The following is a 56,932-nucleotide window of genomic DNA, read 5'->3' on the forward strand; positions in this document are numbered from 1 at the left end:
CGCTGGTCATCGGCGACGTCATGGGCCGCGGGGTGCGGGCCGCGGCCGTCATGGGCCAGCTCCGCACGGCCGTCCGCGCCTACGCCCGCCTCGACCTGCCCCCGCACGAGGTGCTCCAGCTGCTCGACGGCCTCGCCGCCGAGATCGACGCCAACCAGATCGCCACCTGTGTCTACGCGATCCACGACCCGAACGAGGGCCGCCTGGTGTACGCGTCCGCCGGCCATCTGCCGATCCTGGTCCGCGACGAGAACGGCGTGGTCACCCGCGCCGACGAACCCACCGGCCCGCCGCTCGGCACCGGCGGCTGGATCCACTCCTCCGGCTGCGTCGACCTCGGCCCCGGCGCCACGGCCGTCCTCTACACCGACGGCCTGGTGGAGCGCCGGGACGCCGACCTGGACGAGGGCATCGCCGCGCTCGCCGGCGCGCTGGCCGGCGCCACCGGGAGCCCGCAGGTCGTCTGCGACCGCCTGGTCCGCTCGGCCGGCGTCACCGCCGACCACGACGACGACGTGGCCGTCCTCGTCCTCCAGCACCCGGCGCGTACCGGCCCCGACGGCGATCTCTTCCGCAACGCGGCCCTGGAACTCCTCGGCGGCGTCGAGGCGGCACCCCGCGCCCGCGCGTTCGCCTCCGGCGTGCTGACCAGCTGGCGCTTCCCCGCCGACCTGCACGACCTCGGCGTCCTCGCCACCAGCGAGCTGGTCGCCAACTCCCTCCAGCACGGCGTCCCGCCCATGCGGCTGCGCCTGCGCCGCACCGACCGCCGCCTGATCATCGAGGTCACGGACGGCGACGACCACCTGCCCAGGCGCCGCCGCGCGGAGCCGGGCGACGAGTCCGGCCGGGGCATCGCCATCGTGGCGACGATCGCCTCCAGCTGGGGCTGCCGCCGCACACCGGGCGGCAAGGCGGTCTGGTGCGAGTTCGTCCTGCCGAAGGGCTGAGCGCCGCGCGGGTAGGGGCCGGCTGCCGGGCGCGGGCGGTCCGCGGCCGGCAGCGCCGTTCCCCGCGCCCCCGCCAGGCGCCACCCCGGCGGCGCGGTCCTACGCCTCCGCGGCGACCGGCTCCGGTGCCCCGCCCCGGCTGACCACCCGGCTCTCCCGCGCCGTCCACGGCCGGTCCTGCGCCGCGGTGAGGCTCCGTCCCAGCCGCAGGGCCAGCACGGTGACCGACAGCGAGAACAGCAGGAAGGTCACGACGTACGGCGCGTGCAGCGAGGCGCCCAGCGGACCGCCCACCGCCGGGCCGACCGCCAGTGCCAGCTGCTTGACCAGCGCGAACGCCGAGTTGTACTGACCGGCCAGGCCCTCCGGCGCCAGATCGGCGACCAGCGGCGCGACCGTCGGCGACAGCATCGCTTCACCCAGCCCGAACAGCGCGTACGTCGACACGAAGGCGGCCGTGGCCATCTCCTGGCTGCCGTGTCCCAGCCCCGCGTACCCGGCGGCCAGCCACGCGACCGCCCAGATCAGGCCGACCGCGGCGATGACCCGGGTCCGCCGGCGCCGCTCCACGAGCTTCAGCACGGCGAACTGGGCGACCACGATCATCAGCGTGTTCGCGGCCAGCGCCGTCCCCAGCGCGGACGTGGATATCCCGGCCGCCTCCACGCCGTAGGCGCTCAGTCCCGACTCGAACTGGCCGTAGCAGGCGAAGAAGAGCACGAAGCCCAGCACGCACAGCTGCACCATCGCCCGGTTGCCGAGCAACTGCTTCCAGCCGCCCCTGGCCGACCGCGCCGGAGCGTCCGCCATCCGGGGGGAGTGCGGCATGCGCACGGTCGCCATCACCACGACCAGCACCAGGAACATCAGCGCCTCGATCGCGAACAGCAGCGTGAACGAGGACACGCGCGTGGTGTCGACGAGGTGACCGCCGATGAGGCCGCCCACGCCGAGCCCCAGGTTCTGCAGGAAGAACTGCATCGCGAACGCCCGCGAGCGCGTGTCCGCCGTGGAGCAGTCCACGATCATCGTCGCCAGCGCCGGCTGCATCACGGCCTGTCCGGCACCGAGCGCGGCGGCGGACAGCAGCACGCTCGCGGCCCCGCCCGCCAGACCGAGGCTCAGCGCGCCCAGAGCGGCGAGGACCAGGGCGGCGAGCAGGACCGGCAGGGGACCGCGCCGCACGATCGCCCGGCCGGCGAACGGCAGCACGATCAGCGCGGCCACGGCGAAGACGGCGAGCACGAGTCCCGCCGTCATGGCTCCCAGCCCCCGCACCTGCGCCACGTAGACGTACAGGTAGGGGACGGTGAAGCCGAGCCCGAACGCGCTGAGCGCGTTGCCCACGTGGATCCGGCGCATCGCCGCGCCCATCGCCCTGGTCACGTTCACCTCTCTCACTAGTTAGACCTGAAGACTTCGAAGCTAAAGTTCGAAGCTAAAGATTACACAGCGAAGGACTTCAAGGCAAAGGGGTCGCGTGCGATACTGCGGCCATGGCCGACACCCCCGGCGTCACGGAGCCGACACTCGAAGAACAGATCGCCGCCTACCAGCGCGAGTTCCAGGACCTGGACCCCCAGGTCGAGAAGATCGTGTCGGCGCTGTCCCGGCTCAACCGCCGGATGAATGTCGCGTACGGCCGTCAGACCTCCGCCCTCGGCATCAGCAATGCCGAGTGGGAGGTCCTCAAGGCCCTCGTCCTCTCCGGTGCGCCCTATCGCATGGGTCCGAGCGACCTGGCCAAGCGGCTCGGCCTGACTCCGGCCGCGATGACGCACCGGATCGACCGCATGGTGGCCGAGGGTCTGGTCACCCGGGAGCGGGACGAGTCCAACCGCGTCCGGGTCATCGTGGAGCTGACGCCCGAGGGCCGCGAGAAGTGGCTGGAGGCCATGCGCCTGGCGACGGTCTTCGAGGAGGACCTCCTCCAGGACCTCACTCCCGCCGAGCGCGCGGTGCTCGGCGAGGTCCTGACCCGGCTCCTGCGCCGGGTGGAGCACGCGCAGCCGGACGCCGGCGGCCGGCTCACCGACCTGGACTGAGACCGGCTCCCGAGGCCGCGCAAAAGATGTTGACAGAGGGGTGTTGACACGCCTGCTGTCGATCCGTAGGGTTCTTCGGGTTGCCACGGAGCCGTAACGGTTCCTCGGCAGCACTCCGCCGCCTTGAGCGGCACCCCTCACACCACCAGCACGATCTCCCGTACGGGTTGATTTCGGCGTGCCCGAATTCAATTCGAATACGGACTCGGCGGCCCGATTGGGAATCGCCGGGAGGATCCGCTAAGGTTTGAGACGTCGGAACGGCCCAACGGCCGGGAAGGCAAACCCCGCTGACCGGGGATCAGACGCCGAAAGGATCTGATAGAGTCGGAACCGCCGGAAAGGGAAACGCGAGAGCGGGAACCTGGAAAGCACCGAGGAAATCGGATCGAGAAAAGATCTGATAGAGTCGGAAACGCAAGACCGAAGGGAAGCGCCCGGAGGAAAGCCCGAGAGGGTGAGTACAAAGGAAGCGACCGTTCCTTGAGAACTCAACAGCGTGCCAAAAGTCAACGCCAGATATGTTGATACCCCGTCTCCGGTCATCACGGCCGGGACGAGGTTCCTTTGAAAAAACACAGCGAGGACGCTGTGTGCGAGAGGACTATTCCTCCTCTCGCACCGCTCTCGTGATGTGTCATCCCGATTACGGGAAAACATTCACGGAGAGTTTGATCCTGGCTCAGGACGAACGCTGGCGGCGTGCTTAACACATGCAAGTCGAACGATGAACCTCCTTCGGGAGGGGATTAGTGGCGAACGGGTGAGTAACACGTGGGCAATCTGCCCTGCACTCTGGGACAAGCCCTGGAAACGGGGTCTAATACCGGATATGAGCTTCCATCGCATGGTGGAGGCTGTAAAGCTCCGGCGGTGCAGGATGAGCCCGCGGCCTATCAGCTTGTTGGTGAGGTAACGGCTCACCAAGGCGACGACGGGTAGCCGGCCTGAGAGGGCGACCGGCCACACTGGGACTGAGACACGGCCCAGACTCCTACGGGAGGCAGCAGTGGGGAATATTGCACAATGGGCGAAAGCCTGATGCAGCGACGCCGCGTGAGGGATGACGGCCTTCGGGTTGTAAACCTCTTTCAGCAGGGAAGAAGCGAAAGTGACGGTACCTGCAGAAGAAGCGCCGGCTAACTACGTGCCAGCAGCCGCGGTAATACGTAGGGCGCAAGCGTTGTCCGGAATTATTGGGCGTAAAGAGCTCGTAGGCGGCTTGTCACGTCGGTTGTGAAAGCCCGGGGCTTAACCCCGGGTCTGCAGTCGATACGGGCAGGCTAGAGTTCGGTAGGGGAGATCGGAATTCCTGGTGTAGCGGTGAAATGCGCAGATATCAGGAGGAACACCGGTGGCGAAGGCGGATCTCTGGGCCGATACTGACGCTGAGGAGCGAAAGCGTGGGGAGCGAACAGGATTAGATACCCTGGTAGTCCACGCCGTAAACGGTGGGCACTAGGTGTGGGCAACATTCCACGTTGTCCGTGCCGCAGCTAACGCATTAAGTGCCCCGCCTGGGGAGTACGGCCGCAAGGCTAAAACTCAAAGGAATTGACGGGGGCCCGCACAAGCGGCGGAGCATGTGGCTTAATTCGACGCAACGCGAAGAACCTTACCAAGGCTTGACATACACCGGAAAGCATTAGAGATAGTGCCCCCCTTGTGGTCGGTGTACAGGTGGTGCATGGCTGTCGTCAGCTCGTGTCGTGAGATGTTGGGTTAAGTCCCGCAACGAGCGCAACCCTTGTCCCGTGTTGCCAGCAGGCCCTTGTGGTGCTGGGGACTCACGGGAGACCGCCGGGGTCAACTCGGAGGAAGGTGGGGACGACGTCAAGTCATCATGCCCCTTATGTCTTGGGCTGCACACGTGCTACAATGGCCGGTACAATGAGCTGCGATACCGTGAGGTGGAGCGAATCTCAAAAAGCCGGTCTCAGTTCGGATTGGGGTCTGCAACTCGACCCCATGAAGTCGGAGTCGCTAGTAATCGCAGATCAGCATTGCTGCGGTGAATACGTTCCCGGGCCTTGTACACACCGCCCGTCACGTCACGAAAGTCGGTAACACCCGAAGCCGGTGGCCCAACCCCTTGTGGGAGGGAGCTGTCGAAGGTGGGACTGGCGATTGGGACGAAGTCGTAACAAGGTAGCCGTACCGGAAGGTGCGGCTGGATCACCTCCTTTCTAAGGAGCATCTAGCTGCCGCGAGGCAGCCAGAGCCACTACGTCGGCGAATGATCGACGGTGGTTAGCTCATGGGTGGAACGTTGACTACTCGGCACTTTTGACCTGCTGCTCTTCCTAGTACTGCTTCGGCGTGGAACGGAACGAGCGAAGGGATGAGGGTATCGGGCACGCTGTTGGGTGTCTGAGGGAGCGAACTTCCTCAGTTGCCGGCCCCAGTGCACTCGGACCTTTGGTCTGGGGTGATGGGTGGCTGGTCGTTGTTTGAGAACTACACAGTGAACGCGAGCATCTGTGGCCAAGTTTTTAAGGGCGCACGGTGGATGCCTTGGCACCAGGAACCGATGAAGGACGTGGGAGGCCGCGATAGTCCCCGGGGAGTCGTCAACCAGGCTTTGATCCGGGGGTTTCCGAATGGGGAAACCCGGCAGTCGTCATGGGCTGTCACCCGCTGCTGAACACATAGGCAGTGTGGAGGGAACGAGGGGAAGTGAAACATCTCAGTACCCTCAGGAAGAGAAAACAACCGTGATTCCGGGAGTAGTGGCGAGCGAAACCGGATGAGGCCAAACCGTATGCGTGTGAGACCCGGCAGGGGTTGCGTATACGGGGTTGTGGGATTTCTCTTGATCAGTCTGCCGGCTGGTCGACGAGTCAGAAACCGTTGATGTAGGCGAAGGACATGCGAAAGGTCCGGCGTAGAGGGTAAGACCCCCGTAGTCGAAACATCAGCGGCTCGTTTGAGAAACACCCAAGTAGCACGGGGCCCGAGAAATCCCGTGTGAATCTGGCGGGACCACCCGCTAAGCCTAAATATTCCCTGGTGACCGATAGCGGATAGTACCGTGAGGGAATGGTGAAAAGTACCGCGGGAGCGGAGTGAAATAGTACCTGAAACCGTGTGCCTACAAGCCGTGGGAGCGTCGGAACGAGGCTTGCCTTGTTCTCGTGACTGCGTGCCTTTTGAAGAATGAGCCTGCGAGTTTGCGGTGTGTTGCGAGGTTAACCCGGGTGGGGAAGCCGTAGCGAAAGCGAGTCCGAATAGGGCGTTTTAGTAGCACGCTCAAGACCCGAAGCGGAGTGATCTAGCCATGGGCAGGTTGAAGCGGAGGTAAGACTTCGTGGAGGACCGAACCCACCAGGGTTGAAAACCTGGGGGATGACCTGTGGTTAGGGGTGAAAGGCCAATCAAACTCCGTGATAGCTGGTTCTCCCCGAAATGCATTTAGGTGCAGCGTCGTGTGTTTCTTGCCGGAGGTAGAGCACTGGATAGGCGATGGGCCCTACCGGGTTACTGACCTTAGCCAAACTCCGAATGCCGGTAAGTGAGAGCGCGGCAGTGAGACTGTGGGGGATAAGCTCCATGGTCGAGAGGGAAACAGCCCAGAGCATCGACTAAGGCCCCTAAGCGTACGCTAAGTGGGAAAGGATGTGGAGTCGCACAGACAACCAGGAGGTTGGCTTAGAAGCAGCCACCCTTGAAAGAGTGCGTAATAGCTCACTGGTCTAGTGATTCCGCGCCGACAATGTAGCGGGGCTCAAGCGTACCGCCGAAGTCGTGTCATTGCAGCAATAAGCCCCAACGGGTGCTGTGATGGGTAGGGGAGCGTCGTCTGCCGGGTGAAGCGGCACTGGAAGGTAGTCGTGGACGGTTGACGAGTGAGAATGCAGGCATGAGTAGCGATACAAACGTGAGAAACGTTTGCGCCGATTGACTAAGGGTTCCTGGGTCAAGCTGATCTGCCCAGGGTAAGTCGGGACCTAAGGCGAGGCCGACAGGCGTAGTCGATGGATAACCGGTTGATATTCCGGTACCCGCTGTGAAGCGTCAAACATCGAGCATCGTGATGCTAAGGCCGTGAAGCCGTTCCGGACCCTTCGGGGAATGGAAAGTGGTGGAGCCGCCGGACCAAGCGGTTAGTAGGTGAGTGATGGGGTGACGCAGGAAGGTAGTCCATCCCGGGCGGTGGTTGTCCCGGGGTAAGGGTGTAGCCCGAGTGGTAGGCAAATCCGCCACTCTTGCAGGGTGAGACCTGATGCCGAGCCGATTGTGGTGAAGTGGATGATCCTATGCTGTCGAGAAAAGCCTCTAGCGAGTTTCATGGCGGCCCGTACCCTAAACCGACTCAGGTGGTCAGGTAGAGAATACCGAGGCGTTCGGGTGAACTATGGTTAAGGAACTCGGCAAAATGCCCCCGTAACTTCGGGAGAAGGGGGGCCACACCTGGTGATGAGCTTTGCGCTCTGAGCTGGGGGTGGCCGCAGAGACCAGCGAGAAGCGACTGTTTACTAAAAACACAGGTCCGTGCGAAGCCGTAAGGCGATGTATACGGACTGACGCCTGCCCGGTGCTGGAACGTTAAGGGGACCGGTTAGTCACATTTCGGTGTGGCGAAGCTGAGAACTTAAGCGCCAGTAAACGGCGGTGGTAACTATAACCATCCTAAGGTAGCGAAATTCCTTGTCGGGTAAGTTCCGACCTGCACGAATGGCGTAACGACTTCTCGACTGTCTCAACCATAGGCCCGGTGAAATTGCACTACGAGTAAAGATGCTCGTTTCGCGCAGCAGGACGGAAAGACCCCGGGACCTTTACTACAGTTTGATATTGGTGTTCGGTTCGGCTTGTGTAGGATAGCTGGGAGACTGTGAAGCTCGCACGCCAGTGTGGGTGGAGTCGTCGTTGAAATACCAGTCTGGTCGTGCTGGATGTCTAACCTGGGTCCGTGATCCGGATCAGGGACAGTGTCTGATGGGTAGTTTAACTGGGGCGGTTGCCTCCTAAAGGGTAACGGAGGCGCCCAAAGGTTCCCTCAGCCTGGTTGGCAATCAGGTGTTGAGTGTAAGTGCACAAGGGAGCTTGACTGTGAGACCGACGGGTCGAGCAGGGACGAAAGTCGGGACTAGTGATCCGGCGGTGGCTTGTGGAAGCGCCGTCGCTCAACGGATAAAAGGTACCCCGGGGATAACAGGCTGATCTTCCCCAAGAGTCCATATCGACGGGATGGTTTGGCACCTCGATGTCGGCTCGTCGCATCCTGGGGCTGGAGTCGGTCCCAAGGGTTGGGCTGTTCGCCCATTAAAGCGGTACGCGAGCTGGGTTTAGAACGTCGTGAGACAGTTCGGTCCCTATCCGCTGTGCGCGTAGGAGTCTTGAGAAGGGCTGTCCCTAGTACGAGAGGACCGGGACGGACGAACCTCTGGTGTGCCAGTTGTTCTGCCAAGGGCATGGCTGGTTGGCTACGTTCGGGAGGGATAACCGCTGAAAGCATCTAAGCGGGAAGCCTGCTTCGAGATGAGGACTCCCACCCACTTGATGGGGTAAGGCTCCCAGTAGACGACTGGGTTGATAGGCCAGATATGGAAGCCTGGTAACGGGTGGAGTTGACTGGTACTAATAGGCCGAGGGCTTGTCCATTGATGCTCGCGTTCACTGTGTTGGTTCTGAAACCACGACCATGTCGCCCCCTTGGGGGGCGTTCCGGTTGATTGTTTCATAGTGTTTCGGTGGTCATAGCGTGAGGGAAACGCCCGGTTTACATACCGAACCCGGAAGCTAAGCCTCACAGCGCCGATGGTACTGCAGGGGGGACCCTGTGGGAGAGTAGGACACCGCCGAACAATTTTTGGGAAAACCCCCGCACCGTATGGTGCGGGGGTTTTCTGCGTTATGCGTGCGGTGCGGATATCTTGGGCCCATGAGTCTCGTGAGCGGCAACGACTACGTCATACGCGCTGTCCGTCCCGGTGATTGGGAGCGGGTGAAGCAGCTGCGGCTGGACGCGTTGCGGGACCCGATCGCGCACCTCGCCTTTCTGGAGACCTACGACGCGGCCGCGGCCCGGCCGGATTCCTTCTGGCAGGACCGGGCCGTCGGCTCGGGAGAGGGCTCCACGACGGCCCGGCAGTTCATCGCCGAGGCACCGGACGGCGGCTGGGCCGGCTCGGCCACCGTGCTCATCGAGGAGGCCGGCAGCGAGGACTGGGCCGGATTCCCGGTCGAGCGGCGGCAGGGCCATGTGGTCGGCGTGTTCGTACGGCCGGAACACCGTGGGAAAGGGCTCATCGAGGCGCTGTTCGACGCCGGGCTGGCCTGGGCCTGGGAGAGCGGCGTCGAGCGGGTGCGGCTGTTCGTCCACGAGAAGAACACACGGGCCCAGGCGGCCTACCGGAAGATCGGCTTCGAGGCGAGCGGCCGGGTCGTGGCGTTCTCGAAGGACGAGGCCCAGGAGGAGCTGGAGTTCGTGGTGGAACGGCCGCTCTGAGAAAGCCTCTCCGATACGGAAAGCGCTCCCGGAGCCTTGCGCGAGGACTGCTCAGACCGGGAGTTCCTGGTGCGGCCAGCGGGTGCGGGCCTGCTCCCGGGAGCGGAGCAGCGCGAACGTCGGCAGGCCCTGGTCGGCGCCGGCGGCCAGCAGGTCCGGCAGCTCGGGCAGCGGCGCCACGGCCGCGATGTCGTCCAGGACCAGGGTGAGTGGTGGGTCGAGCCGACCGGAGGATGACCGTTCGGCCATGCGCCGGCCGCGCTCGACCACGCTGGAGACGAGGGCCGTCAGGAGCGGCATCGCGCCCGGATTGCTCCGCGGGTCCTCGATGGATTCACCGACCAGATAAAGCGTGCCCCCTTCGTGGACGAAGGAATCCAGGGCGAGGGCATCGCTTCGGTTGGGAGTGCACGCCTCCCGGATGTTCACCGTGAACAGCGCCGACAGGGCCCTGCTGGTCAACTCCTGCGCGATGTCCCGGCGTTCCGGGTGCGCGGTGAGTGCCGCCTCCAGCTCGCCGGCGGCGCCGGGCGCGGCCTTCGGGTGGGTGCGCAGGGTGCGGACCGCGTCCTGGACCTGGGTGCCCTGCGCCCAGCGGTGCACGTGCCGGATGGTGCGGTTCTCCAGGGCGGCGGCGTGCAGATAGCTGCGCAGCAGGACGATCGCCGTGTCGGCCACCGCCTGGTCGATCCGCGCGGTGGGCCGTACGGGGGCGAGCAGGGCCGTCGCCCGGTGCAGGGCCGTCTGTCTGTCCTCGCAGCCCGCCGTGGGCGACCAGTGCAGGCGGGCCGGGGTGTCGCACCGGTGCGTGGGGTCGTAGAGCAGGGTGGGGCCCAGCTTGGCCCGGGTGTCCTTGGTCTCCGCCCACAGGGCCGGGTTGGAGGTGACGAGGAGGACGGGGCCCTCCGCGTCGCGTACGGCCTGGACCGCGGCCGTCTGCCGGTCCTCCCTCGGCGCGATGAAGACCGTCTCCCGGTCGCCGCCGGCCGGCGGACCGGCCGGCGGCGCCGGCACGGCCGTCTCCCCGGCGGGCGTCACGGGCAGCGGCTCGGTGCGCGGCAGGAGGACCTCGTGGCGGGGCTCCGGGACGTCGTGGCGCCGCTCCTGGGCCTCGTACCGGGGCTCGGCGGGCAGGGGCCGCGGCGGCGGGCCGTCCAGCGGGTCCCGGGCCGTCGTGGCGCGTCGTAGCCGGCTCGCGCGCCAGCGGGCCACCGCGCCCAGCGTGAACACGGTGAGCACGAAGAGGATCATCAGCTGGCCCAGGAACAGGCCCCAGAACAGGCCCCACCCGGAGAGCTGGCCCGGCGGGGTGTCCGGCCAGGCGCCGGGAAGGTCGTGCGGCCGGCCGATGAGGTGGCGCATGGCCAGGGGGGTGCGGGTGAAGGTGACGCCGTCCGGCCAGGCGCCCTGGGAGAACCGGGCCGCGAGGCCGGTGGCCGCCCACACCAGGACGGTCATCCCGATGAGGAACGCCAGGACGCCGACCAGCAGCCCGTCCGGGATGCCGCCCTGGCGGTCCCGGCGGGGGTCACGGCGATCGTCCGGTCTCACACTGCACTCCCTCTAGGCCACCGTCGACTCGGAGTCGCCGAGGTGCTGTTCCACGAAGGCCGCCGCCCGCTGCTCGGCCTCCAGCTCGGCCGCGCGCAGCGCGTCGTCGGCCGCCAGTTCGCTGGACGACTGGGTCATCGCGCGGTCGGTGAAGACCAGTGGCCGTTCCGTCTCCGTGACCAGATGCTTGACCACCTGGACATTGCCGTTGACGTCCCAGACCGCGATACCCGGCGTGAGCGTGGGGATGATCTCCACGGCCCACCGGGGCAGGCCGAGGACGCGGCCGGTGGCCCGCGCCTCGTCCGCTTTCTGGGCGTAGATCGTCCTGGTCGAGGCCATCTTCAGGATGGCCGCGGCCTCCTTCGCCGCCGCGCCGTCGACCACGTCGGACAGATGGTGGACGACCGCGACGAAGGACAGGCCGAGCCGGCGCCCGAACTTCAGCAGCCGCTGGAACAGCTGGGCCACGAACGGGCTGTTGATGATGTGCCAGGCCTCCTCGACCAGGAAGATGCGCTTCTTCCGGTCGGGGCGGATCCAGGTGTGCTCCAGCCACACGCCGACGATCGCCATGAGGATCGGCATGGCGATGGAGTTGCGGTCGATGTGGGACAGGTCGAAGACGATCAGGGGCGCGTCGAGGTCGATGCCGACCGTGGTCGGGCCGTCGAACATGCCCCTCAGGTCACCGTCGACCAGCCGGTCCAGGACCAGGGCCACGTCCAGGCCCCAGGCCCGTACGTCGTCTATGGCGACGTTCATCGCCTCCGCCGACTCCGGCTCGGGATGCCGCAGCTGCTCCACGATGTCGAAGAGGACCGGCTGGCGGTCGACGATCGTCTCGTTGACGTAGGAGTGCGCGACCTTCAGGGCGAAGCCGGCGCGCTCGTCCAGGCCGTGGCCCATGGCGACCTCGATGATGGTCCGCAGCAGGGCGAGCTGCCCGGTCGTGGTGATCGCCGGGTCCAGCGGGTTGAGCCGGATGCCGTGGTCGAGGGCGGCCGTCGGGTCGAGCCGGATGGGCGTTATCCCCAGCTCCTCGGCGATCAGGTTCCACTCGCCGACGCCGTCCTCGCCCTGTGCGTCCAGGACGACGACCTGGCGGTCCTTGAACCGCAGCTGGCGCAGGACGTACGTCTTCTCCAGCGCCGACTTGCCGTTGCCGGACTCGCCGAGGACCAGCCAGTGCGGGGCCGGCAGCTGCTGGCCGTACAGCTGGAAGGGGTCGTAGATGTAGCCCTTGCCGGAGTACACCTCGCGGCCGATGATGACGCCGGAGTCGCCGAGGCCGGGCGCGGCCGTGGGCAGGTAGACCGCCTGGGCCTGGCCCGTGGAGGTGCGCACCGGCGGCCGGGTCGTCTCCACCTTCCCGAAGAGGAAGGAGGTGAAGGCCTCGGTGAGGACGGACAGCGGATCCCGCATCGGAGAATCAGCCCCTACCTTCGGATGCCGGTGGCGAACGGGAGTGTGTTCACGAAGGCGCGGTGGTGCTCTCGGTCGCACCACTCCAGCTTGAGGTACGACTTGCCGGCGGAGGCCCTTATCGTGCGCTTGTCGCGGTTGAGGGCTTCCGGGGAGCGGGCGGAGACGGTGATGTAGCCGACGAGGTTGACGCCCGCGGCGCCGCTGGCGAGGTCCTCGCCGCGCTGGTCGAGCCGGTTGTGCGCGGCGATGTCCCGGGGGTCGACGGTGCGGTTCATCTTGGCGGCGCGGGACGCCTCCGCCTCGTCGTTGGTCTTCTCGGTCAGCATCCGCTCGATGGCGACCTCGGTGGGTTCCAGGTCCATGGTCACGGCGACCGTGCGGATGACGTCCGGGGTGTGGACGAGGAGCGGGGCGAGGAAGTTGACGCCGACGGGGGTCATCGGCCACTCCTTCACCCAGGCGGTGGCATGGCACCAGGGGGCGCGGGTGCTGGACTCGCGGGTCTTGGCCTGGAGGTAGGTCGGCTCCACGGCGTCCAGCTCGGCCGGCCAGGCGTTGCGCTGGGTCATGGCCTGGATGTGGTCGATGGGGTGGTCGGGGTCGTACATGGAGTGGATCAGGGAGGCCAGCCGGCCCTGGCCGAGCGGCTGCCGTACCCGGATGTCGGCCTCCTGGAGCCGGGAGCAGATGTCGGTCAGCTCGCGGGCCATGACGACGGCGAGCCCGGCGTCCCGGTCGACCCGGCCGCCGCGGGTGCGGGCGGCGCGGGCCATGGCCTGGGCCTCGGCGGCCAGTTCCCGGCTGTAGTGCATGCAGGCGACGAGGTAGGCGCGGTGCTGCTCGCTGCTGGTGGAGACCATGGACTGGAGCTGGTCGTAGGAGTTCTGGAGCCAGCCCGGGGCGCGGTCGTCGCCGCGTACGGCGACGTCCTTGGCGTGCGCGTCCGGGTCGGCGGGCAGGGTGCGGGCGAGCATCTGCAGCCGGGTGACGAAGCCGTCGCCGTTGGCTACGTGCTTGAGCAGGGTGCCGAAGCGGTCGACCAGGGCCTCCTGGTCCTCGGAGTCGCGCAGGCCGACGCCGGGGCCCTCGATCTCGATGGCGGCGGTGACCGTCTTGCGGTCGGCGTGCAGCAGTACGGCGATCTCGTCGGGGCCGAAGGGGGCGGCGAGCCAGGTGATGCGGCCGATGCCGGGCGGCGGGCCGACCTCGATCTCACGGCCGTCGAGCCGGGTGCCGGCCTCCATGGCGGTGGACCGGTAGGCGGCGCCGCGCTTGACGGTCCGCTTGAACGAGCGGTTGATCTCGAACCACTTGTAGAAGGTGCGGCGCTTGTACGGGACGTAGACCGCGGCGAGCGCGAGCAGCGGGAAGCCCATCAGCAGCACGATCCGCAGGGGCAGCACCGGGACGAGGAGGCCGCACATCATGCCGAGGAACGCGCCGGCGATGATCAGGGCGATCTCGCCGGTCTCGCGGTTCCGGCCGATGATCGCGTTCGGCCGGGCGCGGCCGATGAGATACGTACGGCGGGGCGTGACCGGATGGGACAAGTGGGACTCGGTCGTCAACGCCCTTCACCTCCTGAGCGGTTGTTGCGGGTGTTGCCGGCGTGCGGGGTGTTGACCGGGCTGGGCGCGCGGGGCGCGGGCGCGGCGGAGGGGACGGCTCCGCCGCCGCTTCCGCCCGGGGTACGGGTGCTGTGGGCGGCGACGCCGCCGGAGGCGGGGTTGGCCTGGCGGGGGGTGCTGCCGGACTGACCGGCCGCGGCGTTGCTGTCGGCGCGGGTGCTGTGGGTCTTGATGCCCTGGGCGACGAGGGTGGCGGGGGAGCTGATGACGGCGGCGGCCTTGCCCTCCGCGCCCTGCATGATGCGGTTGTTGCGGCCGCTGGCGATCTCGTCGCCGAAGCCGGGGACGAAGCGGTAGATCATCGCGCTGGCGAAGATGGCGAGCAGGATGATGGCGAGGCCGGAGACGACGGCGGAGAAGGCGTCGGGGCCGCTGTCGCCGGACAGGGCGCCGGCCAGGCCGAGGACGATCACGATGACGGGTTTGACGAGGATGACGGCGATCATGATGCCGGCCCAGCGGCGGACGTGGCCCCACAGGTTCTTGTCCACGAGGCCCGCGTAGACGACGGTGCCGAGGAGGGCGCCGACGTAGAGGAGGGCGGCGCGGATGACCAGTTCCAGCCAGAGGACGCCGGCGGCGAGGATGCTGACCAGGGAGACGACGATCAGCATGATGGGGCCGCCGCCGATGTCGTTGCCCTTCTTCAGGGCGCCGGAGAAGGTGCCGAAGAACGTGTCGGCCTGGTCGCCGGTGGCCTTGGCGAGGACGTCGGTGACGCTGTCCGTGGCGGAGACGACGGTGTACAGGATCAGCGGGGTGAAGGCGGAGGCCAGCACGGTGAGCCAGAGGAAGCCGACGGCTTCCGAGATGGCGGTGGTCAGCGGCACGCCGCGGACCGCTCGCTTGGCGACGGCGAGGAGCCACAGCAGGAGCGTGAGGATGGTGGAGGCGGCGAAGACGACGGCGTACTGCTTCAGGAACGCCTGATTGGTGAAGTCGACACCGGCGGTCTCCTTCACGGCCTTACTGAGCTTGTCGACGGTCCAGGACGCGGCGTCGGCGCAGCCTTTGGCCAGCGAGGAGAGGGGGTCGAGGGTGTCGGTGAGGGGGTTGCCGGGGGTGGAGGGAGATTTGTCGGAGGGGTCGCCGGTCTTGCAGAACTTCCGGGCGGGAGGTGCGAGCAGCGAGCAGTCCGTGCTCGAGCTAGGAGTCGGCGTGGGCGAGGGGGCCGCGAAAGCTCGTGCGGCCAGCAGTACGGTGGTGGTCTGGACGGCCACCACCAGACCGGCAAGTTTGAGTACGCGCTGGCTACCGGGCATACGTGAACCCTCCGAACTCCTTGACCGCCTTGCCGATCTCGTCGGCGCCGGAGACGGGATTGTCTCCGGTGATCGGGGTGGGGCCTGTTCGCTGGCTGGTCTCCAGCACCTTCCAGTCGCTGCCGTTCCACTTCAGTTTGAGGGTCACGGTGGACCAACCGCTGGTCACAGGGTTGTTCGAGCTTTCACCGGCGAGGCCGAAAAGTGTGTTGCACCATACGTCGACGGTCGCCGCATCGGCACCGTAGGACGTCGTCTTCGTCCCGGCCGGCAGCGTGCGGTCGACGAAGGTCGTGTTGTCGGGAACGCTGCCGTCGGGGTTGAGACCGATGTTCTTCAGAAAGCCGGTCGAGTAGTTGGCATCGAAAACCGACTGGAGTCGGCTCACGGCGCTCGGATCGGCTACCGCCTCGACAATGCTGTGCCTGCTGGCCGTGTCGATCATGCCGTCGGACCACAGCACCACCGCGTAGTTCGCCGCTGCGCTCTGGGCGCCCTGGGGGGTGTGGGCGAAGCCGGAGGGGATGGTGCCGGGGTTCGAGGTGACCGGCTTGGTTCCGGTGGGGGCGGTGGCGGCGGACCTGGGCCGGTCGGTCTTCGTCGACGCCGTCTCCTCGTCCTCCCCGCCCCCCCGGTTCGCGAAGGCGATGGCGGCGATGAGGAGGATGACGACGCCGACCACCGTGATCAGGCTTCTGGAGGAGGAGCGCGGGGGGCGGCGGGGGGCGCCGCCGTAGGGGTCGGGGTCGGGGAGGCGGGTCCGGGTCTGGCCCGGCTCCGGGTGGTCGCCGTAGCCCTGGTAGTCGCGGTCTCCGGGACTCATGCCGCGTACGCCCCCTCCACGTCGTAGAGATACGACGGTAGCCGTGCTGGTTCCCGCGCGGGCGCGGTGTGGTGACTCGACATCAGGGAAACGCAACCTCAGCCGGTGGGCACGACGGACGGGTGGGGTGGAGGGGACAGCCGGGGCCGGGCGTGCCCGGTACGGGTGGGGCTACACCGCCATGCCGTACACGATGGTGAACAGGGTGCCGAGGGAGCCGATGATGAAGACCCCGGTGAGGCCGGCGATGATCAGGCCCTTGCCCTGCTCCGCGCTGAAGGTGTCCCGCAGGGCCGTGGCGCCGATACGCTGCTTGGCCGCCCCCCATACGGCGATGCCGAGGCAGAGCAGGATGGCGACGGCCATGACCACCTCGATCATCACCTTGGCTTCGTTGCCCAGGCTGCCGAAGGGGCCCCAGTCCGGAGCGATCCCGCCGATGATGGTGTTGATGTCTCCCTTGTCGGCCGCAAAGAGCATGTAAGTCACCGCCCCTGGTGGGTAGTTCCGCGAGCCCCTGCGGGCGCAGAGGTCAGGCCTCATTGTCGCCGACAACGTCGCCAACGTATGTCGACTTGGCGTCATTCACTGGCGGGTTTCGTATGTGTGGCACCTACCGTCACTCTGTGTATCACGGCAGGTCACCCCGGGCAATGAGGTCGGACCGGAACCTGTGTGTGGTTCCGTCGTTGACCCCCTTTACGACCTGCGCGGTTTCTGACGGTTGGTCGGGCGGGTGGCCGCGTCGATGTTCTCATGGCGTCGCCCACCGTGATTCACAGCGAAAATTCAGGGAAGCCGCAGCCCGTTCCTCGCCATTGACGGTCAGAGTGGGGCTTGATGAAGCGCATCTCACGCGGCTCGGTCAGCTCGCGGCCCGCGCGGCTCGGCACGGTGGTGCTGCTCGCGCTGACCTCGGCCTCCGTGGCCGCCGCCGACGACGGGTGGGGGCCGCTCGGGGTCACCGCGGACGCCGTGGCGACCCCGCGGAGCGCGCGGGTGGGCGCGCTGTTCGCCGCGGACGGATCGGGCCGGCCGGCCGGCGGTCACTTCTGCACCGCGTCGGTGGCGCACAGTCCGCGCGGTGATCTGATCGTCACCGCCGCGCACTGCCTGGACGGTTCCGGCGACGACCCGGTGTTCGTGCCGGGCTACCGCGACGGGCGGGCGCCGTACGGGGTGTGGAAGGTGACGCGGCGGTACCTGCCCGAGGCGTGGACCCGGGACCGGGACGAGGACGGCGACCTCGCCTTCGCCACCGTCGCCGCACGGGACGGCGAGCGGCTGGAGGACGTGACCGGGGCCGACCGGTTCACGACCGGGGTGGCCACGGGCGCCACCGGGGTCACCGTCACCGGATACCCGGACTCCCGTGAGGTGCCCATTGTCTGCGCCAACAAGCCGGTCCCGTACAGCCGTACCCAGCAGCGCATCCACTGTCCCGGCTTCACCGGCGGCACCAGCGGCAGCCCCTGGGTCAACGGCGACCACGAGATCGTCGGCGTCCTCGGCGGTCACGAGGAGGGCGGCAGCACAGCCGACACCTCGTACAGCGTGGTGCTGGGGCGGACGGCGGCCGAGTTGTACGAGCGGGCGGCGGGCGGTTCCTGACCCGGGCTCAGGGCCGAGGCGGACGCGTGATCCTCGTGGCGGTGTCTTCGCCCGTGGACGTGCTCAAGCCGCCGCAATCGTCGCGGCCGGCGACAATTACGGCGTCATTCGCGCGCGGTGCACCGTGAAATGACGCCACTTCACGCGAATGGGGTCTTGGAACGGCCTCGTATGGGGGAAAGTTGAACCGTGCGGAAGTCATGGGTGATCGGTGGGGCGGCCGTCGCGCTCGGCGTGAGCTTTGTGATGCTGCTGGTCGTCGGTGTGTACATCGTGGCCGGGAACCTGGTCAACGGGGTGACCTCGGGGGGCCGGGGGCTGGCGAAGGGTGCCGTGCCGGCCGCCTACTCGTCGTTGGTGCAGAAATGGGGCAACCTGTGCCCGGCGCTCACGCCCGCGCTGCTCGCCGCACAGCTCTACCAGGAAAGTGGCTGGAATCCGACGGTGGTCAGCCCGGCCGACGCGCGCGGCATCGCGCAGTTCATCCCCAGCACCTGGGCCACGCACGGCATCGACGGCGACGGTGACGGCAAGCGGGACATCTGGGACCCCGACGACGCCATTCCGTCGGCGGCCTCCTACGACTGCGAACTCGCCAAGTACGTCAAGGACGTTCCCGGCGACGTCTCCGACAACATGCTCGCCGCCTACAACGCGGGCGCGTACCGCGTGATCCGGGCGGGCGGAGTGCCGGCCATCAGCGAGACGCGGAACTACGTCCAGCGGATCCGCAGCCTGGAGAAGAGCTTCGCCGCGCCGGTCAGCCGGCTCGACCCCTCCCACCAGGCCGCCGGTGCCATCGCGTTCGCGCAGAGCCGGCTCGGCACGCCGTATCTGTGGGGCGGCGAAGGCACCGCCGCGCAGGGCGGCCGCTTCGACTGCTCGGGCCTGACCAAGGCCTCCTACGCGAAGGTCGGGATCAAGCTGCCCCGGGTGGCCAACGACCAGTACAACGCCGGCCCGCACCCCTCGCGGGACCAGCTGCTCCCCGGCGACCTGGTGTTCTTCTCCGACAACCTCACCGACTCGCGGGCCATCCGGCACGTGGGGATCTACGTCGGCGGCGGATACATGATCGACGCTCCGCGCACCGGCGCGGTGATCCGTTTCGACCCGATCGACACCCCCGACTACTTCGGTGCCACCCGGGTCACCGAGGATGGCGCGAAAGCACTTCCCACAAACGTATGAACCGTGTGTAAAGCTGCCCCCTGAACTGCGGTGACGAGTCTCTCTTCGATAACGTCTGCGTGATCTTTCAGTGGAGAGTGGAACGTATTCATGGTGGCCGTGCGTTCCTGTTGACGTAGCCGAGCGGACGTCAGTGCGGCAGTGCAGCGGAAGCGGATCTACGAACCACGGGGGGCTGGAGCGACGCACACCCGGTGCGTCCGGACGAACGACGAAGGGGCCGCAGCACCATGGCTGTACTCGCCGAATCCGGATCGAACCCCGACGTCGACCTGCTGTACGACATCAACGGCCTGGCCAAGGACGCGCCGCACTGGTTCGACCGGGTCATGGAGTTCGTCGGCGAGTACGGACTGCTGCTCGCCATGGTGCTGCTCGTCCTGTGGTGCTGGTGGTCGGTGCGCCGCCGGGGCGGCGAGGACGCGGCGCCGTCGGTGGCCGCGCTGGTGTGGGCGCCGCTCGCGGCCGGCCTCGCGGTCCTCGTGAACGTCCCGATAAGGGGCTTCGTGGAGCGCCCGCGGCCCTTCCGCGACCATCAGGGCCTGGACGTCCTGGTCTCCGGCAAGGACGACTTCTCCTTCGTCAGCGACCACGCGACGCTGACGATGGCGCTCGGCGTGGGCCTCTTCGTCGCCAACCGCCGCTTCGGCCTCGCCGGCATCGGCCTGGCCCTGCTGGAGGGCTTCTGCCGGGTCTACATGGGCGTGCACTACCCGACGGACGTCGTGGGCGGTTTCGCGCTCGGCACGGCCGTCGTGCTGCTGCTGTCCCCGCCGGCCATGGCGCTGCTCACCCCGCTGATGCGGGCCGTGGAGCGGTCGCCGCGGGTGGGCCGGCTCGTCCGGCGGCGGACGGCGCCGGGTGTGCCGGTGCTGCCCGGCGCGCACCGTCCGGCGAAGCCCGAGGAGCGGGACCTGGCCGCGTAGCCGGGAGCGGCCGGCTCCGGTGACCGGAGGCCGGCCCGTGGTCGTCCCTACAGCCCCTGCGCGTACGAGAAGAACCGCTGGGGGTCGTACTGCTTCTTCACCTTGTCCAGCCGCGCCGCCGCGTCCCCGTAGTACGCCTTCTTCCAGTTCTTCAGCGTGGGGTCCGTGTAGTTCTGGTAGGCCGCGCCGGAGGCGTACGGCGCCATCGCCCGGTGCGCCGACGTCAGCCAGGACTGCGCCGTGGTGCCGGAGCCGCCCGCGCCCCAGGAGGCGATGTACTGGGCCAGCATCCGGGAGCGGCGGTGGACGAACGCGGTCGCGGTCGGCGAGACCCGGTTGACCGCGCCGCCGAGCGCCGTGAACGCGATGCTGCCGCCTCCGCCGCGCACCGCGGCGATCTGCTTCAGCACGGTCTGGATGCCGGCCGCGGACAGCGAGCGGTCGAAGAAGTCGGAGCGGGCCGCGTACGTCTCCCGGCCGAGCGCGCCCTGCGGGGAGCGGCCCGGGGTGGGGCCCGGCAGATGGCACTGGGCGTCGGTGGCGAAGGAGGAGCAGCCTGCGTAGATCTCCATGGCCTCCTCGTAGCCGCGGCGGCGCAGGGAGACCGAGCGGGCGTTCGCGCTGGCCAGGTGGGCGAGGCGGTCCACGGCGTTCTGCAGCTCGCGGTAGGTGCCGAGGGAGAAGCAGGAGACGGAGACGGTCGGGGTGCGGCCCGGCGAGCAGGCCAGGTGCAGGGAGGACCAGATCTCGTCGGGCTGGGCCGGGCCCCACTCCTGCCAGGCCTTCAGCACCTTGGCGGCCTTGGACCAGGGCCAGGTCAGGTACGCGGTGACGGCCTGCGGTGCCGTGTGGGTCCTGAAGCGCAGCTCGGTGACGACGCCGAAGTTGCCGTTGCCCGCGCCGCGCAGCGCCCAGAACAGGTCGGCGTGGTGGCGGGCGTCGGCGGTGACCTGGGTGCCGTCGGCGGTGATCAGGGTGGCCTGGGTGAGGCTGTCGCAGGTCAGGCCGTAGGCGCGGGAGGCGACGCCGTGGCCGCCGCCGAGGACCAGGCCGGAGACGCCGACGCTGGGGCAGGAGCCGGCGGGTATGGTCACGCCCTTCGCGGCGAGCGCGCGGTAGACGTCGATCAGCTTGGCGCCGGCGCCGACGACGGCCTCGCCGCCGCCGGCCCGTACGCGGTTCAGCCGGGACACGTCGACGATCAGCCGCTGGTCGCCGGAGGAGTAGCCGGCGTAGGAGTGGCCGCCGTTGCGGATGGCGACCTTGACGCCGTGCGCGTGGGCGTAGGCCAGGGTGGTGCGGATGTCGGCGGCGTGCGCCACGTAGGCGACCGCGGCCGGCTTCAGGCCGTCGAAACGGGTGTTGTAGAGCTGGTGGGCGGTCTTCCAGGAGGCGTCGCCGGGCCGGACCAGGGTGCCGTCCAGGTCCCGGGCGAGGGCCGTCCAGTTGGCGGCGGCCCTGGCCGTGGCGGCCGAGGCGGTGGTCCGCAGCGCGGTGACGGAGGCCGAGCCGGCGAGCGACGCCGTGGGGGCCGAGGAGCCGCCGCCCGCCCCGCACGCGGCCAGCGCGGTCGTCGCCAGGGCGGCCGTGCCGCCCGAGATGAACGTACGCCGTTCCATGTCCGTCGCCCTTTCCTCGGCTGTCGTGGAACGAGACGACGTCGCGCACCGCGGGGTTCCGCCGAACGGGTGAGGAACCCCGCACAGGCGTTCGCGTGGGGGCGCTCGCCGGGACCTCCGTGTGCCCTCCCCGTGAGCATTCCGTGACCTAACCGGGCCGACGGCAGGGGTTCACTCTGCGTTCATTTCTGGCCATCGGCGGCTTCACCTGTTCTGCCTAATTTCGGCCGTACACGGTGCGGAGTGCGGCCGACGAACGCGTTCGCACCCCCGCATCTCTCACCTCGCGCGCCGCCGATCGCGGCGGCTCCTGGAAGGAACTCCCGAAAGTGAAGCTTCAGCGCAAGAACCGGCTGCGCGCCCTCTCTCTCGGCGCTGTCGCCGTCTCCAGCGCCCTGGCACTGACGGCGTGCGGCTCCGACGACAACGGCGACGGCGGCAAGGCCTCGGGCGGTTCGTCCAGCGCCGCGGGCGCCGGCTCCGTCAAGTGCGACGACGCCAAGGGCCAGCTGCTCGCGGACGGCTCCTCGGCGCAGAAGAACGCGATCGACGCCTGGACCAAGGCGTTCTCCCCGGCCTGCAAGGTGCAGATCAACTACAAGGGCGCCGGCTCCGGTGCCGGTGTCACCTCCTTCACCCAGGGCCAGATCGCGTTCGCCGGTTCCGACTCCGCGCTGAAGCCCGAGGAGGTCGCCGCCTCCAAGAAGGTCTGCGACGGCGGCCAGGGCATCGACCTGCCGATGGTCGGCGGCCCGATCGCGCTCGGCTACAACGTCCCCGGCGTGGACAACCTCGTCCTGGACGCCCCGACGATCGCCAAGATCTTCGACAGCAAGATCAAGAACTGGAACGACGAGGCGATCAAGAAGCTGAACCCCGAGGCGAAGCTTCCCGACCTGAAGATCCAGGCCTTCCACCGCTCCGAGGACTCCGGCACCACGGACAACTTCACCAAGTACCTGCTCGCCACCACGCCCGACAACTGGAAGTACTCCGGTGGCAAGGCCTGGCAGGCGCAGGGCGGCCAGGCGGCCTCCGGCTCCGCCGGCGTGGCCCAGGGCGTCAAGCAGAACTCCGGCGCGATCGGCTACTTCGAGCTGTCTTTCGCCAAGGGCATCGACACCGTCGCCATCGACACCGGCGCCAAGGCCCCGGTGAAGCCGTCCACCGAGTCCGCCACCGCGGACATCGCCGCGGCCAAGGTCGTCGGCACCGGCAAGGACCTGGCGCTCCAGCTGGACTACAAGACCAAGGCCGAGGGCGCCTACCCGATCACCCTGGTCACCTACGAGATCGTCTGCGACAAGGGCAACAAGGCCGACTCCCTGCCCGCCACCAAGGCGTTCCTGCGCTACATCGCCAGCGAGGACGGCCAGAAGGTGCTGGCGCAGAACGACTACGCCCCGATCCCCGCGGAGATCATCGCCAAGGTCCGCACCACCATCGAGGGCCTGAGCTGACCTGATCCGTGAGTGCGGCCCGCGCCCCGACGGGCCGGGCCGCCGTCCGGTGCACCGCCGCCACGAGCCGCGCCCCACGGGACCGCGACTCCGCAGACCGGAGAACCCGATGGACATATCGACGACAACCGACGCCCCTCCCTCCGCCCCCCAGCCCCCGCTCGCCGAACGCAAGCGCGCGGCCCGCGGCGCCACCCGGCCCGGTGACCGGATCTTCCTGGGCCTGTCGCGCGGCTCCGGCATCCTGCTGCTGGTGATCATGGCCGCGATCGCGGTCTTCCTCACCTACCGCGCCTCCCTCGCGATCAGCAAGGACCACGGGAACTTCCTCACCACCTTCGAGTGGAACACCAACCTCACCCCGCCGGTCTTCGGCATCGCGGTGCTGGTCTTCGGCACGATCGTCTCCTCGGTGATCGCGATGGTCATCGCGGTCCCGATCGCCGTCGCGATCGCCCTGTTCCTCACCCACTACGCCCCGCGCCGGCTCAGCGGCCCGATCGCCTACGTGATCGACCTGCTCGCCGCCGTGCCGTCCATCGTCTACGGCCTGTGGGGCGCCCTCGTCCTCGTCCCGCACCTGCGCGGCCTGTACGGCTGGCTGGACACCTACCTCGGCTGGACCGGGATCTTCGCCTGGGACGACGGCGCCCCGCGCACCATGCTCGCCGTCGGCATCCTGCTGGCGATCATGATCCTGCCGATCATCACCAACGTCAGCCGCGAGGTGTTCCGCCAGGTCCCGCGGATGCACGAGGAGGCCGCCCTGGCCCTCGGCGCCACCCGCTGGGAGGTCGTGCGGATGTCCGTGCTGCCCTTCGGCCGCTCCGGTGTGATCTCCGCGTCCATGCTCGGCCTCGGCCGTGCCCTCGGCGAGACGATGGCCGTGGCCACCGTGCTGTCGCCGGACTACGACATCCACGCCAGCCTGCTGAACCCCGGCGGCGGCACCTTCGCCCAGAACATCGCCAGCAAGTTCGGCGAGGCCAGCGAGCAGGGCCGGGACGCGCTGATCGCCTCCGGTCTGGTCCTCTTCGTCATCACGCTGCTCGTCAACGGCGCGGCCCGCGCGATCATCGCCCGCCGCAAGGAGTACTCGGGGGCCAACGCATGAGCACCGCAGCCGTCACCGACAAGCGCCCCGGCTCGCTGCGCGGCGCCGGCCTGCCCCGGTGGGCCCCGTGGGCCATCGCCGCCGGGTCCGCCGCCGTCGCGGTGGGCATCGGGCTGGGCGCCGGCCTCGACAGCACCGTCCAGTGGGGCCTGATCGCCGCGATCCTGTTCGTCCTCGGCACCTACGGCATCGCCGCCCGGGTGGAGGGCCGCCGGCAGGCCAAGGACCGGGTCGCCACCTCGCTGGTCTGGGTCGCCTTCCTGCTCGCCGTCGTCCCGCTGGTCTCCCTGGTGTGGACGACCGTCTCGCGCGGCGTGAAGGTGCTCGACGTCCACTTCCTCACCCACTCCATGGGCGTCGTCGCCGACTCCGAGCCCGGCGGCGGCATCTACCACGCCATCATCGGCAGCCTGGAGCAGGTCGGCCTCGCCACCCTCCTCGGCGCTCCGATCGGCGTGCTCACCGCCGTCTACCTGGTGGAGTACGGGCGCGGCCGGCTCGCGCAGGCGGTCACGTTCTTCGTCGACGTCATGACGGGCATCCCGTCGATCGTCGCGGGCCTGTTCATCCTCAGCCTGATGCTCATCCTCGAGCTGGACCCGTTCGGCTTCGCCGGTTCGCTGGCCCTGGCCATCCTGATGATGCCGGTCGTCGTCCGCTCCACCGAGGAGATGCTCAAGCTCGTCCCGAACGAGCTGCGCGAGGCGTCCCTGGCCCTCGGCGTGCCCAAGTGGCGGACCATCCTGAAGGTCGTCCTGCCGACCTCCGTCGGCGGCATCACCACCGGCATCATGCTGGCCATCGCCCGGATCGCGGGCGAGACCGCGCCGGTGCTGCTGCTGGTGTTCGGCAACCCCTTCATCAACACCAACCCCTTCGACGGGGCGCAGGCGTCGCTGCCGCTGTACATCTACCAGCAGTACGCGGCGGGCAACGACGCGGCGTACGACCGCGCCTGGGCGGCGTCCCTCACGCTGATCGCCTTCGTGATGATCCTCAACCTGCTGTCCCGCGGCATCGCCCGCTGGAAGGCGCCCAAGACCGGTCGCTGACGCGGCCGCACAGCGACCGAGCTTGAACCCCTGGAAGTGAAGCAGACATGGCCAAGCGAATCGACGTGAGCGGGCTCACCGCCTACTACGGCTCCCACAAGGCGATCGAGGACATATCGATGACGGTCGAGCCGCGCTCGGTGACGGCGTTCATCGGCCCCTCCGGCTGCGGCAAGTCGACGTTCCTGCGCACCCTGAACCGGATGCACGAGGTGACCCCCGGCGGCCGCGTCGAGGGCAAGGTGATGCTCGACGACGAGGACCTGTACGGCACCGGGGTCGACCCGGTGTCCGTGCGCCGCGAGGTGGGGATGGTCTTCCAGCGCCCGAACCCGTTCCCGACGATGTCGATCTTCGACAACGTCGCGGCGGGCCTGCGGCTGAACGGCACCCACAAGAAGAGCGAGCTGAACGACGTCGTCGAGAGGTCGCTCAAGGGCGCGAACCTCTGGAACGAGGTCAAGGACCGCCTGAACAAGCCGGGCTCCGGGCTCTCCGGCGGCCAGCAGCAGCGGCTGTGCATCGCGCGGGCCATCGCGGTCGAGCCGAAGGTGCTGCTCATGGACGAGCCGTGCTCGGCGCTGGACCCGATCTCCACCCTCGCCATCGAGGACCTGATCGGCGAGCTGAAGGACCGGTTCACGATCGTCATCGTGACCCACAACATGCAGCAGGCGGCGCGGGTCTCGGACCGTACGGCGTTCTTCAACCTGTCCGCGGTGGGCCAGCCGGGCCGGCTCGTCGAGATCGACGACACCGAGCGGATCTTCTCCAACCCGTCGGTCCAGGCCACGGAGGACTACATCTCCGGCCGCTTCGGCTGACCGGCACCCCGCCCCGGCACGTCCGGGCGGGACGGACCCCTCGCGGTGCTGCATGGCGGTGCCACCGTGAGGACGCAGAAGGGCCCGCCCCCGGCTCCCGGGGGCGGGCCCGTCGCGTTCGGCCGTCGTGCGGTCCTACAGGGCCACCAGCTTCACTATGCCGAAGGCCAGGGCCGCGACCAGGGCGGCGGCCGGCATCGTGATGAACCAGCCGAGGACGATGTTCTTGGCCACGCCCCAGCGGACCGCGTTGACCCGCTTGGTCGCGCCCACGCCCATGATCGCCGAGGTGATGACATGGGTGGTGGAGATCGGCGCCTTGAAGATGAACGCGGTCGTGAACATGATCGAGGCGCCGGTGGCCTCCGCCGCGAATCCCTGCGGCGGGTCCAGCTCGATGATCTTGCGGCCGAGCGTGCGCATGATCCGCCAGCCGCCGGCGTACGTGCCCAGGGACAGCATCACCGCGCAGACGATCTTCACCCAGACCGGGATCGGGTCGCCGAACGTCTCGTGGCCGGAAATGACCAGGGCCAGCACCACGACGCCCATCGTCTTCTGGGCGTCCTGGAGGCCGTGGCCGAGGGCCATGCCGGCGGCGGAGACGGTCTGCGCGATGCGGAAGCCCCGCTTGGCCTTGTGCGGGTTGGACCGCCGGAACAGCCACATGATCGCCGTCATGACCAGGTAGCCGACGATCAGGCCGACGAACGGGGAGACGAACATCGGGATGACGACCTTCTCCAGCACCCCGCTCCACAGCACGTCCGTGCCGCCCGCCAGGGCCGCCCCCACCATGCCGCCGAACAGCGCGTGCGAGGAGGACGACGGCAGGCCGTAGTACCAGGTGACCAGGTTCCAGACGATCGCGCCGACCAGTGCCGCGAAGAGGATGCCCATCCCCGTCGAGCCGTGTGGCGTCTCGATCAGGCCCTCGCTGACCGTCTTGGCGACGCCGGAGCCTAGGAAGGCGCCGGCCAGGTTCATCACGGCCGCCATGGCGAGGGCCGCCCGCGGGGTCAGCGCGCGCGTCGACACCGACGTGGCGATGGCGTTCGCGGAGTCGTGGAAGCCGTTCGTGTACGTGAAGAAGAGCGCGACCGCGACGGTCACGATCAGGGCGAAGGTGTCCATCGACGCCTCAGGACTCCTTGACGGCGATGGTCTCCACCGTGTTCGCCACGTGCTCGAAAGCGTCCGCCGCCTCTTCCAGGACGTCCACGATCTGCTTGAGCTTCAGCACCTCGATGGCGTCGTACTTGCCGTTGAAGAGGTGGGCGAGCAGCTTGCGGTGGATCTGGTCGGCCTGGTTCTCCAGCCGGTTGACCTCGATCCAGTACTCGGTGAGGTTGTCCATGGTGCGGAGGTTCGGCATGGCCTCCGCCGTCAGCTCCGCCGCGCGGGCCAGGACCTCGATCTGCTGCTCGACGCCCTTGGGCAGTTCCTCGACGTTGTAGAGGACGACCAGGTCGACGGCCTCCTCCATGAAGTCCATGATGTCGTCCAGGGAGCCGGCGAGGGTGTAGATGTCCTCCCGGTCGAACGGCGTGATGAACGAGGAGTTCAGCTGGTGGAAGATCGCGTGCGTGGCGTCGTCACCTGCGTGTTCCGCGGCCCGCATACGCTCTGCGATCTCGGCCCGGGCGGAGGAGTCCGCCCCGAGCAGTTCCATCAGGAGTTTCGAGCCCGTGACGATGTTGTCCGCGGACGCGGCGAACATGTCGTAGAAGCTCGTCTCCCTGGGGGTCAGACGAAAGCGCACGTGGGGTCCTCGGGGTGCTTCGGTTTCGGTCAGGCTGATGCTAGGCGCATCATCCGGCCACGGCTAACGGGCCGCATCCCAGTGTCGCCCATCGGGCAGTGTGATGAGCACAGGGGCGTACGAAGGCGCCCTTACCCCGCAAAGTTCGTTACCATATACCCAGTAGGGGTATCTGTCCCTTTTGTCCGCAACTCGTCCCGAGACGGAGGCCCGCGGTGACGACGACCGAGGCCGGCGCCACGCACGGCTACCACAAGCAGAAGGACGAGCACCTCAAGCGGCTGCGCCGCATCGAGGGGCAGATCCGCGGGTTGCAGCGGATGGTGGACGAGGACACCTACTGCATCGACATACTCACGCAGGTCTCCGCCTCCACCAAGGCCCTGCAGTCCTTCGCGCTCCAGCTGCTGGAGGAGCACCTGCGGCACTGCGTGGCGGACGCGGCCCTCAAGGGCGGCGACGAGATCGACGCGAAGGTGGACGAGGCGACGAAGGCGATCGGCCGGCTGCTGCGCACCTGAGCGGTGCGGCGGCGCGGGCCGCGCTCAGCTGCGGTCGCGCTCCTCGGCGACGCGCAGGACCGCGTCGATGCTCTCCAGGCTGAGCCGGTCCTCGGCGGCCGAGGCCGCGATGATCAGCTCGCCGCAGAGTTCGATCTCGGCGAGGGCCACGTGGTCCTGAACCGCCGTGCCGCCGACCGGAGCCACCCGCCTCACCTCTTCCCTGCCGTCACCGCTTCCTAGGGTAGGCAGCGGTCCGCACACCGCGCATGGCACGGACGGGCTACTTACAAAAGGGCCGTCTGGGACTAGTGACCGGCCGGAAATCAGCCGCTCTTGCCGGGCTCGTCCCCGGCGACCCGGCCCGTGTAGATGTCCGCCGGGGCCGGCAGCCGGATGTCCGCGCCCACGCCGAAGTCGTACAGCAGCAGCGTGGAGGCGACCGCGACGGTGGCCTTGGCGTGGCCGTTGACGAAGCTGAAGCGCTGCCGGAGCTTGCGGACGCGGCCCTGGTCGTCCAGGTAGGCGTCGAACGGCACCCGGGCCGTGGCGAACCCTTTCGCCGCCGCGGCCAGCGCCGCCCGGGTCCCGGCCGGGGCGTACCGGGCGGCGCGGCCGAGGTCGGCGGTGCCCCGGTAGTGGCGTACGGCCGTCCCGGCCACCTCGGTGCGGTCCACGAAGGCCGCCTCGACGGTGCCGCGCAGCAGCTCGGCCGCCGCGTACGGGTCGGTGGCGCCGCCGGTCACCAGGTTGCCGTCGGACAGCGTCGCGGTCTCCACCCGCACCCATTTGCCGGCGGGCACGCCCGCGCCCCGGTTCTTCATGTACAGCGCGGCCGGGGTGAGGAGTTCGGTGATGGGCCGGTGCCCGGAGGCTCCGGTGGGGCCGGCGGGGAGCATCACGGTGAGCCGGCCGAGGCGGCGGCGGTAGTCGTAGACACCCCGGCCGCGGATGGTGACCCGGGTGCCGCCGGTGGCCATCTCCATGGAGGTGCCGGCCTTGGAGCTGCCCGCGTCCCGCAGCGCCTCGGCGGCCCGGTGCAGCACGCCCACGGCGTCGCCCGCGCCCTTGACGTCCTCGGCGGCGGCCCCGCTGCCGGAACAGCCGGCGGCGCCGGCCCCGAGGAGGATGCCGAGCGCGGCGAGCGTGCCGCCCGCGCGCCTGTGCTGCCGCCGATCCATCGCCTGCCTACCCCCAGCCGGTGTGTCCGTCACGGGCCTCCCGTTGTCCGGATAACGACGGCTGGGGAGCGCCGTCACGCGCCGCGGACGCGCTCGGTACGGTGGTCGGCGTGGCACTCACCCCGGCGCAGCAGGACGGGCGGGAACACCGCACCTCGACGACCGAACAGGGCCGCTTCTGCGTGGCCCGCTGCACCTGCGGCTGGCGCGGCCCGGCCCGCCGCGCCCGCAGCCAGGCCCGCACGGACGCGGAGACCCACGCACCGGCCGGCTGAACGGCCCCGGGGGCGCGGAGCGCGTCCCGCCGTCCCCGTCCCCGTGCCCGGCGGTTCGGCCGGGCGAGGTGATCTTGGTCCCGTCGTTCTTCGCGGCTTCTGCGGGGCCGCCCGGAGGCGGTGGGCTCAGGTTCGCCGTTCCGTGTGTCCGGTGGGTCGGTCCAGGGCGTCCACCAGTTCTCGGTCGCGGGGCTGGGTCAGGCGGGCCCGGGCGGCGGACGGGGTGAGCCAGAGGATGCGGTCCACCTCGTGGTTCGGGAGGAAGTGGCCGGAAACCGCCTCGGCGGCCCAGTACCGCACCCGCTTGAGGCGGCCGTCGGCCGCGTAGCAGACGGAGGGCAGCTCACCACCGGGCTCGGCGGTGTACCCGGTCTCCTCCGCGACCTCGCGCAGCGCCCCGGCGAGCGGGTCCTCGCCCCGCTTCAGCTTGCCCTTGGGATGGGACCAGTCGTCGTACTTGGGCCGGTGCACCAGGCAGATCTCCAGGGCGCCGGTGAACGGTGAGCGGCGCCACAGGACGCAGCCGGCCGCCTGGACCACGGTGCCGGCCATGCCGTCTCCCGCCGGATCAGGGCGCATGCACGGCCTGCTTCTGCCAGGCCTGCTGGAAGGCGAACCGGGCCGCCTCCACCTCGTGCCGCTGGTCGGCGTGGAGCACGCCGAGGGCGTAGGCGGTGGCCGGGGTGATCCGGGGCGTACGGGCCGCCTGGGCCGCCGCCGCTGCCGCCTCCGAGGCGTCCCGGTGCCGGTTCAGCGCCTGCCCGGCCGTCAGCAGCCGTACGTCCAGCGGCGCGTTGCCGCCGTGCAGCACCTCGCGGGCGTACCGGTACAGCCGCAGCAGCAGCCGGACCTGGTGCCAGGGGCCGTCCTGGGGGTGCGGGGACGGCTCCGGGGACAGGCCGTGGACCAGGGCCTCCGCGTTGTAGGGGTGGCCGGCGGTGACCAGGGGCAGCGCGGCGACGGCGTCCGTGAGGCGTTCCTCGGCGGCGGCGGCCAGCGGGCCCAGCCCGGTGCCGGGCGCGGCCGGGGTGAGCGGGACCTCGCTGGCGAGGACGGCGACCTTGTCGGCCACCGCGTGGAAGCGGGAGGAGCCGAGGGCCTGGAGCGCCGTGGAGTGGGCGCGGGTGCGGGCCAGGGTGAGCTGGCGTTCGAGCAGGGCGCCGGCCTTGGCGGCGCCGACGGTGAGGGTGCCGCGCTCCGGCGGTGCCGTGGCGTACGCCGGCCCGCCGGGGTGCGCCGCCTTGCCGGAGAGGGACCGGCCGCCCACCGCCATCGCGTCGACCGCCGGCACGGGCAGCGCCGTCACACCGGAGAGTCGGTGCAGCGCCAGCAACAGCCGCTCCAGCCGGGCCTGGTAGGCGTGCTCCAGGCCCAGGGTGCCGGACAGCCACGCCAGTTCGGGCCGGATCTCCTCCGACCAGCCGGGGTCCAGGAGCGGGCGGAAGGTGTGCAGGCTGCCGCTGATGCGGCGGGCCGAACGGCGCAGGGCGCGCGCCGCGTCGACGGAGTCCTCCGCGCCGTCGCCCGCCACGCCCGTACCCGCGCGCACCCCGGCGCTCCCGCCGTTGCCGCCGGTCTCCCGGTGCAGGCGCAGGGCGCGGAGGAACTCCGTGGCCTGGGCGCGCAGGTAGTGCGCGAGTGCGTCTCCCGTCGCCTCCTCGGCCGTGGGGTCCGTCTGGTCAAGGTGTCGCTGTGCCACGCCGGCGCCTCCGGGCGTCTATGAGCATCTCCTGGACGTTGCGCAGGGGTCCGCCGTCCCCGTCGTTCGCGTGCCGCGTCCACTCGCCGTCCGGGCCGAGGCGCCAGGAGGCGGTGGTGTCGGACATGCCGGTGTCCAGCAGCCGGTTGAGGGCTGCGCGGTGGCCGGGGTCGACGACCCGGACCAGGGCCTCTATCCGGCGGTCGAGGTTGCGGTGCATCATGTCGGCGCTGCCGATCCACATCTCGGGTTCGCCGCCGTTGCCGAAGGCGAACACCCGGGAGTGTTCCAGGAAGCGGCCGAGGATGGAGCGGACCCTGATGTTCTCCGACAGGCCGGTGACGCCGGGGCGTATCGCGCAGATGCCGCGCACCCACACGTCCACCGGCACGCCCGCCTGGGACGCGCGGTAGAGGGCGTCGATGAGCGCCTCGTCCACGATCGAGTTGACCTTGATCCGGACGAACGCCGGCCGGCCCGCGCGGTGGTGCTGGATCTCCTTGTGGACGCGGGAGACCAGGCCGTCGCGCAGCTTCTTGGGTGCCACCAGCAGACGGCGGTAGGTCTCCCGGCGGGAGTAGCCGGACAGCCGGTTGAACAGGTCGGAGAGGTCCGCGCCGACCTGCGGGTCGGCGGTGAGCAGGCCGAGGTCCTCGTAGAGGCGGGCCGTCTTCGGGTGGTAGTTGCCGGTGCCGACGTGGCTGTAGCGGCGCAGGGTCTCGCCCTCCTGGCGCACCACCAGCGACAGCTTGCAGTGGGTCTTCAGCCCGACCAGGCCGTAGACGACGTGACAGCCGGACTCCTCCAGCTTGCGCGCCCACTTGATGTTGGCGTGCTCGTCGAAGCGGGCCTTGATCTCGACCAGGACGAGGACCTGCTTGCCGGACTCGGCGGCGTCGATGAGCGCGTCGACTATGGGGGAGTCGCCGGAGGTCCGGTACAGGGTCTGCTTGATCGCGAGGACGTCCGGGTCGGCGGCGGCCTGCTCCAGGAAGGCCTGCACGGAGGTGGAGAAACTGTCGTAGGGGTGGTGCAGGAGCACGTCGCGGGCGCGCAGGGCGGCGAAGATGTCGGGCGGCGACGCCGACTCGACCTCGGCGAGGTCGCGGTGGGTGCCGGCGATGAACTTCCGGTACTTCAGCTCCGGCCGGTCCAGCGAGTGGATGCGGAACAGGCCGGTGAGGTCCAGCGGGCCGGGCAGCGGGTACACCTCGGCCTCGGAGATCTTCAGCTCGCGCACCAGCAGGTCCAGCACCTCGCGGTCGATGGACTCCTCGACCTCCAGGCGCACCGGCGGGCCGAAGCGGCGCCGCATGAGTTCCTTCTCCAGGGCCTGGAGCAGGTTCTCGGTGTCGTCCTCCTCGACCTCCAGATCCTCGTTGCGGGTGATCCGGAAGGCGTGGTGCTCCAGGATCTCCATGCCCGGGAACAGCTCTTCGAGGTGGTTGGGGGCGGCGATGACGTCCTCGATGGGGACGTAGCGGCCCGGCGAGGCCTCCAGGAAGCGGGAGAGCAGCGGGGGCACCTTCACCCGGGCGAAGTGCTTGTGGCCGCTGACCGGGTTGCGCACGACGACGGCCAGGTTCAGCGAGAGGCCGGAGATGTACGGGAAGGGGTGCGCGGGGTCGACGGCCAGCGGGGTGAGGACGGGGAAGATCTGATTCCGGAACAGGGTGAACAGGCGGGCCTGTTCCTTCTCGGTCAGCTCCGTCCAGCGGACCAGGTGGATGCCCTCCTCGGCGAGCGCGGGGGCGACGTCCTCGTGGTAGCAGGCGGCGTGCCGGGCCATCAGCTCGCGGGAGCGGGCCCAGATCATCTCCAGCACCTCGCGCGGCTGGAGGCCGGAGGCGGAGCGGGTGGCGACGCCGGTGGCGATGCGGCGCTTGAGGCCGGCCACCCGGACCATGAAGAACTCGTCCAGGTTGCTGGCGAAGATGGCGAGGAAGTTCGCGCGTTCCAGCAGCGGGGTGTCCGGGTCCTCGGCCAGTTCCAGGACCCGCTCGTTGAAGGCGAGCCAGCTGCGCTCGCGGTCGAGGAAACGTCCCTGGGGCAGGGGGGCGCCGTCGGCCGGGGTCTCCTCGTACGCGTCGAGGTCCGCGTCGAGGTCGGGTGCCAGACCGGAGACAGCGGGGGACACGGCGTGCTGCCGGTGCGCGGCGATGGAGCCCACGGGGGGCTGCTGCGTGTGCGGGGCCTCGGCCTGGGCGTCTTGCTGACTCATGAACCCATTCTTCCCCGCTGCGGCTGACACGGGCGCGTCGGAACGCGCGGGCGGGAGCCACACGGTTCCGCTCTCCGCGGCGGGCCCCTCGGGGGGCGGCGGAGGCTCTGGCACGACGGGCGTCATTGGCCGAGCGTCGCAAGCCCGGCTGAATCAATGGTTACGGCGACATGACGTGTGGGATAGCGGGGAGCGGCCCGAAGGGGTTCCGGCCGAGGTCGGACGGCTGCCTTCGGGGCGGTGGCCGGGGAGGGGCCGGGCGGGCGGCGGGGCGGTGATCCGGGAGGAGGCCGGGCGGGCGGCGGTGCGGTGCGGCGGGCGCGGTCCGGGTGGCGGCGGTGCGGCGGGCCTGCCGTGGCCCACGGCCGCGACGGGCGCGTACGCCGTCCGGTGCTCCGGGTGGGCTCCGGTCCGCCGTTCCTCGGTCCCGGGTCGGGTGGCGGTGCGGTGGGCGGGTGTGGGTTCGGCGGGCCTGCCGTAAGCCGCGGGTCCGGTGGGCGCGTACGCCGCCCGGTGCTTCGAGTGGGCTCCGGTCCGCCGTTCCTCGGTCTCGGGTCGGGTGGCGGTGTGGTGGGCGCGGGTGTGGGTTCGGCGGGCCTGCCGTAAGCCGCGGGTCCGGTGGGCGCGTACGCCGTCCGGTGCTCCGGGTGGGCCCGTGCCCTCGCTCCTGGATGCGGCCTCGGTCCGTCGCTCCTCGGGTCCGGCCTCGGCCCCTCGCTCCTCGGCGCGGTCGGTTCCCGCCGGCCGGGCCGTCGTGCCCCGGCGGGCGCGGGCCGGGGCCCGTCTGCTCTGCTGGACGGTCCGCGCGGGGCGGGAGACGAGGTCGGGAAACCGGTCGCGGCCGGCGTGAACCGTTCGGCGGGGCCGGTCCGATGAGGAGACGTGAGCGAGACGAGAAGCGACGCGGAGCTGCTGCGGGCCATCGCGGCGGACCGCGACCGGCACGCCTTCGAGGAGCTGTTCCGGCGGTACGCGCCCTGGCTGACCGCACGGCTGCGCGGGCGCTGCGCCGACGCCGGGGTCGTGGACGACATCGTCCAGGAGACCTTCCTCGCGATCTGGCGGGGCAAGGCGCGCTACCGAGAGGAGGGCGAGGTGGCCGGCTGGCTGTGGCGCATCGGCTCCCGCCGGCTCGTGGACGCCCAGCGCGGCGACGGGGCCCGCGGTCGGCTGCGGCAGGCGCTGGCCCGGCTGCGCCACCGGGACGAGGCGTCCGCCGAGGACCGGGTGCTGGCGGGCGTGGAGCACGGGGACCTGGCGGGCGCGCTCGTCCGGCTCTCCCCGGAGCTGCGGGCGGTGCTCCAGGCGACGGTCGTCGACGGGCTGACCACCCGGGAGGCGGCCGTCCTGCTCGGGATTCCGCCCGGCACGGTCAAGACGCGGGCGATGCGGGCCCGCAAGCAACTGCGGGAGGCACTGGCATGACGGACCGAGGACCGGCGGAGGTGTCGGCATGAGCTGGCACGTCGCCGAGGAGGACCTGCGGGCCTACGCCCGAGGAGAGCTGGAACCACCGCTGCTGTGGTCCGCCGACACGCATCTGGCCGGATGCGCCGAGTGCCGGTCGGTGCTGGCCGCGGCCTGGGACGGCGAGGCGCTGGACGAGGCCTGGGCGCGGCTGGACGCCGAGCTGGACGCGCCCCGGCCCCGCCCGTTCGAGCGGCTGCTGCTGCGGCTCGGCGTGGCCGGCCACACCGCGCGGCTGCTGGCCGCGACCCCCGTGCTGCGCCGCTCGTGGCTGACGGCCGTGACGCTGGTGCTGGCGATGTCCGTGCTGACCGCCCGGGCCGGCCACTCGGCCATCCCGTTCCTGGCCCTCACCCCGCTGCTGCCGCTCGCCGGGGTCGCCCTGTCGTACGGGCCCGTGGCCGACCCGACGTACGAGATGACGGTCGTCTCGCCGCTGCACGGCTTCCGCCTGCTGATGATCCGTACCGTCGCCGTGCTGGCCGCCGCCCTCGCCCTGACCGCTCTGGCGGGCCTCGCCCTGCCCGGGTTCGGGCTGAGCGCGTTCGCCTGGCTGCTGCCCGCGCTGGCGCTCACCGCGACCGGTCTCGCGCTGACCCCCCGGCTCGGTCCGGTCGCCGCGCCCGCCGTGGCCGGTGGCGGCTGGGTCGTGCTGCTGCTCCTCGCCGAGGCGGCCCGGGACGGCGGCGACCGGGTGCTCGCACCGTTCACCGCCGCCGGGCAGGGCGCGGCCGCCGCGGTCGCCGCCCTCGCCGCCGGCCTCCTCTTCGTCACCCGCGACCGCTTCGACCAGTCCACCGGAGGCGCCCGATGAACCCCCTGTCCGCCCCCTCCCGCAGGAGCCCCGCATGACCACCACCGTCTCCGCCTGCGGACTGACCCTCCGCTACGGCGGCACCCGCGCCCTGGACGAGGTGTCGGTGCGCCTCGGTCCGGGCGTGACCGGGCTCCTCGGCCCGAACGGCGCCGGGAAGACCACGCTGCTGCGGGTGCTGGCCACCGCCGTGCCCGCCGACCAGGGGGCCTTCACGGTGCTCGGGCACGACCCGGCGACCGCGCGGGGCCGGCAGGAGCTGCGCCGGAACCTGGGCTATCTGCCGCAGACCCCGGGCTTCCATCCCGACTTCACGCCCTTCGAGTTCGTGGACTACGTCGCGATCCTCAAGGAGCTGACCGACCGCGCCGCCCGGCACCGGGAGGTGCGCCGCGTCCTCGCCGAGGCCGACCTCGCCGACGTGCGCGGCAAGCGGATCAAGAAGCTGTCCGGCGGCATGCGGCAGCGCGTCGCACTGGCCGCCGCCCTCGTCGGTGACCCCGGCTTCCTGGTGCTGGACGAGCCGACCGTCGGTCTCGACCCGGAGCAGCGCATGCGCTTCCGCGAGGTGATCGCCCGCGCCGGAGAGGACCGTACGGTGCTGCTGTCCACGCACCAGACCGAGGACGTGGCGATGCTCTGCAACCGGGTCCTGGTGATGGCGGGCGGCCGGATCCGGTTCGCCGGCACCCCGGCCGAGCTGACCGCGCGGGCCGCCGGCCGGGTGTGGAGCAGCGGCGGACGCGATCCCGGCGCGAAGGCGGGCTGGCGCACGGGTACGGGCACCTTCCGCAACGTGGGCGATCCGCCTCCCGGCGCCGAACTGCTCGAACCCACCCTGGAGGACGGCTACGTGCTCACCCTCGACGGCGAGCCGGCGGAGGCGACCGCATGACCGCGTCCGTACGGGAGAAGGAGGCGCAGGCCGCCCCGGCCGCGCCCGGCACCCCCACGGCGGCCGTGCTCGCGCTCGCCCTCTTCGAGGCCCGCAGGCTGCTGCTGCGCATGCCCGTCCTGCTCGCTCTCGCCGGATACACGGCCTGGCTCGTGTGGCACAACCTCCAGCCCTGGGACGAGTTCCCGGTGCTCCAGGACGCCGACCGCGCCACCCAGGGCGGCCCGCTGTTCGTCGCCCTGGCCGCGCTGCTGTGCGCCGACCACGCCGTGCTGCGCTCCCGCCGCCGGGACACCGAGCGCCACTTCGGGGTGCTGGCGCTGTCCCGGGGGCAGCGCACGGCGGCGCACGCGCTGTCCGTCGTACCGCTCGCGCTGCTGGTCGCCGTCGGAGTGACCGCCCAGTTCACCTGGGAGGCGGTCAAGCCCGGCGCGGTGGGCCACGGTTCGCCGGCCGAGCTGCTGGCCGGGCCGCTGACGGTGCTGCTGTTCGGGGCGCTCGGCGTGCTGCTGGCCCGGCTGGTGCCGTCGGCCGTCGCCGCGCCGCTGCTGATCGTGGTGTTCTTCCTGATGTTCGTCGGGGCCGCGTTCCCGTTCGGCGGCGAGACCGGGGCCGCCTGGTTCGCGCCGGTGGTCGGCACGGCCAACAGCACCCCCTTCCCGTCCGGCCTGCTGGGCCGGCCCGCCGCCTGGCACGCCCTCTACCTCGCCGGGCTCGCCCTGACGGCCGCGCTGCTCGCCGTCCTGCTCTCCGGCGCCCGCGGCCGGACCGTCCGGGCGGCCGTCGCCGCCGCGCTGGCCGTGACCGTGCTGGGCGGCGCCGCGCAGACCCGCGAGGTCCCACAGGCGACGGAGGCGGCCCGGCAGCGGGCCTCGCTCACCCCGGAGAAGGAGCAGACCTGCGTACGGCGGGGCGCCACGGAGTACTGCGCGTTCCCCGAGTGGGCGCCGCGGACCGCCGACTGGGAGCGGGTCGTGCGCGGGGTGCGGTCCCTCGCGGGCGGGCCCGCGCAGGGCCGGCCGCTGCTGGTCCGGCAGCGGCTGGAGGCCCGTTACGGCCTCTCCGGCGACGCGGCGCTCCCGCCGTCCGCCGCTTCGGGCCGGGTGAGTGTGGGCACCGCCTGGGGCGGCAACCGGATTCCGGAGTTCTCCACGGCCGTGGCCGCCGTGCTGGTCGCGGGTGACGAGAAGGCGGCGGCCGATCTGTGCGACGGCCGGATGGTGACCGTCATGTGGCTGTCCCTCGCCTGGCAGGACGACCCGGAGTCGCAGCTCCGGCACGTCCGCCTCGACGACAGCCTCAGCGGTGAGGCGGTCGTCCTCTCCCCGACCGACCCGCTCACCATGACGGCCGGTCAGACCGAGGTCGTACGCGCCCTGCTGCGCCGGCCGCTGCCCTCGGTCGTCGGCCGGGTCAAGGCGCACTGGGCCGAGCTGACCGCACCGGAGGTCACCACCGCCCGCGTGGCCGAACTGCTCGGCGTGGGCGCCGAGGCGGGGCCGGACCGGTGCGGGGCGTGATCCGGGCGCTGGCCGTCCCGGTCTGGCGGACGCTGCCGTGGCGGACCCTCGGCGCGGCCGGGACGGCCGGCCTGCTGATCCCCGGCCTGCCCCGGCTGTGCGGCGCCGAGCCGGCCGACTGGATCACCCTGCTGATGCTGCGCGCCGCCGCCCTCGTCCTCGCGCTCGGCCTGGCCTTCCTGCTGGACGACCCGGCACGGCACGGCACCGCACCGGTGCCGACCGGGCGGGCGGCGCGGACCGCGCTGCGAGTGGTGCTGGTGGCGCCGGCCGCCGCGCTGTGGTGGACGGCGGTGCTCTTCCTGGTGCCCGGCGCGCACCGGCCGCCGGCCGGGGACGTCACCCTGGAGGCCGGGGCCGCCTGCGCGCTGGCGCTGGCCCTGGCCGCGCTCGCCGTGCGCCACTCGGACGACCCGCGGCCGGGATGGCCGGCGGCCATCACCCTGCTGGTCACCGCCCTGCTCGCCCCGCTGCTGCTGCCGGCCGACTGGCCCCTGTTCGTGCCGCCCGGGGACCCGCGCTGGGACACGGCCCACGACCACTGGGCCTGGCTGCTGGCGGCGGTGGGCACGGTGGGGCTGCTGACCCTCCACGAGCCGCTACGACGGCCCTTTCGCCGCCGGTCACCAGGGCCCCGGCGCACCGGTCGACGCGCGCGGGGCTCTCGGCACCTGGGCTGAACCGTCCCTCACGTCTCCGTGCGGTACATCAGGTCCGTCTCGTGGACCGTGAAGCCCAGCCGCTCGTACACCGCCACCGCCGCCGTGTTGTCGGCGTCGACGTAGAGCATCGCGGTCGGCAGCTGCTGGGCGGCCAGGTGGCGCAGCCCGATCGTGGTGAGCGCCTTGCCGAGGCCGCCGCCCTGCTCGCCGGGCCGCACCCCGAGGACGTACACCTCGCCGAGGCCCTCCTCCGCGTGCGTCTTGGTCCAGTGGAAGCCGATCAGCTCGCCGCGCCGCTCGGCGAGGAAGAACCCGGCCGGGTCGAACCACGGCTCGGCCTTGCGGTCGTCCAGGTCCCGCTGGGTCAGCGAGCCCTGTTCCGGGTGGTGGGCGAAGGCGGCGGCGTTCACCGCGAGCCAGGCCGCGTCGTCCTTGCCCGGCACGAACGCGCGCACGCTCACGCCCTCCGGCAGCACCGGCTCGGACAGCTCCAGACCGGTCAACGGCCGCCGCATCTGGCGCAGTTCCCGGAACAGGTTCAGGCCCAGCACCTGGGCCAGGTGCCGGGCGGCGGGGTGTCCGCCGTGCGCCCACACCCGCAGCCGCTTGCCGGAGGCGGCGAGCAGGGCCGAGCCGAGCGCCCGGCCGTGCCCGTGCCCGCGCTGTCCGGGGTGCACGACCAGCTCGGCGGCCGGCGGCTCCACCGGGTCGGTGTCCTCCAGCTGGGCGTAGCCGACGAGTTCGCCGTCGACCGTCAGCAGCAGATGCGAGACGCCCTCGCGGGAGCCGCCGCGCAGGTGCAGCCGGCCCTGCTCGGACACCGGCTGCTGCCCGTCGGCCCCGGCGGCCTCGCCGAGCAGGCGCAGCACGGCCTCGCCCTGGTCCGGGGTGAGCGCGGAGAGGGTCTCGATGGAGCGGGCGGGAAAGCCCCGTACGGTGTCGTCGCTGCTCATGCGTACGAGAGTACGGGGCGCCCGGGGTGAAGTCCCGGCACACCGGCGGCAGACGCACCGGGCGGGAGCGGCGCGGAAGGGAAACCAGGATGTGACCTGAATCCCCTGTCGCGCTACGCGCGTTGACTTTAGGCTGCGCCGAGCACCACAGCCGACCCACAGGGGGGTTCCGCATGCCATCCGTACCCCGGCGCACCAGACGCCGCACCTACGCCTTCCTCGCCGCCACGGCCGGTCTCGCCACGGCGGCGGCGCTGGCCACCGCGCTCCCGGCGGACGCGCACGAGGACCGCCACCCCCACCGTCCGGGCCGCTACCAGGACGTCCAGCTGCTGTCCTTCAACGACCTGCACGGCAACCTGGAGCCGCCGTCCGGTTCCTCCGGCCGGGTCACCGAGCTGCAGCCGGACGGCACGACGAAGACGATCGACGCGGGCGGGGTGGAGTACCTCGCGACCCACCTCCGGAACGCCCGCAAGGGCCACCCGTACTCGGTGACGGCGGCCGGCGGCGACCTGGTCGGCGCCTCGCCGCTGCTGTCGGGCCTGTTCCACGACGAGCCCACCGTCGAGGCGCTGAACAAGCTGGACCTGGACGTCACCTCGGTCGGCAACCACGAGTTCGACGAGGGCGCGCGGGAACTGGCCCGCCTCCAGAACGGCGGCTGCCACCCGAAGGACGGCTGCTACACGGACAAGGAGTTCCAGGGCGCCGACTTCCCGTACCTGGCCGCGAACGTCCAGGACGAGACGACCGGCAGGCCGATCCTCAAGCCGTACTGGGTGTGGAAGAAGAACGGCGTCAGGATCGGCTTCATCGGGGTCACGCTGGAAGGCACTCCGGGCATCGTCTCCGCCGAGGGCGTCAAGGGCCTCGCCTTCAAGGACGAGACCGAGACCATCAACAAGTACGCCAAGGTGCTCCAGCGCCAGGGCGTGCAGTCGATCGTGGCCCTGATCCACGAGGGCGGTTTCCCGGCCTCCGGCTCCTACAACTACGACTGCGACTCCCCGGGCGCGGGCGACGGCATCTCCGGTCCCATCGTGGACATCGCCAAGAACGTGACCCCGGCGGTGGACGCGCTGGTCACCGGCCACACCCACCAGGCGTACGTCTGCACGGTCCCGGACCCGTCGGGCCGGCCCCGCATGGTCACCTCGGCGTCCTCCTTCGGCCGCCTCTACACCGACACCACGCTCACGTACGACCGCCGGACGGGCGACATCGTGCGTACGGCGGTGAACTCGGCCAACCACGTGGTCACCCGGGACGTCCCCAAGGCGGCGGACATCACCGGCCTGATCGGCAAGTGGAACGCCCTGGCCGCGCCCATCGGCAACCGGCCCATCGGCTACATCTCCGGCGACATCGGCAACACCGGCACCGAGTCCCCGATGGGCGACCTGGTCGCCGACGCGCAGCTCGCCCACGGCCGTGAGCTGGACCCGAAGACCAGCCTGGCGCTGATGAACCCCGGCGGCGTCCGGGCCGGCCTCACCTACGCGGCCAAGGGCGCGGAGGGCGACGGCGTGGTCACCTACGCCGAGGGCTTCACGGTCCAGCCGTTCGCCAACACGGTCAACCTCGTGGACCTCTCCGGCGCGCAGCTGATCCAGGCCCTCAAGGAGCAGGTCAGCGGCGTCAACGAGGCGGCCCCGAAGATCCTCCAGCCCTCGGCCGGCCTCACCTACACCCTGGACCTCACCAAGTCCGGCGCGGACCGCGTGGTCACCGGCTCCATCCGCCTGAACGGCGCGCCCGTCGACCCGGCGGCCACCTACCGCGTCGCCATGAACGCCTTCCTCGCGGGCGGCGGCGACGGCTTCCCGAGCCTGGGCCAGGGCAAGAACACCGTGGTCGGCTCGGACGACCTGGCGGCCCTGGAGAAGTACCTGACGGCGAACTCGTCGCCGTCGTCGCCGATCGCACCTCCGGCGGCGAACCGCGTCACGATCGTCAAGTAGGCCCTGTCTCCACCCCTCTGGCCTTGTCCACAGCTGTGGACAAGGCCAGAGGGCCGACGGGGTGGTTGTCGGCGTCGTAGGCGTTGCCGTCCGCGTCGTGGAAGACCATGCCCTCCGTGTCGCCCTCCGTCATGCGCTTACGACGGATGGAAGATTCCCAGATCGTGGTGGAAGAACTCTTCTTGGCTGGGTGCCGAACCGGCCGAGGCGCCACCGGCGGAGGAGTAGGACCTCGGCCGCCGCTCCGCAGGACGGGGCGACGGCCGGAGTGCCCCGACCTCAGGAAGCCGAAGGAGTCCAGTCGCCCAGCCAGTCGCCGATCTCCTGGCCGGAGGCCTGCGCGTCGGTCAGCTGGGGCCGGTCCGTGCTCGCCGCTCCCGCGCCCGCGCCGGTGTTCTTGTACTCGGCGAAGCGGTCGTCCTTCCAGGAGAAGCCGCTCATGTCGGTCCACGGCGCCGTCCTGATCGCCGCGCTCAGCGACGTGTTGCGGACCGTGGTCTGCGGGTCCAGCGTGGCGTCGCCGCCGGCGTGCCAGGGGCGGCCCAGGTAGAAGCTGCGGTCTGAGACGTCACCGGACACCGTCGAGTTGGCGATCAGGAGGCCCTTGCGGTTCGCGGCCGTGGACGGAGCCGTCACGTAACCCGCCGACGTGCCGTTCCACCGCTTCTTCAGGGTGATCACCGACTTGTCGATCACCGCCGTGGCGCGGCCGAAGATGAAGTCGACGTTGCCGTTCACGTACGAGTTGGTCATGTAGACCCGGCCGAGACGGTCCTTCGACGCGGTGTCCAGGAGCAGCGTGTCCTGGTCGCCGCTGACGATCACCCCGTCCAGGAAGACCTTGTCGGAGGCCGTGCGCAGGGCCACCGCCTGCTGGGCGATGTCCTGGTGGGCGGCCTCGTCGAAGTCGTTCGTGATGCTGAGGTTGCGGGCCTGGAAGTCGTCGGCCTCCACCGCGACCGTGGCGCTGCCGCCGGTGCCGTAGGTGCCCGAGCCGTCCGGCTTCGGCGTGCCGGACGCGTTGTTGTAGACGATCACCGTGTCCTTGCGGCTGGCGCCCGTGCCCTGGATGGTGACGTGCGGCTTGTTCGACGGCACCTTGACCGTCTCCCGGTACGTGCCGGGCTTGACCGCGATGACCACCCGGGAGGCGTTGTTCGCCGGGACCGCGTTCACGGCCGCCTGGACGGTCGTGTACTGGCCCGAGCCGTCCTTGGCGACCGTGAGAGTGGTGGCCGCCGCCTTGGCGGTCGTCGTGGCCGTGCCCAGGGAACTCCTCGGGCCCGCGCCCGACTTCACCACCGACGGCACGTCCGCCGCCTTGTCCGGCGTGTAGGCGTAGTAGCTCTTCGGGTCCCACGACCCGCCCGCGCCGCCGCTCTCGTTGCGGCCGCTCGTGCCGGAGAAGACGTTGCCGCGCTGGACGAGGGTGGCGGTGGAGTCCCTGATCACCGGGTTGTTCAGGCCCTGGAAGTAGGAGTTCTCCAGCAGCATGTTCGTCCTGCCGCGCGCGTAGTTGCCGTAGGACGACGTGATCGCGGTGCCCGGCTCGTCCACCAGGTAGTTGTTGTACAGGTGGGCGTGGGCCACGTTGTCCGTGGACGGGTTGCGCTGCTCGGTCTCGCGGATCCAGTTGTGGTGGATCGTGATGTCCGCCGTGGTGTTCTCGGTCCAGCCGATGCCGAACGCCTTGTTCTCCTGGCCGAGCCGGTTCCAGGACACCGTCAGGTACGTGGTGTCCTTGCGGCTGTCGATCAGCCCGTCCGCCATGTGCCGGATGTCGTTGTGGTCGATCCAGACGTGGTGGGCGCCGTCCATCTGGATGCCGTCGTAGTCGTGCTCCTTGTCGTTCCAGACGCCCTGGTACGCGTCCCGGATGGTCAGATTCCGGATGATCACGTTGTGGACGCCCTGGCCGAGGAAGAAGCCGCCGCCGACGATCTGCCCCGAGGTGCCGGAGCCGATGATGGTCTTGTCGGACCGGACCTTGATCTCCTTGCCGACCGGGTCCATCGTGATCGCGGCGGCCACGACGATGATGTACGGCTTGTCGGCGGTGGCGTACTTCTCCAGGTCGGCGAGCGTCCGCACGGTGACGATCTCGCCGCCGCGCCCGCCGTACGTGCCGTTCTGCCCGAGCGCGTTCACCGAGGCGAACCCGTCGGCGGCCTGCGTGGCCCAGGCCGGTACGGCGGTCGCGGCCGAGGCGTGCGACGAGGCGCCGGGGCCGAGCAGGCCGTAGCCGAGTCCGCCCGCCGCCGCGAGCGCGAGCGGCAGCCCGACCGCGAACGCGGCGCGGCTCCTGCGGTGACGGGGAGTGCGAGTGCTCATGAGCGACTCCAGGTGTGGTCCGTGTGGGGTGCTGCACCACAGTCGCCGCGGACCGGAGAAAGGTTGCCGGGCGCGGTCAGCCGGCGGTGTGCAGGCCGAAGCCCGAGCGGCCCGGGATCTCCAGGCCCTCGCGGAGACGGAGCGAGGGCATCTCGTAGTCGCCGTCGTTCTGGCGGCGGTACGGGATCGGGTCGGTGTCCTCCAGGGTCAGCAGCCGCTTCTTCCACTGCTCGGCCGCGTCCGCGAAGACCTCCGCCGACATCCGCACCGTCCGGTACAGGACGAACGGCGGCAGCACCTCCATACCGGGGTGGTAGAGGATGCCGTGCTGGATCGGGTACAGCAGGTCGTCGATGGGGCCGTTGATGCCGCGGTCCGAGTAGTGGGACTCGGGGCCGCCCACGGTCAGGGACAGCATGGCGCGCTTGCCCTTGAGGGCGCCGTCGCCGAAGCGGTCGCCGTACCGGGTCTCGTTGTGCTCGCCGACGCCGTACCCGAAGCCGTAGGTGAACACGCGGTCCACCCAGCCCTTGAGGATCGCCGGCATCGAGTACCACCACAGCGGGAACTGGAGGATCACGGTGTCCGCCCACTTCAGCTTCTCCTGCTCGGCCCGGATGTCCGCGCTGAGCACACCCGTGCCGTAGGCCCGCCCGGAGTCGTGGACCACGTCCAGCGGGCTGGAGACGGCGTCGCCGAAGTCGTCCGCGCCGACCGCGGAGTTCCAGCCCATCGCGTACAGATCGCTGACCCGTACGGCGTGCCCCGCACCGGTCAGCGTCTCCACCGCGATGTCGGTGAGCGCGCCGTTCAGCGACCGCCGCTCGGGGTGGGCGTGCACGATGAAGACCTTCATGTCTGCTCCTGCTCCTTGCGTCGAGGTGCCTTCGATCCTGGCGGGACCGCGCCTCGCGATTCAGGGGCGCTTCCTCCGTAGGACCGGACTTCCTGGTACTCGCGGGGCCACCCAGCCGGGGCGTCCGGCGCGGATACTGGAGCGATGGACGACCTGGCTGATTTCCTGCGCACCCGGCGAGCCCGGGTCCGCCCGGAGAGCGTCGGCATCCGCGCCGACTCCCGCCGCCGCGTGACCGGGCTGCGGCGCGAGGAGGTCGCGCACCTGTCCGGCGTGAGCGTCGACTACTACGTGCGGCTGGAGCAGGGACGGGCCCGCCAGCCGTCGGTACAGGTCCTCGACGCGCTCGCGCGCGTCCTCGGACTGGACCAGGTCGAACGCGAGCACCTGCACCGGCTCGCCCACCGGGTGGTGACCGAGCCGCGCCGGGCCACCACGGCACGGCCGCGCCCCGAACTGCTGCGGGTGCTGGAGCTGATCCCCGACGCCCCCGCCTTCCTCATCGACCACCGGCTGACCGTGCTGGCCGCGAACCGCCTCGGCGACCTGCTCTACGGCCGGCCCGTGGAGGGCCTGAACATCGCCCGGCACCTCTTCCTGACCGAGGAGGGGCGGGCGCTGTTCGCCGACTGGGAGGACTGCACCCTCGACGTCGTCGGCCATCTGCGGCTGTCCGCCGGCCGCTGCCCCGACGACCGCGAACTGGCCTCCCTCATCGGCGAACTCGCCATGCACAGCGAACGCTTCCGCCGGCTGTGGGCACGCGCCGACGTCCGCACTCGCACCCACGGCCGCAAGGCCTACCACCATCCCGCGGTCGGTCACCTGGAACTGCACCAGGAGAACTTCGCCCTCCCGGACGTCACGGGCGCGGAACTGATCGTCCAGTCGGCCGCTCCCGGCACCGCCGCCCACGACAACCTGCGCCTCCTGGCCAGCCTCGGCGCCACCGCGGAGGGAACACCGAGTCCGCGGACCGCCCCGGCCGCCGACCGGTCCGAGTAGGCGACAGGCAAGACCCGGCTCAGCCGGCCGCGGTCTCCGGTGCCTCCGGCGGCGGGGTCGGGGCGCCCGGCAGGCGGACCGTGGCCACCGTGCCGGTGCCCTCGGCGCGGGCCAGCGTGACCTCGCCGCCCGCCTGCTGGACCGTACGGGCCACGATGGACAGGCCGAGACCGGAGCCGGGCAGGGCACGGGCGCTGGGGGAGCGCCAGAAGCGGTCGAAGACGTGCGGGAGTTCGTGCTCGGGGATGCCGGGACCGTGGTCGCGGACCGTCAGCACGCCCTCGTGCAGGCCCACCTCGATCGTGCCGCCGTCGGGGCTGAACTTCACCGCGTTGTCCAGGATGTTGACCACGGCCCGCTCCAGCGCGGACGGCTCCGCCCGCACGTACCAGGGCTCCAGGTCGGCGGTGACCGACAGCTCCGGGCCGCGCAGCCGGGCCCGGCGCAGGGCGGCTTCCACGGTGTCCCGGAACGAGACCACCTGGACCCGCTCGCCGCGCTGCCCCTCCGACCGGGACAGCTCCTGGAGGTCGCCGATCAGCGCGGCCAGCTCGGTCATCTGCGCCTTCACCGAGGCGAGCAGCGCCTTGCGGTCCTCGGGCGGCAGCGGCCGGCCGGTCTCCTCGCTGCGGGTCAGCAGCTCGATGTTGGTGCGCAACGACGTCAGAGGAGTGCGCAGCTCATGGCCGGCGTCGGCGATCAGCTGCTGCTGGAGGTCCCGGGAACTGGCCAGCGAGGCGGTCATCGAGTTGAACGACCGGGACAGCCGGGCCACCTCGTCCTCGCTGTCCTCCTCCACCGGGATGCGCACGCTCAGGTCCTCGGTCCGCGCCACGTGCTCCACCGCCTCGGTGAGCCGGTCCACCGGCCGCAGCCCGACCCGCGCCACCGCGAGCCCGGCCGCGCCGGCGCCGAGGACACCGATGGCCGACACCAGCAGCAGGATCAGGGCGAGGTCGCTGAGATTCTGCTGCGTGCTCTTCAGCGGCATGGCGACGAGCACTCCGACATTGGGCCCGCGCTCGCCGGTCGCGGACGCGGTCGCGAGCAGGGGCCTGGTGAGCACCCGTACGTCGTTGCCCTCGCTGTCGGTGCCGTTGCGGAAGTAGAGCGTGTTGACGTCCAGGTGCCGGATCTCCGACTTGTCGGCCTCGGTGACGTCGATCTTCGCCGAGGCGCCGCCGAACAGGCAGACCTTGCCGTCCTCCGTCACCACCTGGGAGTACCGGTCCCGGAACGGGTTGTCGGACGGCGCGGTGTCCGTGCAGCGGGTGAGGGCCAGCAGCACCTGGTCGGACTGCGTCGTGTTCTTCAGCGACTTGCGCAGATCCTCGTCCACCTGGTCGTACAGCTTGCGTTCCACGATGAACCAGCAGGTCATCGACACCGCCGCCACCGCGAACGCCACCGCCGCCGCGACCAGCATCGCCAGCCGCGCCCGGATCGGCAGCGCCCGGTACCGGCGCACCAGACGCCTCACTCGGCGCCGCCCTGCCTGAGGACGTAGCCCACGCCCCGCACGGTGTGCACCAGGCGCGGCTCGCCGCCCGCCTCGGTCTTGCGGCGCAGGTACATCACGTACACGTCCAGCGAGTTGGAGGACGGCTCGAAGTCGAAGCCCCACACCGCCTTCAGGATCTGCTCCCGGGTGAGCACCTGGCGCGGATGGGCCATGAACATCTCCAGCAGGGTGAACTCGGTGCGGGTCAGCTCCACCGGCCGGCCGGCCCGGGTCACCTCCCGGGTGGCCAGGTTCATGCGCAGGTCGGCGAAGGTCAGTGCCTCGTCCTGCTGCGCCTCGGCGGACACCGCCGCCGCGTAGGAGCTGCGGCGCAGCAGCGCGCGGATCCGGGCGAACAGCTCGTCCAGCTCGAACGGCTTGACCAGGTAGTCGTCGGCGCCCGCGTCCAGGCCGGTCACCCGGTCGCCGACCGTGTCGCGGGCGGTGAGCATCAGGATCGGGGTGGTGTCGCCGGTGCCCCGGATACGGCGGGCCGCCGTCAGGCCGTCCATGCGGGGCATCTGGATGTCCAGCACGAGCAGGTCCGGCCGGTAGGCGCCCGCCTTCTCCAGGGCGTCCGCCCCGTCGACGGCGACTTCGGTGTCGTACCCCTCGAAGGCGAGGCTGCGCTGCAGGGCCTCGCGCACGGCCGGCTCGTCGTCGACGATCAGGATGCGCTGGGGGTCACGGTCGCCTTCGGCGGGGCTCATCGCTCGCGGTTCCTCGGGGTGCGGTGGTCGGTGCGGATGTCTCTCAGCGTGCCATGTCCCGCGGGCCGGTGAGGGACGCGCGGGCCGGTCAGGCCCGGACCGTGCTCAGCCGGTGCAGCGGAACCTTGCGGCGGTGCCGGCGGACGGCGGAGGTGCGCAGGCCCATCAGCTGCGGGACCGGGGTCACGGGCCGGGCGGCCACCTCCGGGGCGCGGGGCGCCGGAACGGGCACGTGCAGCTCGGACACGATGGACAGGGCGAGGGTGAGGCCTGCGGGGCCGCGTTCGGCCATGCGGTGGGGAACGTGCTTGATCATGACCTGCTCCTTGCTGACTCGTGCGCCGGCTGGGCGCTTGAGTGGTCTAGCTGGTGCCGCCCGCCCGCAGTGCGGCCAGGTCGGACTTGACGGTGTTGACCGGGATGGCGAAGCCGAGACCGATGCTGCCGGCGTCCGAGGACGAGGACGCCTGCGAACCCGAGGAGTACATCGCGGAGTTGATCCCCACGACCCGGCCGTTCGCGTCGAACAGCGCGCCGCCGGAGTTGCCGGGGTTCAAGGAGGCGTCGGTCTGTATCGCCTTGTAGGTGGTGGTGGACGAGCCGGTGTCGCCGTTGAACTCACGGCCGCCGAACTGGAACGGCCACTGGTCGTCGCCGCCCTGGCCCTGACCCCGGTTCTCGTCGGTGGAGACGGTGACGTCCCGGTCCAGGGCGGACACGATGCCGCTGGTCACGGTGCCGGTCAGGCCCTCGGGGGAGCCGATGGCGACGACCGGGTCGCCGACCCGCACGGTGTCGGAGTCGCCGAGCGCCGCCGCCTTCAGGCCCTTGGCGCCCCGCACCTTGATCAGCGCGAGGTCCTTGGAGCTGTCGGTGCCGAGCACCTCGGCGGTGTGGCTCTCGCCGTCGCTGGTGCGCACCTTGACCGAGGTGGCGCCGGAGACGACGTGGTTGTTGGTGACGATCTCGCCGTCCGAGTCGATGATCACGCCGGAGCCGGTGGAGGAGCCGCCCGCGAGCGTCGCGTTGATCTCGACCACGCTCGGGCCGGCCGCGGCGGCGATCGCGGCGACGTCACCGCGCTTGGCGGTCGGCACCGCGGGGGCGCCGACGGCGGCGGCCGTGTCCTCGCCGGTCAGCTCCTGGACGGTGTAGGCCGTGGCACCGCCGACCGCCGCCGCCACCAGCGCGACGGCCGCGAGCAGCGCCACCGGTCCGCGGGTCCGCTTCTTCTCCGGCTCGGGTTGCGGCGCCGGCCGGTACGGCGGCGGGGGCGGCCACTCGGGGTGCGCGGAGGAGGCGGGGGAAGAGTACGGCTGCTCGTAAGTGCCCTGGCTCTCGGTCATGACAAAAGAGTCCCCCGTGACCATGAGAGCTTCCTGAGTGCACGCTGAGAAGCCCGGCAGAACCGTGTTTGCCCGATATAAAGACGGGGAGGGAGGCGTGTCCCTCAGCCGGTGCACCCGCAGCTCGTGCGGACCACCAGGCGGGACGGGAACGTCTTCAGCCGTTCCCGGCGGGAGCCCGCCACGCGCAGGCCGTCGTCCAGGACCAGGTCGACCGCCGACCGGGCCATCGCCGACCGGTCGGAGGCCACCGTGGTCAGCGGCGGATCGGCGAGCGCGGCCTCCTTGATGTCGTCGAAACCGGCCACGCCCAGCTCGCCCGGCACGTCGATGCGCAGCTCGCGCGCGGCCCGCAGCAGGCCGATCGCCTGGTCGTCGGTGGAGCAGAAGATCGCCGGCGGGCGCCGGGGCCCGGCGAGGATGTCCAGCGCGATGCGATAGGCGTCGTAGCGGTTGTACGGCGCCTCGAACAACCGGCCCTCGATGGGCAGCCCCGCCTCCGCCATGGCCCGCTTCCAGCCCTCGACGTGGTCGGAGACCGGGTCGCCGACGGCCGGGGTCTGCGCCGTACCGCCCATGCAGGCCACGTACTCGTAGCCGTGCTCCAGCAGGTGCCGCACCGCGAGCTGGGCGCCGCCGAGGTCGTCCGTCACCACGGCCACGTCGTCGATGGCCTCCGGCCGCTCGTGCAGCAGCACCACCCGGGCGTCCCAGGCGTCGATCTCGGCGGCGGCGAGGTCGTTCAGCGCGTGGGAGACGAGGATCAGGCCCGAGACGCGCATCCCGAGGAAGGCGCGCAGATAGTGCACCTCGCGCTCGCCGATGTAGTCGGTGTTGCCGACCAGCACCATCTTCCCGCGCTCGGAGGCGGCCTGCTCGACCGCGTGCGCCATCTCGCCGAAGAACGGCTGGCGGGCGTCGGGAATGATCAGCCCTATGAGGTCGGTGCGCCGGGAGGCCATGGCCTGCGCCACCCGGTCGGGCCGGTACCCCAGTTCCTTGATCGCGGCGAGGACGCGCTCGCGCGTGGCCGGGGCGACCGGCCGGGGTCCGTTGTTGATGACATAACTGACGACGGCGGTGGAGGTCCCAGCCAGCCGTGCCACGTCATCCCGAGTCACCTTGGCCACGCGCGGAGTCTACGCGGATGGACCCCGTCCGGGCAGGGCGTATCACCAGGTGGCCGGGGTCCGTCCGGGCGGTGTCCGGGGGCCGGTCAGGCCTTGGCGTGCACCTCGGCTCCGGCCGGCACGGCGGTTGCGTCCGCATCTTCCGCCTTTGCCCGGGCGGCCTTGCCCTTGGCCTCCTCGGCGGCCCGGTCGGTCTTCTCGGGCGTAACGAATCGATAACCGACGTTCCGGACGGTGCCGATCAGCGACTCGTGCTCCGGGCCGAGCTTGGCCCGCAGCCGCCGTACGTGCACATCGACCGTCCGCGTGCCGCCGAAGTAGTCGTAGCCCCACACCTCCTGGAGCAGCTGGGCGCGGGTGAAGACCCGGCCGGGGTGCTGCGCGAGGTATTTGAGCAGCTCGAACTCCTTGAAGGTCAGGTCCAGGACCCGGCCCTTGAGCTTGGCGGAGTAGGTGGCCTCGTCCACGGACAGATCGCCGTTGCGGATCTCCATGGGCGAGTCGTCGTTGACGATCTGCTGGCGGCCCATGGCCAGACGCAGCCGCGCCTCGACCTCCGCCGGGCCGGCGGTGTCGAGCAGGACGTCGTCGATGCCCCAGTCGGCGGTGACGGCGGCGAGGCCGCCCTCGGTGACGACGAGGACGAGCGGACAGCCGGGGCCGGTGGAACGCAGCAGCTGGCACAGGCTGCGGACCTGCGGGAGGTCACGGCGGCCGTCGACGAGGATGACGTCGGCGCCCGGCGTGTCGACCAGCGCGGGCCCCTCCGCCGGAGCCACCCGCACGTTGTGCAGGAGCAGGCCGAGAGCGGGCAGTACTTCTGTCGACGGCTGGAGGGCGTTGGTCAGGAGCAGCAGAGAACTCATATGTCTGGTTCCTCCTCGGTCCCTGCGAGGACGCTGTGCGGACGGGCACTGCTCTGCGATCCCGAAGGCCCCGTACACCCGCGGGGCACCTGAGGTTTCCCGCTTCGTATACAACGCTTCCGAAAGCACAAAAGGACCCGGGGGCTACGCTGCCCGAGTCCTCTGCCCAGCAGAATAGCCCACATGAGCAACCGACCGGCAGGTGATGCGGCACGTTCCACCGTTCGTCCGCATGGCGAGACGAAGGGAAACGGCCAGGTGCGGGCCTTTCTCCGCACGGCAGACGGGGTGTCGGTCGAATCCGTATACGATCCGGGCGCCGACGCCGTGTACGAAGGCTTTGCCGGTCCTTTGGAAGCCGATTCTCCGGTTTCCCGCGCACCGGTGTTCGTGATCGCGCACGGCTTCACCGGGGACGTGGACCGGCCGCACGTCCGCCGGGTGGCCCGCGCGCTGCGCGGCCACGGAGCGGTCGTCACGTTCTCCTTCCGCGGCCACGGACGCTCCGGCGGCCGGTCCACCGTCGGCGACAAGGAGGTGCTGGACCTCGCCGCCGCCGTGGAGTGGGCCCGCCGCCTCGGGCACGCGCGCGTGGTGACCGTCGGCTTCTCCATGGGCGGCTCGGTGGTCCTGCGGCACGCGGCGCTGCGCCCCGGCACGGTGGACGCCGTGGTCTCGGTGAGCGCGCCCGCCCGCTGGTACTACCGCGGCACCGCCCCCATGCGCCGCCTGCACTGGCTGGTCACCCGGCCCGAGGGCCGCCTGGTCGGCCGCTACGGCCTGCGCACCCGCATCCACCACCGTGACTGGGACCCGGTCCCGCTCTCGCCGGTGCAGGCCGTCCCGCGGATCGCGCCGGTCCCGCTGCTCGTCGTGCACGGCGACCGCGACGGCTACTTCCCGCTCGACCACCCGCGGATGCTCGCCGAGGCCGCCGGCGACCACGGCGAACTGTGGATCGAGGCGGGCATGGGCCACGCCGAGCACGCGGCGGACGACGCCCTGCTGGCCCGGATCGGGGACTGGGCGGTGTCGGCGGCGGGCTAGCCTGACTCACACTGTCTTTGACTTTTCTTGTTTCTTGCCGTCGATTGAGGATTCAGATGCCCAAGGTCACGGTGCGCTACTGGGCCGCCGCCAAGGCCGCGGCCGAGGTCGCCGAGGAGCCGTACGAGGCGGACACGCTGGCCGGTGCGCTGGCCGCCGTCCGCGCGCGCCACCCCGGTGAACTCACCCGCGTGCTCCAGCGTTGTTCCTTCCTCGTCGACGGCGACCCCGTCGGGACCCGCGCGCATGAGACGGTACGGCTGGCCGACGGCGGCACGGTCGAGGTGCTCCCGCCGTTCGCAGGAGGGTGAGCATGACCGACCAGCCGTACCAGGGCGGCCCGTACCAGGGCTACGACCCCTACCAGCAGCAGTCCCAGCAGTGGCCCGGACACGAGCAGCAGTACGGGCACGACCCCGAGACGACCCAGCAGTGGCAGGGCCAGACCTGGGAGACCCAGACGCACCCGGCGGTGCCGGCGGAGCAGACGCCGTACCCGCCGCGGCAGGAGCAGCCGCAGGCGCAGTACCAGCAGCCGTACTACCAGCAGCCGCAGCCGGAGCAGCAGGCGCAGTACCAGCACCCGCAGTACCAGGAGCCGCAGCCGCCGTACCGGCAGGACCAGCAGTACGCGGACCCGTACGCGGGAGCGTACGAAGGAGCGCACACCGGTTCCTACGCCGGAACGCCCGGCGGTTCGTACGCCGGCGCCCAGGAGCCCGAACCGGCACCGGCACCGGCACCGGCACCGGCACCGGCACCGGCCGCCTCCGTGCCCGCCGCGGCCGAGGGCGCCGAGCCGGCCGACGAGCCCGCCTACGGCCCCGCCACCCTCGCCGGCAACGCCCGGATCACCGACGCCCAGCGGGCCCGCCTGGAGGGACGTTCACCGATCATCGAGCCCGGCATGCAGCCGGCGGCGCTCACCGCGCTGCTGGGCCTGCTGCTGGCCGCGGCGGCGCCCGTCGCGTCGTACGCCCTGGTCGTGCCGCTGGTGGTGCTCCAGGCGGTGACGGCCGCGGGCTGGTTCCGGCTGAACGGCATGTGGCCCGCCCGGCAGGGCATCGCGCTGGCCTTCGCGGGCGCGCTGACGGCCGACGCGGCGGTCCTCGCGGCCGGCCGCGGCCACGCGCTGGTGGCCATCCTCGGCTCGCTCGGCCTGTGGGTCCTGCTCTCGCTCGTGCTCCAGCTCCGCTCGCACGCCTCGCCGGACGAACGGATCAGCGGCCTGATGGCCACGGTCGTCTCGGCGGCCCTCGCGGTGCTGGCCACCGGCTATCTGGCCGCGGGTGCCGACGAGGTGTCGGTGGGCGCGGCGGCCGTCGCGGCGGCGGTCGTGGCGCGCGCCCTGCCCCTGCCGGGCCCGGCCCGGGCCGTGGCCGCGCTGCTCGCGGCGGCGGGCGCGGGCATCGTGGTGGGCGGCATGACCGGCCTCGGCACCAAGGGCGCCGTCCTCGGCGCGGCGGCCGGGGCGTGCGCGCTGATCGGCCACCGGGTGGCGAGCTACGACTACCCGTCCCGGTTCGTGCACTTCACGGCGGGCGTCGCCCTGCCGCTGTCGGCGGCGGCCCCCGTGGTGTGGGCGCTGGGCCGAGCGCTGGGCTAGCCCGGTCCGTCCATGCCCTGGGCATATGGGGCCGGTAGGCATCGGGCCAATCAACCCGGTCACACGGACCCCTTCCGTCCCACGCGGCGCCGACTGTGCGGACCGGCCGGCCCTCCGGGGAATCGGCCCGGAGATCCAATTCCGCGCCGTCGGCCCGCCGGCCTGCGTTTTCCCTGATCATCACGGCTCTCGCGGATGCTCTTGGCCGTAAAACGCGCCTTCCGGATCAGCAACCGTTGATCAGGCTCTGAGCCCTATCTAGCCTCTTCAGGAGTCTTCACCGGGCCCAGACGCGCGTCGTCTTCGCCGAGCACGAAATCCCCAGCCGAGCATGGGAGATCACCGTGAGCAGCAATGGGCAGGAAAGCACTGTCGTCAACCCCCTGGAGCAGGACGCCGTCCGCCGCATGGCGCACCACTACCACCGGTACGGCATCGTCACCGTCACCGACCTGATCCGAGAAGAGACCCGCAAGAGCGTACGGGCCGAGGCGGACCGGCTTCTGGACAAGTACGCCGAGCGGCGCGACCTCCGCCTACAGACCACCGGCTACACCCGCCGCTCGATGTCCGTGGTGCAGAGCGAGACGATCGCCGGCAACAGCGAACTGGTCACCTCGGTCTACGCGAATCCGGAACTGCTCGGCGCGCTGGAACGCATAGCCGGCGAGAAACTCCACCCCTGTCCCAAGGCCGACGAGGAATTCCTCATCACCCGGCAGGAACGGAGCGGGGACACGCACGGCTGGCACTGGGGCGATTTCAGCTTCGCCCTGATCTGGGTCCTCCAGGCCCCGCCCATGGAAATCGGCGGCATGCTCCAGTGCGTGCCGCACACGGAATGGGACAAGAGCGATCCGCGGATCCACCAGTATCTCGTCGACAATCCCATCCACACCTATCACTTCGCCTCGGGTGACGTGTATTTCCTGCGTACCGACACCACGCTCCACCGCACGATTCCGCTGCGCGAGGACGCCACCCGCATCATCCTCAACATGACGTGGGCGGGCGAGCGGGACCTGCGGCGCGAACTCCAGGGCGACGACCGCTGGTGGGAGGACGCCGACGTGCCGGCCGCCGCCGCCCTGGAGGAGTGACCGGCGCCCGTTCCCGCGGCCCGGCCAGGGCCTGACGCACCTTCCCGCTTTCGCCCGCCTTCTCCCGCGACGAGGGACCACCATGACCGATCTGAACACCCCCGAAGCCAAGCCGCTGACGGACCACTTCGACCACGTGGAGCCGGGCATCCGCCGGCGGATCGCCGTACAGGACCCGGAGATCAAGGACTATCTGGACGGAGTGCTCGCGAAGATCGCCTCGCACCGCGGCGTCGAGCACCCGTACCTGAACGCCTACCGCACCACGGCGCTCACCCCGGAGCAGGAGCGCCTGATGTACAGCGAGTGCTACTACTTCTTCCGCTACCTCCCCTTCTACATCACGGGGATGGCGGTCAAGACGCGCGACGAGATGATCCTCCGGGAGATCATCCTGAACGTGGCGGACGAGGTCGGCGGAGAGGTCACGCACTCCACCCTCTTCGCCGGATTCCTCGCCCGGATCGGCATCGACAAGGAGCACCTGGACGGCTACGAACCGCTGGAGGTCACCAAGCGGCTCAACGACGGCATCCGGGTCCTGTACACCGAGTCGCCGATCCACAAGGCCCTCGGCGCGCTCTACGCCGACGAGACCATGTCGTCCATCATGGTCTCCAAGATCAACGACGGGCTGCGCAACCAGGGCTACGACGACGACCTGCGCCACTTCTGGCAGCTGCACATCGACGTCGAGGTCGGGCACAGCAACTCCGTCTTCAACGCCATCGCCCCCTACGTCGGCTCGGCCGCCACCCGCGCCGAGTTCGAGTCGGGCGCCTACGAGTTCCTCGGGCTGGTGGAGGACTACTGGGACGGTGTGCAGCGGCTCGTGGGCCTGGACGCATGAGCCCAGCGGCATCCGGCACCACCGGGTCGGCCGACGGCCTGCGGCACATCGCCGCCGGGCGGCCCGTCCCCGGGTCCGTGCACTCGGTGTCCGTCTCGATCCCCGACGTGGCCTCGGTCATCGGCTACGAGTCGCACGACCCGGCCACCCTGAGCCGTATCTCCTGGGGCTACCCGCGCTTCCGGCCCCATCCGTACGTGGCCCGGGTGGCGGAGCTGGCCGCGCGCGAGGACGCGGGCGGGGAACGGGACGGGGAGCTGCTGCCGACCCGCTCGGCGCACGCCGCGCGGGCCGCCGCGGCCTACGCCGGCCTGCCGCCCGACGCGGTGCGCGACCTCACCCTCGGCGGACACGTGCTGTCCGGGGTGCGGCTGCCCGCCAAAGGGCCCGGGGCCGCGCGGGCGCGGGCCCACGTCATGCACACCGGCGGCCACCTGTCCTCGCGGCAGGCGGAGGACGTGTTGTGGGACGCCGGCCTGATCGACGGCCGGCAGCCCGAGGAGACGGTGGACGAGTCGCCCGGCAAGGCCGTCACGGCGGCCCTCGCCGACGCCTACGGCGTGCCCGGCCCGGAGTACGTGAGCTTGCGCAACAGCGGCATGAACGCGGTGGCGGCGGCCATCGAGGCGGTCACGGAGATCCAGCGGGACAGCGGGCGGCGCCGCTGGCTCCAGCTCGGCTGGATCTTCTTCGACACCATGCACCTGTTCGAGAAGAAGGTCGTGGACGCCGAGCA

General features: G+C 70.7%; 49 protein-coding genes and 3 rRNA genes (2 of these 52 cut by a window edge). 28 read left to right on the forward strand and 24 right to left on the reverse strand.

All coding sequences use genetic code 11. The annotated features are described in order from the left end of the window. On the forward strand, positions 1–950 hold the 3' portion of the coding sequence (locus SCK26_RS20050) for a SpoIIE family protein phosphatase (RefSeq protein ID WP_318202676.1). It extends 694 nt beyond the left edge of the window; only the last 950 of its 1,644 coding nucleotides appear in the window; its start codon lies beyond the left edge, outside the window; its stop codon occupies positions 948–950. Between the two features lie 99 nt (positions 951–1,049). On the opposite strand, the gene SCK26_RS20055 is transcribed toward SCK26_RS20050, so the two are convergent. Then, the gene (locus SCK26_RS20055) at positions 1,050–2,336 is read right to left on the reverse strand and encodes an MFS transporter (protein ID WP_318202677.1); all 1,287 of its coding nucleotides are present in this window, start codon (positions 2,334–2,336) and stop codon (positions 1,050–1,052) included. A gap of 110 nt (positions 2,337–2,446) precedes the next feature. On the opposite strand from SCK26_RS20055, the gene SCK26_RS20060 reads away from it, so the two are divergent. The 5 genes from SCK26_RS20060 (at position 2,447) to SCK26_RS20080 (ending at position 9,446) form a co-directional block, all read left to right on the forward strand. Beyond that, entirely contained in the window at positions 2,447–2,995 is a 549-nt protein-coding gene (locus tag SCK26_RS20060) for a MarR family winged helix-turn-helix transcriptional regulator (protein ID WP_225099788.1), read from the forward strand. 659 nt (positions 2,996–3,654) lie between these two features. Next, positions 3,655–5,181, forward strand: a 16S ribosomal RNA gene (locus SCK26_RS20065). A gap of 296 nt (positions 5,182–5,477) precedes the next feature. Then, positions 5,478–8,599 (forward strand): 23S ribosomal RNA (locus tag SCK26_RS20070). An 85-nt stretch (positions 8,600–8,684) separates the two neighbouring features. Then, positions 8,685–8,802 (forward strand): 5S ribosomal RNA (gene rrf / locus SCK26_RS20075). Together the 16S, 23S and 5S rRNA genes form the textbook arrangement of a ribosomal RNA operon. Positions 8,803–8,879: 77 nt before the next feature. Then, positions 8,880–9,446 (forward strand): GNAT family N-acetyltransferase, encoded by a 567-nt coding sequence (locus tag SCK26_RS20080; RefSeq protein ID WP_318202678.1) that lies wholly within the window; start codon positions 8,880–8,882, stop codon positions 9,444–9,446. 51 nt (positions 9,447–9,497) lie between these two features. Here SCK26_RS20080 and SCK26_RS20085 read toward each other — a convergent pair whose 3' ends face one another. From SCK26_RS20085 to SCK26_RS20110, 6 genes are all read right to left on the reverse strand, one after another. Then, complete coding sequence (locus SCK26_RS20085) at positions 9,498–10,997, reverse strand: type IV secretory system conjugative DNA transfer family protein (protein ID WP_318202679.1); 1,500 nt, start codon at positions 10,995–10,997, stop codon at positions 9,498–9,500. A 12-nt stretch (positions 10,998–11,009) separates the two neighbouring features. Continuing rightward, a complete protein-coding gene (locus SCK26_RS20090; RefSeq protein WP_318202680.1) occupies positions 11,010–12,422 on the reverse strand; it encodes an ATP-binding protein in 1,413 nt (470 codons plus the stop codon). 14 nt (positions 12,423–12,436) lie between these two features. Continuing rightward, positions 12,437–13,993, reverse strand: a complete 1,557-nt coding sequence (locus SCK26_RS20095) for an SCO6880 family protein (RefSeq protein WP_318202681.1) — start codon at positions 13,991–13,993, stop codon at positions 12,437–12,439. Then, positions 13,990–15,315 carry a hypothetical protein gene (locus tag SCK26_RS20100; protein WP_318202682.1) on the reverse strand — a complete coding sequence of 442 codons (1,326 nt, stop codon included), beginning with the start codon at positions 15,313–15,315 and terminating at the stop codon, positions 13,990–13,992. Before SCK26_RS20100 ends, SCK26_RS20095 begins: the two co-directional genes overlap by 4 nt. After that, positions 15,305–16,138: a hypothetical protein gene (locus SCK26_RS20105; protein WP_318202683.1), complete on the reverse strand. Its 834-nt coding sequence runs from the start codon at positions 16,136–16,138 to the stop codon at positions 15,305–15,307. The genes SCK26_RS20100 and SCK26_RS20105 overlap by 11 nt, the downstream gene beginning before the upstream one ends. Before the next feature lie 171 nt (positions 16,139–16,309). Then, a complete protein-coding gene (locus SCK26_RS20110) occupies positions 16,310–16,618 on the reverse strand; it encodes a hypothetical protein (protein ID WP_014673544.1) in 309 nt (102 codons plus the stop codon). A 360-nt stretch (positions 16,619–16,978) separates the two neighbouring features. Here SCK26_RS20110 and SCK26_RS20115 point away from each other — a divergent pair, with 360 nt between their 5' ends. The 3 genes from SCK26_RS20115 (at position 16,979) to SCK26_RS20125 (ending at position 19,866) form a co-directional block, all read left to right on the forward strand. Further along, positions 16,979–17,749: a trypsin-like serine peptidase gene (locus SCK26_RS20115; RefSeq protein ID WP_318202684.1), complete on the forward strand. Its 771-nt coding sequence runs from the start codon at positions 16,979–16,981 to the stop codon at positions 17,747–17,749. Positions 17,750–17,938: 189 nt separating this feature from the next. Continuing rightward, positions 17,939–18,940, forward strand: a complete 1,002-nt coding sequence (locus SCK26_RS20120) for a bifunctional lytic transglycosylase/C40 family peptidase (RefSeq protein WP_318202685.1) — start codon at positions 17,939–17,941, stop codon at positions 18,938–18,940. A gap of 230 nt (positions 18,941–19,170) precedes the next feature. Then, positions 19,171–19,866 carry a phosphatase PAP2 family protein gene (locus SCK26_RS20125; RefSeq protein WP_318202686.1) on the forward strand — a complete coding sequence of 232 codons (696 nt, stop codon included), beginning with the start codon at positions 19,171–19,173 and terminating at the stop codon, positions 19,864–19,866. Positions 19,867–19,913: 47 nt separating this feature from the next. Here SCK26_RS20125 and SCK26_RS20130 read toward each other — a convergent pair whose 3' ends face one another. Next, a complete protein-coding gene (locus tag SCK26_RS20130) occupies positions 19,914–21,485 on the reverse strand; it encodes an FAD-binding oxidoreductase (protein ID WP_318202687.1) in 1,572 nt (523 codons plus the stop codon). Positions 21,486–21,814: 329 nt separating this feature from the next. Here SCK26_RS20130 and pstS point away from each other — a divergent pair, with 329 nt between their 5' ends. The 4 genes from pstS (at position 21,815) to pstB (ending at position 25,935) form a co-directional block, all read left to right on the forward strand. Beyond that, positions 21,815–22,945, forward strand: coding sequence for a phosphate ABC transporter substrate-binding protein PstS (gene pstS / locus SCK26_RS20135; protein ID WP_318202688.1), 1,131 nt, complete (start codon positions 21,815–21,817; stop codon positions 22,943–22,945). A gap of 109 nt (positions 22,946–23,054) precedes the next feature. After that, positions 23,055–24,059, forward strand: a complete 1,005-nt coding sequence (gene pstC, locus SCK26_RS20140; RefSeq protein WP_318202689.1) for a phosphate ABC transporter permease subunit PstC — start codon at positions 23,055–23,057, stop codon at positions 24,057–24,059. Continuing rightward, positions 24,056–25,111 (forward strand): phosphate ABC transporter permease PstA, encoded by a 1,056-nt coding sequence (gene pstA / locus SCK26_RS20145; protein WP_318202690.1) that lies wholly within the window; start codon positions 24,056–24,058, stop codon positions 25,109–25,111. The genes pstC and pstA overlap by 4 nt, the downstream gene beginning before the upstream one ends. A 47-nt stretch (positions 25,112–25,158) precedes the next feature. After that, on the forward strand, positions 25,159–25,935 hold the full coding sequence (gene pstB, locus SCK26_RS20150; RefSeq protein ID WP_318202691.1) for a phosphate ABC transporter ATP-binding protein PstB: 777 nt from the start codon (positions 25,159–25,161) through the stop codon (positions 25,933–25,935). Positions 25,936–26,070: 135 nt separating this feature from the next. Here the strand turns inward: pstB and SCK26_RS20155 are convergent, their stop codons facing one another. After that, the gene (locus SCK26_RS20155) at positions 26,071–27,069 is read right to left on the reverse strand and encodes an inorganic phosphate transporter (protein WP_318202692.1); all 999 of its coding nucleotides are present in this window, start codon (positions 27,067–27,069) and stop codon (positions 26,071–26,073) included. Between the two features lie 7 nt (positions 27,070–27,076). After that, positions 27,077–27,697 carry a DUF47 domain-containing protein gene (locus tag SCK26_RS20160; RefSeq protein WP_073901268.1) on the reverse strand — a complete coding sequence of 207 codons (621 nt, stop codon included), beginning with the start codon at positions 27,695–27,697 and terminating at the stop codon, positions 27,077–27,079. A gap of 215 nt (positions 27,698–27,912) precedes the next feature. Between SCK26_RS20160 and SCK26_RS20165 the strand changes: the two genes are divergently transcribed. After that, entirely contained in the window at positions 27,913–28,218 is a 306-nt protein-coding gene (locus tag SCK26_RS20165) for a metal-sensitive transcriptional regulator (protein ID WP_020940900.1), read from the forward strand. 24 nt (positions 28,219–28,242) lie between these two features. Here SCK26_RS20165 and SCK26_RS20170 read toward each other — a convergent pair whose 3' ends face one another. After that, positions 28,243–28,404 carry a hypothetical protein gene (locus tag SCK26_RS20170; protein ID WP_318206189.1) on the reverse strand — a complete coding sequence of 54 codons (162 nt, stop codon included), beginning with the start codon at positions 28,402–28,404 and terminating at the stop codon, positions 28,243–28,245. A 119-nt stretch (positions 28,405–28,523) separates the two neighbouring features. Beyond that, positions 28,524–29,378, reverse strand: a complete 855-nt coding sequence (locus tag SCK26_RS20175; RefSeq protein ID WP_318202693.1) for a hypothetical protein — start codon at positions 29,376–29,378, stop codon at positions 28,524–28,526. A gap of 110 nt (positions 29,379–29,488) precedes the next feature. Here SCK26_RS20175 and SCK26_RS20180 point away from each other — a divergent pair, with 110 nt between their 5' ends. Further along, entirely contained in the window at positions 29,489–29,653 is a 165-nt protein-coding gene (locus SCK26_RS20180; protein WP_318202694.1) for a hypothetical protein, read from the forward strand. 126 nt (positions 29,654–29,779) lie between these two features. Here the strand turns inward: SCK26_RS20180 and SCK26_RS20185 are convergent, their stop codons facing one another. Genes SCK26_RS20185 through SCK26_RS20195 form a run of 3 tightly spaced genes read right to left on the reverse strand, consistent with a single transcriptional unit; the run spans position 29,780 to position 33,699 of the window. Then, positions 29,780–30,232 carry an NUDIX hydrolase gene (locus tag SCK26_RS20185; protein ID WP_412080763.1) on the reverse strand — a complete coding sequence of 151 codons (453 nt, stop codon included), beginning with the start codon at positions 30,230–30,232 and terminating at the stop codon, positions 29,780–29,782. Further along, on the reverse strand, positions 30,222–31,352 hold the full coding sequence (locus tag SCK26_RS20190) for a CHAD domain-containing protein (protein WP_318202695.1): 1,131 nt from the start codon (positions 31,350–31,352) through the stop codon (positions 30,222–30,224). The genes SCK26_RS20185 and SCK26_RS20190 overlap by 11 nt, the downstream gene beginning before the upstream one ends. Beyond that, positions 31,333–33,699, reverse strand: coding sequence for an RNA degradosome polyphosphate kinase (locus tag SCK26_RS20195; RefSeq protein WP_412080764.1), 2,367 nt, complete (start codon positions 33,697–33,699; stop codon positions 31,333–31,335). Before SCK26_RS20195 ends, SCK26_RS20190 begins: the two co-directional genes overlap by 20 nt. 756 nt (positions 33,700–34,455) lie before the next feature. On the opposite strand from SCK26_RS20195, the gene SCK26_RS20200 reads away from it, so the two are divergent. Genes SCK26_RS20200 through SCK26_RS20220 form a run of 5 tightly spaced genes read left to right on the forward strand, consistent with a single transcriptional unit; the run spans position 34,456 to position 38,949 of the window. After that, positions 34,456–34,998: an RNA polymerase sigma factor gene (locus SCK26_RS20200; RefSeq protein WP_318202697.1), complete on the forward strand. Its 543-nt coding sequence runs from the start codon at positions 34,456–34,458 to the stop codon at positions 34,996–34,998. Positions 34,999–35,026: 28 nt separating this feature from the next. Beyond that, positions 35,027–35,854, forward strand: a complete 828-nt coding sequence (locus SCK26_RS20205) for a zf-HC2 domain-containing protein (RefSeq protein ID WP_318202698.1) — start codon at positions 35,027–35,029, stop codon at positions 35,852–35,854. Between the two features lie 34 nt (positions 35,855–35,888). Further along, entirely contained in the window at positions 35,889–36,749 is an 861-nt protein-coding gene (locus SCK26_RS20210; protein ID WP_318202699.1) for an ABC transporter ATP-binding protein, read from the forward strand. Next, positions 36,746–38,269, forward strand: coding sequence for an ABC transporter permease (locus tag SCK26_RS20215; RefSeq protein WP_318202700.1), 1,524 nt, complete (start codon positions 36,746–36,748; stop codon positions 38,267–38,269). Before SCK26_RS20210 ends, SCK26_RS20215 begins: the two co-directional genes overlap by 4 nt. Further along, positions 38,257–38,949: an ABC transporter gene (locus SCK26_RS20220; protein WP_412080765.1), complete on the forward strand. Its 693-nt coding sequence runs from the start codon at positions 38,257–38,259 to the stop codon at positions 38,947–38,949. Before SCK26_RS20215 ends, SCK26_RS20220 begins: the two co-directional genes overlap by 13 nt. 8 nt (positions 38,950–38,957) lie before the next feature. Here the strand turns inward: SCK26_RS20220 and mshD are convergent, their stop codons facing one another. Then, positions 38,958–39,884 (reverse strand): mycothiol synthase, encoded by a 927-nt coding sequence (gene mshD, locus SCK26_RS20225; RefSeq protein WP_318202702.1) that lies wholly within the window; start codon positions 39,882–39,884, stop codon positions 38,958–38,960. 173 nt (positions 39,885–40,057) lie between these two features. Here mshD and SCK26_RS20230 point away from each other — a divergent pair, with 173 nt between their 5' ends. Continuing rightward, positions 40,058–41,848 carry a bifunctional metallophosphatase/5'-nucleotidase gene (locus tag SCK26_RS20230; RefSeq protein WP_318202703.1) on the forward strand — a complete coding sequence of 597 codons (1,791 nt, stop codon included), beginning with the start codon at positions 40,058–40,060 and terminating at the stop codon, positions 41,846–41,848. 279 nt (positions 41,849–42,127) lie between these two features. On the opposite strand, the gene SCK26_RS20235 is transcribed toward SCK26_RS20230, so the two are convergent. Both SCK26_RS20235 and SCK26_RS20240 read right to left on the reverse strand, forming a co-directional pair. Continuing rightward, positions 42,128–44,179, reverse strand: a complete 2,052-nt coding sequence (locus SCK26_RS20235; RefSeq protein ID WP_318202704.1) for a pectinesterase family protein — start codon at positions 44,177–44,179, stop codon at positions 42,128–42,130. Between the two features lie 76 nt (positions 44,180–44,255). Next, positions 44,256–45,035 carry an NAD(P)H-dependent oxidoreductase gene (locus tag SCK26_RS20240; RefSeq protein ID WP_318202705.1) on the reverse strand — a complete coding sequence of 260 codons (780 nt, stop codon included), beginning with the start codon at positions 45,033–45,035 and terminating at the stop codon, positions 44,256–44,258. Positions 45,036–45,179: 144 nt separating this feature from the next. On the opposite strand from SCK26_RS20240, the gene SCK26_RS20245 reads away from it, so the two are divergent. After that, the gene (locus tag SCK26_RS20245) at positions 45,180–46,040 is read left to right on the forward strand and encodes a helix-turn-helix transcriptional regulator (RefSeq protein WP_318202706.1); all 861 of its coding nucleotides are present in this window, start codon (positions 45,180–45,182) and stop codon (positions 46,038–46,040) included. A 19-nt stretch (positions 46,041–46,059) separates the two neighbouring features. Here SCK26_RS20245 and SCK26_RS20250 read toward each other — a convergent pair whose 3' ends face one another. From SCK26_RS20250 to SCK26_RS20275, 6 genes are all read right to left on the reverse strand, one after another. After that, positions 46,060–47,520: a HAMP domain-containing sensor histidine kinase gene (locus SCK26_RS20250; protein WP_318202707.1), complete on the reverse strand. Its 1,461-nt coding sequence runs from the start codon at positions 47,518–47,520 to the stop codon at positions 46,060–46,062. After that, positions 47,517–48,251 (reverse strand): response regulator transcription factor, encoded by a 735-nt coding sequence (locus tag SCK26_RS20255; protein WP_318202708.1) that lies wholly within the window; start codon positions 48,249–48,251, stop codon positions 47,517–47,519. Before SCK26_RS20255 ends, SCK26_RS20250 begins: the two co-directional genes overlap by 4 nt. Positions 48,252–48,339: 88 nt before the next feature. Then, positions 48,340–48,567, reverse strand: coding sequence for a hypothetical protein (locus SCK26_RS20260; protein ID WP_318202709.1), 228 nt, complete (start codon positions 48,565–48,567; stop codon positions 48,340–48,342). A 46-nt stretch (positions 48,568–48,613) separates the two neighbouring features. Then, positions 48,614–49,597: a S1C family serine protease gene (locus SCK26_RS20265; protein ID WP_318202710.1), complete on the reverse strand. Its 984-nt coding sequence runs from the start codon at positions 49,595–49,597 to the stop codon at positions 48,614–48,616. Positions 49,598–49,701: 104 nt separating this feature from the next. Continuing rightward, on the reverse strand, positions 49,702–50,727 hold the full coding sequence (locus tag SCK26_RS20270; protein WP_318202711.1) for a LacI family DNA-binding transcriptional regulator: 1,026 nt from the start codon (positions 50,725–50,727) through the stop codon (positions 49,702–49,704). Positions 50,728–50,813: 86 nt separating this feature from the next. After that, on the reverse strand, positions 50,814–51,593 hold the full coding sequence (locus SCK26_RS20275) for a response regulator transcription factor (RefSeq protein ID WP_318202712.1): 780 nt from the start codon (positions 51,591–51,593) through the stop codon (positions 50,814–50,816). A gap of 183 nt (positions 51,594–51,776) precedes the next feature. On the opposite strand from SCK26_RS20275, the gene SCK26_RS20280 reads away from it, so the two are divergent. The 6 genes from SCK26_RS20280 to besB form a co-directional block, all read left to right on the forward strand. Next, positions 51,777–52,640, forward strand: a complete 864-nt coding sequence (locus tag SCK26_RS20280; protein ID WP_318202713.1) for an alpha/beta hydrolase — start codon at positions 51,777–51,779, stop codon at positions 52,638–52,640. A gap of 56 nt (positions 52,641–52,696) precedes the next feature. Next, positions 52,697–52,951 carry a MoaD/ThiS family protein gene (locus tag SCK26_RS20285; protein ID WP_318202714.1) on the forward strand — a complete coding sequence of 85 codons (255 nt, stop codon included), beginning with the start codon at positions 52,697–52,699 and terminating at the stop codon, positions 52,949–52,951. A 2-nt stretch (positions 52,952–52,953) separates the two neighbouring features. Further along, positions 52,954–54,246 carry a hypothetical protein gene (locus SCK26_RS20290; protein WP_318202715.1) on the forward strand — a complete coding sequence of 431 codons (1,293 nt, stop codon included), beginning with the start codon at positions 52,954–52,956 and terminating at the stop codon, positions 54,244–54,246. Positions 54,247–54,590: 344 nt separating this feature from the next. Continuing rightward, positions 54,591–55,346 carry an L-lysine 4-chlorinase BesD gene (gene besD, locus SCK26_RS20295; RefSeq protein ID WP_318202716.1) on the forward strand — a complete coding sequence of 252 codons (756 nt, stop codon included), beginning with the start codon at positions 54,591–54,593 and terminating at the stop codon, positions 55,344–55,346. 82 nt (positions 55,347–55,428) lie between these two features. Beyond that, positions 55,429–56,196: a 4-chloro-allylglycine synthase BesC gene (gene besC, locus SCK26_RS20300; protein ID WP_318202717.1), complete on the forward strand. Its 768-nt coding sequence runs from the start codon at positions 55,429–55,431 to the stop codon at positions 56,194–56,196. Continuing rightward, positions 56,193–56,932, forward strand: partial view of an L-2-amino-4-chloropent-4-enoate dechlorinase/desaturase BesB gene (besB, locus tag SCK26_RS20305; RefSeq protein WP_318202718.1) — the 5' end (the start) only. 817 nt of this gene lie beyond the right edge of the window; only the first 740 of its 1,557 coding nucleotides appear in the window; its start codon is at positions 56,193–56,195; the stop codon falls past the right edge of the window. The genes besC and besB overlap by 4 nt, the downstream gene beginning before the upstream one ends.

This window comes from Streptomyces sp. SCL15-4 (assembly GCF_033366695.1).
Taxonomy (GTDB): Bacteria; Actinomycetota; Actinomycetes; order Streptomycetales; family Streptomycetaceae; genus Streptomyces.

What these genes read in the sequence shown, in the direction of transcription:
- mshD (WP_318202702.1), bottom strand. Translation starts at nt 39,884, where the DNA reads ATGAGCAGCGACGACACCGTACGGGGCTTTCCCGCCCGCTCCATCGAG.
- pstA (WP_318202690.1), top strand. Translation starts at nt 24,056, where the DNA reads ATGAGCACCGCAGCCGTCACCGACAAGCGCCCCGGCTCGCTGCGCGGC.
- SCK26_RS20245 (WP_318202706.1), top strand. Translation starts at nt 45,180, where the DNA reads ATGGACGACCTGGCTGATTTCCTGCGCACCCGGCGAGCCCGGGTCCGC.
- SCK26_RS20080 (WP_318202678.1), top strand. Translation starts at nt 8,880, where the DNA reads ATGAGTCTCGTGAGCGGCAACGACTACGTCATACGCGCTGTCCGTCCC.
- SCK26_RS20255 (WP_318202708.1), bottom strand. Translation starts at nt 48,251, where the DNA reads ATGAGCCCCGCCGAAGGCGACCGTGACCCCCAGCGCATCCTGATCGTC.
- SCK26_RS20185 (WP_412080763.1), bottom strand. Translation starts at nt 30,232, where the DNA reads ATGCGCCCTGATCCGGCGGGAGACGGCATGGCCGGCACCGTGGTCCAG.
- SCK26_RS20130 (WP_318202687.1), bottom strand. Translation starts at nt 21,485, where the DNA reads ATGGAACGGCGTACGTTCATCTCGGGCGGCACGGCCGCCCTGGCGACG.
- SCK26_RS20115 (WP_318202684.1), top strand. Translation starts at nt 16,979, where the DNA reads ATGAAGCGCATCTCACGCGGCTCGGTCAGCTCGCGGCCCGCGCGGCTC.
- pstC (WP_318202689.1), top strand. Translation starts at nt 23,055, where the DNA reads ATGGACATATCGACGACAACCGACGCCCCTCCCTCCGCCCCCCAGCCC.
- SCK26_RS20155 (WP_318202692.1), bottom strand. Translation starts at nt 27,069, where the DNA reads ATGGACACCTTCGCCCTGATCGTGACCGTCGCGGTCGCGCTCTTCTTC.
- SCK26_RS20060 (WP_225099788.1), top strand. Translation starts at nt 2,447, where the DNA reads ATGGCCGACACCCCCGGCGTCACGGAGCCGACACTCGAAGAACAGATC.
- SCK26_RS20285 (WP_318202714.1), top strand. Translation starts at nt 52,697, where the DNA reads ATGCCCAAGGTCACGGTGCGCTACTGGGCCGCCGCCAAGGCCGCGGCC.
- SCK26_RS20125 (WP_318202686.1), top strand. Translation starts at nt 19,171, where the DNA reads ATGGCTGTACTCGCCGAATCCGGATCGAACCCCGACGTCGACCTGCTG.
- pstB (WP_318202691.1), top strand. Translation starts at nt 25,159, where the DNA reads ATGGCCAAGCGAATCGACGTGAGCGGGCTCACCGCCTACTACGGCTCC.
- SCK26_RS20260 (WP_318202709.1), bottom strand. Translation starts at nt 48,567, where the DNA reads ATGATCAAGCACGTTCCCCACCGCATGGCCGAACGCGGCCCCGCAGGC.
- SCK26_RS20175 (WP_318202693.1), bottom strand. Translation starts at nt 29,378, where the DNA reads ATGGATCGGCGGCAGCACAGGCGCGCGGGCGGCACGCTCGCCGCGCTC.
- SCK26_RS20265 (WP_318202710.1), bottom strand. Translation starts at nt 49,597, where the DNA reads ATGACCGAGAGCCAGGGCACTTACGAGCAGCCGTACTCTTCCCCCGCC.
- SCK26_RS20240 (WP_318202705.1), bottom strand. Translation starts at nt 45,035, where the DNA reads ATGAAGGTCTTCATCGTGCACGCCCACCCCGAGCGGCGGTCGCTGAAC.
- SCK26_RS20205 (WP_318202698.1), top strand. Translation starts at nt 35,027, where the DNA reads ATGAGCTGGCACGTCGCCGAGGAGGACCTGCGGGCCTACGCCCGAGGA.
- SCK26_RS20275 (WP_318202712.1), bottom strand. Translation starts at nt 51,593, where the DNA reads ATGAGTTCTCTGCTGCTCCTGACCAACGCCCTCCAGCCGTCGACAGAA.
- SCK26_RS20290 (WP_318202715.1), top strand. Translation starts at nt 52,954, where the DNA reads ATGACCGACCAGCCGTACCAGGGCGGCCCGTACCAGGGCTACGACCCC.
- SCK26_RS20100 (WP_318202682.1), bottom strand. Translation starts at nt 15,315, where the DNA reads ATGCCCGGTAGCCAGCGCGTACTCAAACTTGCCGGTCTGGTGGTGGCC.
- besC (WP_318202717.1), top strand. Translation starts at nt 55,429, where the DNA reads ATGACCGATCTGAACACCCCCGAAGCCAAGCCGCTGACGGACCACTTC.
- SCK26_RS20280 (WP_318202713.1), top strand. Translation starts at nt 51,777, where the DNA reads ATGAGCAACCGACCGGCAGGTGATGCGGCACGTTCCACCGTTCGTCCG.
- SCK26_RS20230 (WP_318202703.1), top strand. Translation starts at nt 40,058, where the DNA reads ATGCCATCCGTACCCCGGCGCACCAGACGCCGCACCTACGCCTTCCTC.
- SCK26_RS20090 (WP_318202680.1), bottom strand. Translation starts at nt 12,422, where the DNA reads ATGCGGGATCCGCTGTCCGTCCTCACCGAGGCCTTCACCTCCTTCCTC.
- SCK26_RS20195 (WP_412080764.1), bottom strand. Translation starts at nt 33,699, where the DNA reads ATGACGCCCGTCGTGCCAGAGCCTCCGCCGCCCCCCGAGGGGCCCGCC.
- SCK26_RS20210 (WP_318202699.1), top strand. Translation starts at nt 35,889, where the DNA reads ATGACCACCACCGTCTCCGCCTGCGGACTGACCCTCCGCTACGGCGGC.
- SCK26_RS20215 (WP_318202700.1), top strand. Translation starts at nt 36,746, where the DNA reads ATGACCGCGTCCGTACGGGAGAAGGAGGCGCAGGCCGCCCCGGCCGCG.
- SCK26_RS20235 (WP_318202704.1), bottom strand. Translation starts at nt 44,179, where the DNA reads ATGAGCACTCGCACTCCCCGTCACCGCAGGAGCCGCGCCGCGTTCGCG.
- SCK26_RS20110 (WP_014673544.1), bottom strand. Translation starts at nt 16,618, where the DNA reads ATGCTCTTTGCGGCCGACAAGGGAGACATCAACACCATCATCGGCGGG.
- SCK26_RS20105 (WP_318202683.1), bottom strand. Translation starts at nt 16,138, where the DNA reads ATGAGTCCCGGAGACCGCGACTACCAGGGCTACGGCGACCACCCGGAG.